The 54,661-nt window shown below is 67.2% G+C and carries 55 protein-coding genes and 3 tRNA genes (1 of these 58 cut by a window edge); 29 read left to right on the forward strand and 29 right to left on the reverse strand.

Translation table 11 applies throughout. From position 1 onward, the window contains the following. The 3 genes from BM060_RS12100 to BM060_RS12110 form a co-directional block, all read right to left on the reverse strand. Positions 1-386, reverse strand: a 386-nt coding sequence (locus BM060_RS12100; RefSeq protein ID WP_143096588.1) for an OprD family outer membrane porin, incomplete at its 3' end; no start/stop codon positions are given. Between the two features lie 248 nt (positions 387-634). Then, entirely contained in the window at positions 635-1,339 is a 705-nt protein-coding gene (locus BM060_RS12105; protein ID WP_074980369.1) for a 4'-phosphopantetheinyl transferase family protein, read from the reverse strand. A gap of 324 nt (positions 1,340-1,663) precedes the next feature. Beyond that, a complete protein-coding gene (locus tag BM060_RS12110; protein ID WP_074980370.1) occupies positions 1,664-2,458 on the reverse strand; it encodes a dienelactone hydrolase family protein in 795 nt (264 codons plus the stop codon). 159 nt (positions 2,459-2,617) lie between these two features. On the opposite strand from BM060_RS12110, the gene BM060_RS12115 reads away from it, so the two are divergent. The 5 genes from BM060_RS12115 to BM060_RS12135 all read left to right on the forward strand — a co-directional run bounded on the left by BM060_RS12115 (position 2,618) and on the right by BM060_RS12135 (position 7,557). Further along, a complete protein-coding gene (locus BM060_RS12115) occupies positions 2,618-3,289 on the forward strand; it encodes an alginate lyase (protein ID WP_074980371.1) in 672 nt (223 codons plus the stop codon). Between the two features lie 11 nt (positions 3,290-3,300). Continuing rightward, positions 3,301-4,500, forward strand: a complete 1,200-nt coding sequence (locus tag BM060_RS12120) for a lytic murein transglycosylase (RefSeq protein ID WP_116425991.1) — start codon at positions 3,301-3,303, stop codon at positions 4,498-4,500. Between the two features lie 382 nt (positions 4,501-4,882). Further along, a complete protein-coding gene (locus BM060_RS12125; RefSeq protein ID WP_074980373.1) occupies positions 4,883-5,488 on the forward strand; it encodes an outer membrane beta-barrel protein in 606 nt (201 codons plus the stop codon). Positions 5,489-5,539: 51 nt separating this feature from the next. Continuing rightward, complete coding sequence (locus tag BM060_RS12130; RefSeq protein ID WP_009621787.1) at positions 5,540-6,217, forward strand: response regulator; 678 nt, start codon at positions 5,540-5,542, stop codon at positions 6,215-6,217. Then, the gene (locus tag BM060_RS12135) at positions 6,214-7,557 is read left to right on the forward strand and encodes an ATP-binding protein (RefSeq protein ID WP_074980473.1); all 1,344 of its coding nucleotides are present in this window, start codon (positions 6,214-6,216) and stop codon (positions 7,555-7,557) included. The genes BM060_RS12130 and BM060_RS12135 overlap by 4 nt, the downstream gene beginning before the upstream one ends. Before the next feature lie 344 nt (positions 7,558-7,901). Here BM060_RS12135 and BM060_RS12140 read toward each other — a convergent pair whose 3' ends face one another. Further along, positions 7,902-8,903, reverse strand: coding sequence for an AraC family transcriptional regulator (locus tag BM060_RS12140; protein WP_074980374.1), 1,002 nt, complete (start codon positions 8,901-8,903; stop codon positions 7,902-7,904). Between the two features lie 352 nt (positions 8,904-9,255). Here BM060_RS12140 and BM060_RS12145 point away from each other — a divergent pair, with 352 nt between their 5' ends. Next, positions 9,256-10,548, forward strand: coding sequence for a dicarboxylate/amino acid:cation symporter (locus BM060_RS12145; RefSeq protein ID WP_009616960.1), 1,293 nt, complete (start codon positions 9,256-9,258; stop codon positions 10,546-10,548). 418 nt (positions 10,549-10,966) lie between these two features. Here BM060_RS12145 and BM060_RS12150 read toward each other — a convergent pair whose 3' ends face one another. The 3 genes from BM060_RS12150 to BM060_RS12160 all read right to left on the reverse strand — a co-directional run bounded on the left by BM060_RS12150 (position 10,967) and on the right by BM060_RS12160 (position 14,031). Next, positions 10,967-12,355, reverse strand: coding sequence for an adenylate/guanylate cyclase domain-containing protein (locus BM060_RS12150; RefSeq protein WP_074980375.1), 1,389 nt, complete (start codon positions 12,353-12,355; stop codon positions 10,967-10,969). A 130-nt stretch (positions 12,356-12,485) separates the two neighbouring features. Continuing rightward, positions 12,486-13,064, reverse strand: coding sequence for an HD domain-containing protein (locus tag BM060_RS12155; protein WP_074980376.1), 579 nt, complete (start codon positions 13,062-13,064; stop codon positions 12,486-12,488). Between the two features lie 163 nt (positions 13,065-13,227). Beyond that, entirely contained in the window at positions 13,228-14,031 is an 804-nt protein-coding gene (locus BM060_RS12160; protein WP_043317234.1) for a LuxR family transcriptional regulator, read from the reverse strand. A gap of 196 nt (positions 14,032-14,227) precedes the next feature. Between BM060_RS12160 and BM060_RS12165 the strand changes: the two genes are divergently transcribed. Together BM060_RS12165 and BM060_RS12170 are read left to right on the forward strand one after the other, a co-directional pair. Beyond that, a complete protein-coding gene (locus BM060_RS12165; protein WP_043270678.1) occupies positions 14,228-15,592 on the forward strand; it encodes an APC family permease in 1,365 nt (454 codons plus the stop codon). A 17-nt stretch (positions 15,593-15,609) separates the two neighbouring features. Next, positions 15,610-16,710: a DmpA family aminopeptidase gene (locus BM060_RS12170; RefSeq protein WP_074980377.1), complete on the forward strand. Its 1,101-nt coding sequence runs from the start codon at positions 15,610-15,612 to the stop codon at positions 16,708-16,710. A gap of 514 nt (positions 16,711-17,224) precedes the next feature. On the opposite strand, the gene BM060_RS12175 is transcribed toward BM060_RS12170, so the two are convergent. The 9 genes from BM060_RS12175 to gcl form a co-directional block, all read right to left on the reverse strand. Next, entirely contained in the window at positions 17,225-18,223 is a 999-nt protein-coding gene (locus tag BM060_RS12175) for a sulfate ABC transporter substrate-binding protein (protein WP_074980378.1), read from the reverse strand. Between the two features lie 119 nt (positions 18,224-18,342). Beyond that, complete coding sequence (sstT, locus tag BM060_RS12180) at positions 18,343-19,590, reverse strand: serine/threonine transporter SstT (protein ID WP_074980379.1); 1,248 nt, start codon at positions 19,588-19,590, stop codon at positions 18,343-18,345. A gap of 204 nt (positions 19,591-19,794) precedes the next feature. Continuing rightward, entirely contained in the window at positions 19,795-20,625 is an 831-nt protein-coding gene (dapF, locus tag BM060_RS12185) for a diaminopimelate epimerase (protein WP_074980380.1), read from the reverse strand. Between the two features lie 70 nt (positions 20,626-20,695). Continuing rightward, positions 20,696-21,586 carry an urea transporter gene (locus BM060_RS12190; protein ID WP_074980381.1) on the reverse strand — a complete coding sequence of 297 codons (891 nt, stop codon included), beginning with the start codon at positions 21,584-21,586 and terminating at the stop codon, positions 20,696-20,698. Between the two features lie 655 nt (positions 21,587-22,241). Then, the gene (gene pyk, locus BM060_RS12195) at positions 22,242-23,672 is read right to left on the reverse strand and encodes a pyruvate kinase (protein WP_074980382.1); all 1,431 of its coding nucleotides are present in this window, start codon (positions 23,670-23,672) and stop codon (positions 22,242-22,244) included. Further along, positions 23,669-24,946 carry a glycerate kinase type-2 family protein gene (locus BM060_RS12200; protein ID WP_058490353.1) on the reverse strand — a complete coding sequence of 426 codons (1,278 nt, stop codon included), beginning with the start codon at positions 24,944-24,946 and terminating at the stop codon, positions 23,669-23,671. The genes pyk and BM060_RS12200 overlap by 4 nt, the downstream gene beginning before the upstream one ends. Before the next feature lie 342 nt (positions 24,947-25,288). Then, a complete protein-coding gene (locus BM060_RS12205) occupies positions 25,289-26,344 on the reverse strand; it encodes a 2-hydroxy-3-oxopropionate reductase (RefSeq protein ID WP_342590298.1) in 1,056 nt (351 codons plus the stop codon). Then, positions 26,331-27,113, reverse strand: coding sequence for a hydroxypyruvate isomerase (hyi, locus tag BM060_RS12210; protein WP_074980384.1), 783 nt, complete (start codon positions 27,111-27,113; stop codon positions 26,331-26,333). The genes BM060_RS12205 and hyi overlap by 14 nt, the downstream gene beginning before the upstream one ends. Positions 27,114-27,225: 112 nt before the next feature. Then, positions 27,226-29,001, reverse strand: a complete 1,776-nt coding sequence (gene gcl / locus BM060_RS12215; RefSeq protein WP_074980385.1) for a glyoxylate carboligase — start codon at positions 28,999-29,001, stop codon at positions 27,226-27,228. A 109-nt stretch (positions 29,002-29,110) separates the two neighbouring features. Here gcl and BM060_RS12220 point away from each other — a divergent pair, with 109 nt between their 5' ends. Continuing rightward, positions 29,111-30,025 carry a LysR family transcriptional regulator gene (locus BM060_RS12220; RefSeq protein WP_074980386.1) on the forward strand — a complete coding sequence of 305 codons (915 nt, stop codon included), beginning with the start codon at positions 29,111-29,113 and terminating at the stop codon, positions 30,023-30,025. A 185-nt stretch (positions 30,026-30,210) separates the two neighbouring features. Next, complete coding sequence (locus BM060_RS12225) at positions 30,211-30,642, forward strand: GlcG/HbpS family heme-binding protein (RefSeq protein ID WP_074980387.1); 432 nt, start codon at positions 30,211-30,213, stop codon at positions 30,640-30,642. Positions 30,643-30,926: 284 nt separating this feature from the next. On the opposite strand, the gene BM060_RS12230 is transcribed toward BM060_RS12225, so the two are convergent. Beyond that, entirely contained in the window at positions 30,927-31,580 is a 654-nt protein-coding gene (locus BM060_RS12230; RefSeq protein WP_074980388.1) for a TetR/AcrR family transcriptional regulator, read from the reverse strand. A 181-nt stretch (positions 31,581-31,761) separates the two neighbouring features. Here BM060_RS12230 and moaA point away from each other — a divergent pair, with 181 nt between their 5' ends. The 6 genes from moaA (at position 31,762) to BM060_RS12260 (ending at position 36,645) form a co-directional block, all read left to right on the forward strand. Beyond that, positions 31,762-32,757 (forward strand): GTP 3',8-cyclase MoaA, encoded by a 996-nt coding sequence (gene moaA, locus BM060_RS12235; RefSeq protein ID WP_074980389.1) that lies wholly within the window; start codon positions 31,762-31,764, stop codon positions 32,755-32,757. A 38-nt stretch (positions 32,758-32,795) separates the two neighbouring features. Continuing rightward, positions 32,796-33,620 carry a substrate-binding periplasmic protein gene (locus BM060_RS12240; RefSeq protein WP_074980390.1) on the forward strand — a complete coding sequence of 275 codons (825 nt, stop codon included), beginning with the start codon at positions 32,796-32,798 and terminating at the stop codon, positions 33,618-33,620. 64 nt (positions 33,621-33,684) lie between these two features. Then, entirely contained in the window at positions 33,685-34,203 is a 519-nt protein-coding gene (locus BM060_RS12245) for a hypothetical protein (RefSeq protein WP_135499823.1), read from the forward strand. A gap of 134 nt (positions 34,204-34,337) precedes the next feature. After that, complete coding sequence (locus tag BM060_RS12250) at positions 34,338-34,733, forward strand: PA2779 family protein (RefSeq protein ID WP_074980392.1); 396 nt, start codon at positions 34,338-34,340, stop codon at positions 34,731-34,733. Continuing rightward, entirely contained in the window at positions 34,730-35,686 is a 957-nt protein-coding gene (locus BM060_RS12255) for a PA2778 family cysteine peptidase (protein WP_083426765.1), read from the forward strand. Before BM060_RS12250 ends, BM060_RS12255 begins: the two co-directional genes overlap by 4 nt. 77 nt (positions 35,687-35,763) lie before the next feature. Continuing rightward, entirely contained in the window at positions 35,764-36,645 is an 882-nt protein-coding gene (locus BM060_RS12260; protein WP_135499824.1) for a formate/nitrite transporter family protein, read from the forward strand. 29 nt (positions 36,646-36,674) lie between these two features. Here the strand turns inward: BM060_RS12260 and BM060_RS12265 are convergent, their stop codons facing one another. After that, positions 36,675-37,958, reverse strand: a complete 1,284-nt coding sequence (locus tag BM060_RS12265) for an NAD(P)/FAD-dependent oxidoreductase (RefSeq protein ID WP_074980394.1) — start codon at positions 37,956-37,958, stop codon at positions 36,675-36,677. Between the two features lie 184 nt (positions 37,959-38,142). On the opposite strand from BM060_RS12265, the gene BM060_RS12270 reads away from it, so the two are divergent. Then, positions 38,143-38,219 (forward strand) — tRNA-Val (locus BM060_RS12270). Between the two features lie 55 nt (positions 38,220-38,274). Beyond that, positions 38,275-38,351 (forward strand) — tRNA-Val (locus BM060_RS12275). A gap of 309 nt (positions 38,352-38,660) precedes the next feature. On the opposite strand, the gene BM060_RS32935 is transcribed toward BM060_RS12275, so the two are convergent. Both BM060_RS32935 and BM060_RS12280 read right to left on the reverse strand, forming a co-directional pair. Then, positions 38,661-38,810, reverse strand: a complete 150-nt coding sequence (locus BM060_RS32935) for a hypothetical protein (protein ID WP_162839902.1) — start codon at positions 38,808-38,810, stop codon at positions 38,661-38,663. Positions 38,811-38,930: 120 nt separating this feature from the next. Continuing rightward, entirely contained in the window at positions 38,931-40,799 is a 1,869-nt protein-coding gene (locus BM060_RS12280; RefSeq protein ID WP_074980395.1) for a putative bifunctional diguanylate cyclase/phosphodiesterase, read from the reverse strand. 169 nt (positions 40,800-40,968) lie between these two features. Here BM060_RS12280 and BM060_RS12285 point away from each other — a divergent pair, with 169 nt between their 5' ends. Beyond that, entirely contained in the window at positions 40,969-41,496 is a 528-nt protein-coding gene (locus tag BM060_RS12285; RefSeq protein WP_074980396.1) for a DUF4946 domain-containing protein, read from the forward strand. Positions 41,497-41,549: 53 nt separating this feature from the next. On the opposite strand, the gene BM060_RS12290 is transcribed toward BM060_RS12285, so the two are convergent. Then, complete coding sequence (locus BM060_RS12290; RefSeq protein WP_074980397.1) at positions 41,550-41,774, reverse strand: hypothetical protein; 225 nt, start codon at positions 41,772-41,774, stop codon at positions 41,550-41,552. Between the two features lie 432 nt (positions 41,775-42,206). Continuing rightward, positions 42,207-42,575 (reverse strand): histone-like nucleoid-structuring protein, MvaT/MvaU family, encoded by a 369-nt coding sequence (locus BM060_RS12295; protein ID WP_074980398.1) that lies wholly within the window; start codon positions 42,573-42,575, stop codon positions 42,207-42,209. Between the two features lie 287 nt (positions 42,576-42,862). Here BM060_RS12295 and BM060_RS12300 point away from each other — a divergent pair, with 287 nt between their 5' ends. From BM060_RS12300 to BM060_RS12350, 10 genes are all read left to right on the forward strand, one after another. Then, positions 42,863-43,696, forward strand: coding sequence for an alpha/beta fold hydrolase (locus BM060_RS12300; protein WP_074980399.1), 834 nt, complete (start codon positions 42,863-42,865; stop codon positions 43,694-43,696). Positions 43,697-43,919: 223 nt separating this feature from the next. After that, positions 43,920-45,842 (forward strand): threonine--tRNA ligase, encoded by a 1,923-nt coding sequence (gene thrS, locus BM060_RS12310; RefSeq protein WP_074980400.1) that lies wholly within the window; start codon positions 43,920-43,922, stop codon positions 45,840-45,842. Then, a complete protein-coding gene (infC, locus tag BM060_RS12315; protein WP_174672460.1) occupies positions 45,842-46,393 on the forward strand; it encodes a translation initiation factor IF-3 in 552 nt (183 codons plus the stop codon). The genes thrS and infC overlap by 1 nt, the downstream gene beginning before the upstream one ends. A gap of 60 nt (positions 46,394-46,453) precedes the next feature. After that, the gene (gene rpmI, locus BM060_RS12320) at positions 46,454-46,648 is read left to right on the forward strand and encodes a 50S ribosomal protein L35 (protein ID WP_009617012.1); all 195 of its coding nucleotides are present in this window, start codon (positions 46,454-46,456) and stop codon (positions 46,646-46,648) included. Between the two features lie 21 nt (positions 46,649-46,669). Continuing rightward, the gene (gene rplT, locus BM060_RS12325; RefSeq protein ID WP_003099086.1) at positions 46,670-47,026 is read left to right on the forward strand and encodes a 50S ribosomal protein L20; all 357 of its coding nucleotides are present in this window, start codon (positions 46,670-46,672) and stop codon (positions 47,024-47,026) included. Between the two features lie 98 nt (positions 47,027-47,124). Next, on the forward strand, positions 47,125-48,141 hold the full coding sequence (gene pheS / locus BM060_RS12330; RefSeq protein ID WP_074980402.1) for a phenylalanine--tRNA ligase subunit alpha: 1,017 nt from the start codon (positions 47,125-47,127) through the stop codon (positions 48,139-48,141). A gap of 37 nt (positions 48,142-48,178) precedes the next feature. Beyond that, entirely contained in the window at positions 48,179-50,557 is a 2,379-nt protein-coding gene (gene pheT / locus BM060_RS12335) for a phenylalanine--tRNA ligase subunit beta (RefSeq protein ID WP_074980403.1), read from the forward strand. A gap of 3 nt (positions 50,558-50,560) precedes the next feature. Further along, positions 50,561-50,863, forward strand: coding sequence for an integration host factor subunit alpha (gene ihfA, locus BM060_RS12340; RefSeq protein WP_003090661.1), 303 nt, complete (start codon positions 50,561-50,563; stop codon positions 50,861-50,863). Next, the gene (locus BM060_RS12345) at positions 50,844-51,200 is read left to right on the forward strand and encodes a MerR family transcriptional regulator (protein ID WP_009617038.1); all 357 of its coding nucleotides are present in this window, start codon (positions 50,844-50,846) and stop codon (positions 51,198-51,200) included. Before ihfA ends, BM060_RS12345 begins: the two co-directional genes overlap by 20 nt. Positions 51,201-51,285: 85 nt before the next feature. Next, a tRNA-Pro gene (locus tag BM060_RS12350) sits at positions 51,286-51,362 on the forward strand. 87 nt (positions 51,363-51,449) lie between these two features. Here BM060_RS12350 and BM060_RS12355 read toward each other — a convergent pair. The 7 genes from BM060_RS12355 to BM060_RS33305 all read right to left on the reverse strand — a co-directional run. Further along, a complete protein-coding gene (locus BM060_RS12355; RefSeq protein ID WP_074980404.1) occupies positions 51,450-52,562 on the reverse strand; it encodes a tyrosine-type recombinase/integrase in 1,113 nt (370 codons plus the stop codon). Further along, a complete protein-coding gene (locus BM060_RS12360; RefSeq protein WP_043270643.1) occupies positions 52,562-52,774 on the reverse strand; it encodes a hypothetical protein in 213 nt (70 codons plus the stop codon). Before BM060_RS12360 ends, BM060_RS12355 begins: the two co-directional genes overlap by 1 nt. A 40-nt stretch (positions 52,775-52,814) precedes the next feature. After that, complete coding sequence (locus BM060_RS12365; RefSeq protein ID WP_074980405.1) at positions 52,815-53,330, reverse strand: hypothetical protein; 516 nt, start codon at positions 53,328-53,330, stop codon at positions 52,815-52,817. Then, positions 53,327-53,449: a hypothetical protein gene (locus BM060_RS33295; protein WP_255314697.1), complete on the reverse strand. Its 123-nt coding sequence runs from the start codon at positions 53,447-53,449 to the stop codon at positions 53,327-53,329. The genes BM060_RS12365 and BM060_RS33295 overlap by 4 nt, the downstream gene beginning before the upstream one ends. Then, positions 53,442-54,074, reverse strand: a complete 633-nt coding sequence (locus BM060_RS33300) for a hypothetical protein (protein ID WP_245322948.1) — start codon at positions 54,072-54,074, stop codon at positions 53,442-53,444. Before BM060_RS33300 ends, BM060_RS33295 begins: the two co-directional genes overlap by 8 nt. A 3-nt stretch (positions 54,075-54,077) precedes the next feature. After that, on the reverse strand, positions 54,078-54,275 hold the full coding sequence (locus BM060_RS32135; protein ID WP_058071211.1) for a hypothetical protein: 198 nt from the start codon (positions 54,273-54,275) through the stop codon (positions 54,078-54,080). Between the two features lie 88 nt (positions 54,276-54,363). Continuing rightward, a protein-coding gene (locus BM060_RS33305; protein WP_083426767.1) for an XF1762 family protein crosses the window boundary here: on the reverse strand, positions 54,364-54,661 show its 3' portion. The gene runs 146 nt beyond the window's last position; only the last 298 of its 444 coding nucleotides appear in the window; its start codon lies beyond the right edge, outside the window; the stop codon is at positions 54,364-54,366.

The raw sequence follows: 54,661 nt of genomic DNA on the forward strand, positions 1-54,661 counted from the left end.
ACTTTCGCCTTGGCGGTCAGGCCCAGGCTGCTGAACTCGTCCACCGCGCTGCCGTCGCTCTCCAGCGGGAAGATGGTGCCGGGCTGGCGGTCGATGCCGCTCTTGCCGGACTTGCCGCCGCCGTCCAGGCGCAGGCCGAGCAGGCCCAGGGCGTCGACGCCGAAGCCGACGGTGCCTTCGGTGAAGCCGGAGGCGTAGTTGAGCATGAAGCCCTGGCCCCATTCTTCCTGCTTGCTGGGCGAGGCGGGGCCGTTGCGGTTGTCGGTGTTGATGTAGAAGTTGCGCAGGCCGAGGCTGGCCTTGCTGTCTTCGATGAATCCGCCGGCGCTGGCCTGCTGGGCGAGGACGCCCGCGGCGATCGCCAGGGCGAGGGTGGATCGCTTCATTGTCATGCTCCTTGGTCCGTTCTTTTTCTATGTATGTGGCCGGGGTGGCGCCGTCCGCGCCGGCCAAGGTAGCCGCGGCTGATGTCCATCGCTATATGTTTTTGTATATAGCGATAGGCGCAAGACGCGATTGCCGTGACGATGACGCGGTCAGGCAAAGGCTAGGGTCGGTCGCTGGACGCGGTGCATGAGGCCAAATTCTGACTTTCCAGTCAATGGCCGCGATGCCGCACCTTGGCGGCGGAGCGCTAGGCGACCGCCACCAGGCTCAGCAGGCGTCCGTCGAACAGCGCGTACTGCGCCTCCAGCTCGCGGCCGTGGTGCCATTCCGCGGACAGGTCGCAGAGCAGGCGCAGGCGCGCGCGGCCTTCGGCGTCCCAGGCCAGCAGTTCGGCATCCTCGAAGTAGAAGCGCCGGCCCACCAGAGGGTAGAGGGCCTTGAACAGGCTTTCCTTGAGCGAGAAGGTCAGGGTCACGCCCAGGCCGACCTGCTCCGGCGCCAGGCGTTCGCGCTCGGCGGGGGTGAGGATTTCCTCCAGCAGGCGGCTGGCGCGGGCGTCGTCCAGCAGCGTCTCGACGTCCAGGCCGAGGCTGCGCCAGGCGTCGCGGCGGGCCACCACGGCGGCGGCCCAGTCGTCGCCATGGGTGATGGAGCCGACCAGCCCGCCCGGCCAGATCGGCGCGCGGTCCGGCGCCAGGCCCGGCGTCTGCGGCAGGCCGGTCAGGCGCTGGATGCCGGCGCGGGCGCACAGGCGCCCGGCGAGGAATTCGGCGCGGCGCTTGGCCACCGCGCGGCCGATGTTCGGCGGCAGGTCCACGCCGTGGCGGCCGAAGGCCTGGGCGTCGAGCTTCTGCGGCTGGAAGCGGCAGCTGTGGAGCAGGGCGCCGGGCAGCGCCTGGGGCAGCGGCCAGTGCGCCTGGGGCGGGGTGAGGAAGTCGTCGGTGTCGGGCATGGCGGGGATTCTGCCCGGCCGCCGGACGCGGTGCCAGTGGATTCGTGTGGCGAGTGACCGCCCAGTCGCGTCCGGGCGGTCACGCGGCGTTTACATTCGCTTGCAAAGGCTTACCGAAGCGCTACGGATCGGCGGCCGGGGAATTTGCCACACTGCGCCTCGCGTTCCTTTGCCGGAACGCAGGTGAGGTTGTTGTCGGAGCCGCGCGCTCCGGCCTTTTCACAGATCGTGGCGGGAGCCCCTTTTCGGGCTCCCGTTTTTTTTGCCCGGCCAAACGCCAACACCCCCGTAGGATGGGTTGAGCGAAGCGATACCCATCGCCCTTCAGTCGGCCTTCTGCTGGAAGATGTCCTTGAGGAAGGCCTGCAGGTCGGCCCAGGACTTCTGGTCGGCGGTCTTGTCGTAGCCCACGTCCAGGCCGTGGCCCTTGTGCTTGTCGGCGTCGGGGTTGGTGAAGCTGTGCTTGGCGTTGGGCTGGACGACGAACCTGTAGTCCACTTTGGCGGCGTCCATCTCCTGCTTGAAGGCGGCCACGCTGTCGGCCGGCACCAGGGTGTCGGCGCCGCCGTGCTCGACCAGCACCTTGGCGCTGACCGCGCCCGGCTGCGCCGGGGTGGCGGTGGCCAGCACCCCGTGGAAGCTGGCCACGCCCAGCAGCGGCAGGCCCTGGCGGGCCATGTCCAGCACCACCTTGCCGCCGAAGCAGTAGCCGATGGCGGCGATCTTCGCCGGGTCGGTCTGCGGCTGTTTCTTCAGCAGGTCCAGGCCGGCCTGGAAGCGCGCCTTGGCGGCGTCGGCATTCTTCAATGCTTCCTGCATGAAGGCCTGGGCCTGCTCGGGGTGCTCGGTGGCCTTGCCCTCGCCGTACATGTCGATGGACAGCGCCGCGTAGCCCAGCGCGGCGAGGTCGCGGGCGCGGCGCTTGGCGTAGTCGTTCAGGCCCCACCATTCGTGGACCACGATGATCCCCGGGCGGATGCCGGCCTGGGCGTCGTCGTAGGCGAAGTAGCCGACCAGCTTGGTGCCGTCGGTGGCCTGGTAGGGGATTTCCTGGGTCTTGACCTCCGCCTGGGCGGCGAAGCCCAGGCCGAGCAGCAGCAGGGTGGCGAGCAGGCGCATGGGCGTTTTCTCCAGAGGGTGGACTGAAAAAGATAGCCGGTTGTGCGGCGGCGGTCGGATTTCCCCCGCGCAACCGCTCAAGCCCGCGGCATGGCGTGAAAGCCGCGGCGCCATCGGCTACCCTTGCCGGGCCAGTCAGCCGTGCGGGACCCACAACGGATGTTCGACCTCAGTACCTGGAACCTCACCCTTCCCGAAGGCCGCCCGGCCAGGACCATTTCCACCCCGGCGCTGCAGCGCGACTACCAGAGCCCGTATTTCCACCGCAGCGCCGACGGCGTGGAGTTCTGGGTGCCGGTGAACGGCAGCCACACGCGCAACAGCGAGTTCCCGCGCACCGAACTGCGCGAGACGCGCAGCGACGGCTCGCCCTACACCTGGCGCTATCCCAACGTCGACAGCCTGCTGCGCGCCACCCTGCACGTGGACGCGGTGCCCTCCATGCGGCGCATGGTGATCGGCCAGATCCACAGCGATGGCGCCGGCAGCGGCGATGCCGCGCCGCTGCTGAAGCTGGTCTACCAGCTGCGCCTGGACCAGGGCCGGGTGCTGGCGCAGATCCGCGAGCGCCCGGGCGACGCCACCGCCATCACCTACACGGTGCTGGACGGCATCCCCCTGGGGCGCAGCTTCGACTACCGCATCGGCGTGTCGCGCTCGGGCGTGCTGAGCATCGAGGTCAACGACCAGCGCCTGGTCCGCCAACTCGACCCGCAGTGGGCGCGCCAGGGCCTGTACTTCAAGGCGGGGCTGTACCTGCAGGATAATCGCGGCCCCGCCAGCGAAGGCGGGCGGGCGACCTTCAGCGCCCTGTCGATCATGCACCGTTGAGGAACTGCCCCATGCTGCCTTCCCGAATCCTCCCGGCCCTGCTGCTCGCCGCCGGCCTGTCCCAGGCCCCGGGCGCCGTGGCCGACGAGTTCTCCGCCTGCCTCGCGCGCCTGCAGCCGCAGGCCGCCGCCAAGGGCGTGAGCGCCGCGGCCTACCAGCGCTACACCGGCGGCCTTGCGGCCGACCTCAGCGTGCTCGACCTGCTCAACGCCCAGCCGGAATTCGTCACCCCGCTGTGGGACTACCTGGCCGGGCTGGTGGACGAACAGCGCGTCGCCGACGGCAAGGCCATGCTGGCGCAGCATGCCGAGCTGTTCGAGCGCGTCGCCCGCCAGTACCGGGTGGACAAGTACACGGTGGCGGCAGTGTGGGGCGTGGAGAGCGACTTCGGCCGCATCACCGGCAAGCGCCCGCTGCTGGTCTCGCTGGGCACGCTGTCGTGCTACGGGCGGCGCCAGGCGTTCTTCCAGGGCGAGTTCTTCGCCACCCTCAAGCTGCTGCAGCAGGGCGACCTGCGCGATCCGGCCATCACCGGCTCCTGGGCCGGCGCCTTCGGCCAGACGCAGTTCATGCCCAGCACCTACGCGCGCATCGCCGAGGACTTCGACGGCGACGGCCACCGCGACCTGGTGGGCAGCGTGCCCGATGCCCTGGCCTCCACCGCCAACTACCTGCGCAAGGCCGGCTGGGTGCCGGGCGCGGCCTGGGGCTACGAGGTGAAGCTGCCGGCGAACTTCGCCGAGTCCCAGGCCGGGCGCACCAAGCGGCGCACGGTGGCAGACTGGCAGGCCCTGGGCGTGAAGCGCATCGACGGCGGGCCGCTGCCGGCCGGCGACGCCCGCGCCGCCATCCTGCTGCCCACCGGCAAGGCCGGCCCGGCCTTCCTGGTGCTGCGCAACTACGACGCGATCTATTCGTACAACGCGGCGGAAAGCTACGCGCTGGCCATCGCCCTGCTGTCCGACCGCCTGCGCGGCGAGCCGGGCCTGCGCACCCCCTGGCCGACCGACGACCCCGGCCTGAGCCGCGCCCAGCGCAAGGAGTTGCAGCGACTGCTGCTGGCCCGCGGCCACGCCATCGGCGAGCCGGACGGGCTGATCGGCGACAACACCCGCCGCGCCATCCAGGCCGAGCAGCAGCGCCTGGGCCTGCAGCCGGCCGATGGCCGCGCCGGGCAGAAGATCCTCAAGGCCCTGCAGGCCGCGCATTGAACCGTAGGGCGTATAACCGTTCGCGGTTATCCGCCGATACACCGAGGCCACAGCCAACGCCCAGGTCAACCCCGGAGCCGCCGGGCACCGAGGCCAAACGGCGGATAACGCCGAACGTTATCCGCCCTACGCCAGGCCCGACCTTGACGTAGGGCGTATAACCGTTCGCGGTTATACGCCGATACACCGAGGCCACAGCCAACGCCCAGGTCAACCCCGGAGCCGCCGGGAACCAAGGTCAAACGACGGATAACGCCATAGGCGTCATGCGTCCTACTTTCCGTTCAGGCCAGGTTCAGCGGCGCGTCAGGTAGCGTTCAGTGGCCGCCCCTTAACCTGCACTCCGTCAACCACTTACCCACATCCTTGACGGAGAAACACCATGAACCTGCTGCACAAGCTCACCCTCGCCACCGCCATCCTCGGCGCCTCCGCAGGCATCGCTCAGGCTTCGGAAAACTTCGCCGGCCTGACCTGGGGCGAAACCAGCAACAACATCCAGAAATCCCACGCGCTGAACCGCAACCTCAACGACCCGAAACTCGACAGCGTGATCAACAACAGCAGCACCTGGGGCGTGCGCGCCGGCCAGCAGAACGACACCGGCCGCTACTACGCCACCTACGAGAACACTTCCGACACCCACCGCGGCCTGAAGCTGCGCCAGCAGAACCTGCTCGGCAGCTACGACGCCTTCCTGCCGCTGAACGACCAGGGCACCAAGGTCTTCGGCGGCGGCACCCTCGGCCTGACCAAGCTGGAGCAGGACTCCCGCGGCTACAGCCGTGACAGCGACATCGGCTACGCCATCGGCGCCCAGGCCGGTATCCTCCAGGACATCGGCCGGAACGCCTCGCTGGAAGGCGGCTATCGTTACCTGCGTACCAATGCCAGCACGGAGATGAGCCCGCACGGCGGCGACAAGGTCGGCTCGCTGGACCTGCACAGCAGCGCGCAGCTCTACCTGGGCGCCAACTACCGGTTCTGACTGGCAGGGGGCCGGGCCCGCAGCCCGGCCTCCGCATAAGGAGGAAGTTCCATGAAACTACTGGTGGTGGAAGATGAGGCGCTGCTGCGCCATCACCTGTACACCCGCCTCGGCGAACAGGGCCACGTGGTCGACGCCGTGGGCAACGCCGAAGAGGCCCTGTACCGGGCCCACGAATACCATCACGACCTGGCGATCATCGACCTCGGCCTGCCGGGCATGAGCGGCCTGGACCTGATCCGCGAGTTCCGCAGCCAGGGCAAGGCCTTCCCGATCCTCATCCTCACCGCCCGCGGCAACTGGCAGGACAAGGTCGAAGGCCTGGCCGCCGGCGCCGACGACTACGTGGTCAAGCCGTTCCAGTTCGAGGAGCTGGAAGCGCGCCTGAACGCCCTGCTGCGCCGCTCCAGCGGCTTCGTCCAGGCCACCATCGAGGCCGGCCCGCTGCTGCTCGACCTGAACCGCAAGCAGGCCACGGTGGCCGGCGAGACCCTGGGCCTGACCGCCTTCGAGTACCGCATCCTCGAATACCTCATGCGCCACCACCAGCAGGTGGTGAGCAAGGAGCGGCTGATCGAGCAGCTCTACCCGGACGACGACGAGCGCGACCCCAACGTCATCGAGGTGCTGGTCGGCCGCCTGCGGCGCAAGCTGGAGAGCCACGAGGGCTTCCGCCCGATCGACACCGTGCGCGGCCAGGGCTACCTGTTCACCGAGCGTTGCCGCTGATGCGCTCGCTGCGCCTGCGCCTGATGCTGGGGGCTGCGGCCCTGGCGATCCTGTTCATGCTGGCCCTGCTGCCGGCGTTGCAGCGGGCGTTCAGCATCGCCCTGGTGAACGCCATCCAGCAGCGCCTGGCCTCGGACGTCGCCACCCTGGTGTCGTCCGCGCGCATCGACGGCGACCGCCTGAACATGCCCGAGCACCTGGCGGTGGAGGACTTCAACCTGCCGGAGTCCAAGCTGCTGGGCTACATCTACGACCGCGAGGGGCGGATGGTCTGGCGCTCCACCTCGACCCAGGACGAGAGCGTGCAGTACGTGCCGCTCTACGACGGCGAGCCCGACGTGTTCACCCGCGCTCGCGACGACCACGGCAACGAATTCTTCGTCTACGACGTGGAGATCGACCTGGTGGGCGGCAAGCAGGCCGCCTACAGCATCGTCACCATGCAGCCGGTGAGCGCCTTTCGCGAGCTGGTGCACGGCTTCCGCGAGCAGTTGTACATCTGGCTCGGCGGCGCGCTGCTGCTGTTGCTCGGGCTGCTCTGGCTCGGCCTGGGCTGGGGCTTCCGCTCCATGCGCGGAATACGCGAGGAGCTGGACCAGATCGAGGCTGGCGAGCGCGAACGCCTGAGCGACGAACACCCCAGCGAGATGCTGCGCCTGACCGACTCGCTGAACCGCCTGCTGGACGGCGAGCGCAGCCAGCGCGAGCGTTACCGCAACTCCCTGGCGGACCTCGCGCACAGCCTGAAGACGCCGCTGGCGGTGCTGCAGGGGGTGAGCGAAAACCTCGCCGACGAGCCGCGCAACCGCGAGCAGGTGCAGGTGCTGCAGAGCCAGATCGAGCGCATGAGCCAGCAGATCGGCTACCAGTTGCAGCGCGCCAGCCTGCGCAAGAGCGGCCTGGTGCGCCACCGCGTGCAGCTCGGCCCGCTGCTGGACACCCTGGCCGGCGCGCTGGACAAGGTCTACCGCGACAAGCGGGTGATCCTCGAACGCGACTTCCCCGAGCACCTGAGCCTGCCGCTGGAGCAGGGCGCGCTGCTGGAACTGCTCGGCAACCTGCTGGAGAATGCCTACCGCCTGTGCCTGGCCCGCGTGCGCATCAGCGCCCGCCAGCAGGACGGCGGCTACGAACTGCGGGTGGAAGACGACGGCCCGGGCATCCCCCCGGACCAGCGCCAGCGCATCCTCCAGCGCGGCGAACGGCTGGACACCCAGCACCCGGGGCAGGGCATAGGTACGGCGGTGGTGATGGACATCCTCGACAGCTACGGCGGCAGCCTGGCGCTGGATGACTCCGAGCTGGGCGGCGCCTGTTTCCGCATCCGTTTGCCGGGGTAGGTGCGTCGGAGCGCTCCTACGAGAAGCCGTGCCTGCCCGTACCGTAGGAGCGGATCTTATCCGCGAACCGCGCCTGGACCTCCGGCTATCGCGGACAAGGTCCGCTCCGGGGGAGGAATACCGTGTTTCCCGGCAACCTGTAGGAGCGGGCCCTGCCCGCGAAATCGCGCGCAGGGCGCGCTCCTACATGGGAATGGTGTGGGTGGGGCGGCGTAGGAGCGGATCTCATCCGCGAATCGCGCCTGGACCTCCGGCTATCGCGGACAAGGTCCGCTCCGGGGGCAGGAAAAACGCTGTCGTAGGATGGCGTTGAGCGCAGCGATACCCATCGCCCGCAAAGCCCGTCACTCCCCCTGCTGCGCCCGGTACGCCCCCGGCGTCAGCCCGGTCCACTTCTTGAACGCGCGGTGGAACGCCGAGGGCTCGGAGAAGCCGAGCTGGTCGGCGATGTCCTGGATCGACAATTCGTCGCGGCCCAGGTGGTAGATGGCCAGGTCGCGGCGCAGCTGGTCCTTGAGTTCCTGGAAGTTCGGGCCTTCCTCGCGCAGGTGGCGGCGCAGCGTCTGCGGGCTCATGTGCAGCTGCTGCGCCACGCTTTCCAGGTCCGGCCAGCGCCGGCAGTCGCGGCCGAGCAGGCGGCGGATCTGGCTGGTCAGGCTGTCGCCGCCGTCCGGGCGGGCCAGCAGGTCGGCCGGGGAGTCCTTGAGGAAGTGCTTGAGGCTGCGCTCGTCCTGCAGCAGCGGCATGTCCAGGTAGCGCGCGTGGAAGCTCAGCCCGGTGCTGTCGGCGGCGAAGCGCCGCGGGCAGGGGAACAGCAGGTCGTACTCGGCGGCGTGGGCTGGCTCGGGGTAGGCGAAGCGGGCTTCTTCCAGGCGGATGCGCTGGCCGATCAGCCAACTGCCCAGGCGGTGCCAGATCACCAGCAGGCTCTCGGTGAGGAAGTGTTCCGGGTCCTGCAGTGCGCTGTGGTCGATGACCAGTTCGGCGCGCTCGCCGTCGCGGCGCAGCTCGATGCGCGGCGCGGCGGGGAACAGGTCGTAGAAGAGCGCGCCGCGGCCCAGGGCCTTCTCCAGGGTGCGGCACTGGATGATGGCGTGGCACATCATGGCGAAGGTGCCGCGCTTGCTGCGCACCTCGCCGAAGCCCATGTACTCGTCGTCGAGGTCTTCCCAGACCAGTTGGATCAGCCGGCCGAACTGCTCGGGCGAGACCCGCGCCCGCGGCTCTTCGAGCAAGGCCGGCTGGATGCCGGCGGCGCGCAGCAGGGGCAGGGGGTCGTGGCCCTGCTGGCGGGCGCCGCGCAGGGCGGCGCGGACGAAATGGCTGGCGATGGTGCGTTCACGCATGGGTTTTCCTTGTTCTGCTGCGTGTGTGCCGGGCGCCGGTTCGCGGCGGCCGTGGGGCAAATCTAAGGCACCCGGGGCCCTGGCGGATACCCGCCAAGTGGCGGGAAACCCGCCGCGGGCTTGGCGGGTTTCCGCCATCGATCAGCCCGCATGTTGCTTTAGTGATTTATTAAGCTGTTGAAATTAAAGTGAAAATTAAAGGATGGCGATTTGGCACAGGGCTTGCCAATAGGGTTCAAGGCCTGCCGACGGGCAGGACGAAAACAAATTCTCCCACTGAAGGGAGATAACGCTTCGGGCAACGCGCCGCCGCCAGGAAGGCGGGCCGCCAGCTCAAGAGGACCCTGCCGCAATGACCAAGCAACCCTTCTACAAGAGCCTGTACGTGCAGGTGCTGATCGCCATCGCCATCGGCATCGCCCTGGGCCACTACTATCCGCAGACCGCGGTGCTGATGAAGCCCCTGGGCGACGGCTTCGTCAAACTGATCAAGATGGCCATCGCGCCGATCATCTTCTGCACCGTGGTCACCGGCATCGCCGGCATGCAGAGCATGAAGGCTGTAGGCAAGACCGGCGGCATGGCCCTGCTGTACTTCGAGATCGTCTCGACCATCGCGCTGATCATCGGCCTAGTGGTGGTCAACGTGGTCCAGCCCGGCGCCGGCATGCACGTCGACCCGGCCAGCCTGGACACCAGCAAGATCGCCGCCTACGCCGCCGCCGGCGCGAAGCAGAGCACCGTCGACTTCCTGATGAACATCATCCCCAACACCGTGGTCGGCGCCTTCGCCAACGGTGACATCCTGCAGGTGCTGTTCTTCTCCGTGCTGTTCGGCTACGCCCTGCACCGCCTGGGCAGCTACGGCCAGCCGATCTTCCAGTTCATCGAGCGCTTCACCCAGGTGATGTTCAACATCATCAACGTGATCATGAAGGTCGCTCCCATCGGTGCCTTCGGCGCCATGGCCTTCACCATCGGCGCCTACGGCGTGGGCTCGCTGGTGCAGCTGGGCCAGCTGATGGCCTGCTTCTACATCACCTGCCTGCTGTTCGTGCTCATCGTCCTGGGCGGCATCGCCCGCGCCCACGGCTTCAACATCCTGAAGTTCATCAAATACATCCGCGAGGAGCTGCTGATCGTCCTCGGCACCTCGTCCTCGGAATCGGCGCTGCCGCGCATGATCGCCAAGATGGAGAAGCTGGGCTGCGACAAGAGCGTGGTCGGCCTGGTGATCCCCACCGGCTACTCGTTCAACCTCGACGGCACCTCGATCTACCTGACCATGGCCGCGGTATTCATCGCCCAGGCCACCGACACCCCGATGGACATCACCCACCAGCTCACCCTGCTGCTGGTGCTGCTGATCGCCTCCAAGGGCGCGGCGGGCGTCACCGGTTCGGGCTTCATCGTCCTGGCCGCCACCCTGTCCGCCGTGGGCCACCTGCCGGTCGCCGGCCTGGCGCTGATCCTCGGCATCGACCGCTTCATGTCCGAGGCCCGCGCGCTGACCAACCTGGTAGGTAACGGCGTGGCTACCGTGGTGGTCGCCAAGTGGTGCAAGCAGCTGGACTCCGCGCAACTGGAGCGCGAACTGGCCGCCGGCCCGTCGGCGCTGGAAGCCAAGGAGGCCCAGGCCGCCTGATACCTCCCGGTTCTCCGGTTGGGCGTGGCGACGTGAAGCGCCGCGCCTCCTTCAAGCCCGCCCCCGCAGCGGGCTTTTTTATGGGCGGTCCGGCGCGAACGGCAAGCCCGATCGCGGACGGAGTCCGCTCCTACAGTTCCAGGAAGCACGGCTTTTCGTAGGATGGCGTTGAGCGAAGCGATACCCATCACCACGGCAGCATGGGTATCGCAAGCTCAACCCATCCTACGAAGAGCTCCTCGGCGCAAGACAGTTGCTCCTACGCCACCGGTACACAAGGCCCCGTAGGATGGCGTTGAGCGAAGCGATACCCATCACCATGGCCGATGGGTATCGCAGGCTCAACCCATCCTACGAAAAGCACCCCGGTGCGCTGGGCACGACCGCTGCTCCTACGAAGGCAGCCAGCGGCACAAGCTCAAAGAATGATCTTGTCCTTGAGCTTCTCCACCGCCTGCTGCAGCGCCTGGATCACCCGGTCCTTGTCGAAGTTCTGCACGTTGTTGGTGTCCAGGTACATGGAGAACCCCGGCAACTCGTGCTCGATGAAGCTGGGGTTGGCGCCCAGGTCGCGGCGGAAGTCCACCGCCTGGTAGATCTGCACCGGCTTGCTGAAGCCCTTGACGCTGATCTGGCCCTTGTCGCGGCACATGATCACGTCCTTCACCAGCGAGTAGCTCTCATGGCTGAGGAGGATCTCGCCGGCCTCGGCGGCGCTTTCCAGGCGGCTGGCGAGGTTCACCTCGCGGCCGATGATGGTGTAGTCCATGCGCGTGTCGGCGCCGAAGTTGCCCACCGTGCAGTAGCCGGTGTTGATGCCCATGCGCACCTCCAGCGGCTTGGTGATGCCCTGGGCGCGCCACTGCTGGCGCATCACTTTCATGTGCTTGCGCATGGCCACGGCCATGGACACCGCGGCCACGGCGTCCTTCTTCGCGCCCTGGGTGGCGGGGTCGCCGAAGAACACCATCACGCAGTCGCCGACGAACTTGTCGATGGTGCCGCCGTACTTGAGGGCGATCTTCGACATTTCGTTGAGGTAGTTGTTGAGCATGTCGGTCAGGGTTTCGGCCTCCAGCTCCTCGGACAGCTCGGTGAAGCCCTTGATGTCGGAGAAGAACACCGTGAGCTTCTTGCGCTGGGTCTCCAGGCGCACGCTGCGCCTGCCGCTGAAGATGGATTCCCAGACCTGCGGCGACAGGTACTTGGCCAGGTTGTGCGCCAGCCGCGCGGCCTTTTCCTGCTCGCGGGCGATCTCGCCGCGCACCTGGGCCAGGCGCAGGCCCTGCTGGTGGGTGAAGTAGGCAGTGACGCAGATGTAGAAGGCGCAGAACAGCACGCTGACCAGGTTCACCAGCAGCGGCGCGTTGCCCTTGAAGCCCGGGCCGGCCAGCGCGCCGGTGAGCACCGCGGCGCTCAGCGCCATCAGCAGGGCCAGGCCGAGGGTGCGCAGGCCGCCGACGACCAGCGAGGAGAAGGCCAGGATCAGCACCAGCATCAGCGCCGGCACCACCGAGAAGCCCAGCAGGGCGGCGCCGGCGCCGGTGTGCAGGGCGTCCAGGGCCTGCAGGACCAGGCGTGTCTGCTGCGGGTGGCTGTGCTTGTAGCGGCGGCTCAGGTTCTGCGCCAGGTGCGGGTAGAGCAGGGCGTAGGGGACCATCCAGAGCGCGTCGTAGCCGAAGTACTGGCTGAAGGTGCCGGCGCTGACGGTGGCGGCCACGGCGAGGTAGGCCAGGACGCGCGAATGGTACTCGCGCAGGGGGGCGGCGCCAGGTCGGGACGGCGTTTCGGAACGGTTGGGCTTCATGCGCTCGGATTATCCCTGATCGGTGATGGCGCATTCTGACGTGCGCCTTCCACAAGTACGACCTGGGGATCTTAACCAAGCGCCCATCCGCCGGCCAGTGACGATTCATCGCCCCGGCCGGCGGCCGGTTTCAGTCGGCGTCCCGCGCCATGTAGATGGACTGCCGCGGCTTGGCGAAGACGCGCCGCAGCATCGGCTCGAAGAACTCCAGCGGCAGCGTCTCGCCCTCGGGGTCGAAGGCCGCGGCGTCGTAGCGCGCGCAGAACTCGATGGTCTGCTCGAACTGCGGGTGGTCCTTGAACTGCTCGCGCAGGTGGCGGTCCAGGCCCAGGTGGTGGAAGAAGTAGTAGCCCTGGAAGATCGCGTGCTTCTCGATCATCCAGTGGTTCTCCGGGCTGACGAAGGGCTTGAGGATGGCCGCGGCGATGTCGGCGTGGTTGTAGGAACCGAGGGTGTCGCCGATGTCGTGGAGCAGGGCGCAGACCACGTATTCCTCGTCGCGGCCGTCGCGGTGGGCCAGGGTGGCGGTCTGCAGCGAGTGGCTCAGGCGGTCCACCGGGAAGCCGCCGAAGTCGCCGTCGAGCAGGCGCAGGTGGGTGAGGATGCGGTCGGGCAACTGGGTGGCGTAGGCGGCGAAGTCCTGGGCGATGATCGACCAGTCCTCGACGCTGCCGTCTTCCATGTGGGTGAACTTGGCGCGGGCATTCATCGGGCTGTCCTCTTGTGATTGTCGTTTGGACGGCCTTCAGTCTAGGGGCCCGGCCGTAGCCGGCCAGTGGCCGCGGCGGACAGGCTGCTGTCTCTCCGGACACGCCCATTCAGGCCGCGAAGCTCCCCGCGCGGGCGCATTCGCCGGGTCGATGGAGCCTGCCTCAGGGGTTCTCCGGGTCGTGTCCGAGGGACTGCAGGAACAGCGAGAACAGCTCCGGCTGCGAGGAGATGTCGAGCTTGGCGTAGAGGTGCCGGCGGTGGACCTTGATGGTCTCCGGAGAGATCGCCAGGCGCTCGGCCATGGCCTTGGAGGAGTAGCCGCGCAGGATCAGCCGGGCGATCTCCAGCTCGCGCTCGGAGAGCACCCCGGCGCCGAAGTGGCTGAGGGCGTCGCGCACCTGGGTGGCCACGCCCTCCGGGTTCGCCGGCAGCAGGCGCTGGCTGCGCTGCTGCCAGTGCTGCTGCATCAGCGCCAGCACCCAGGGGCAGAGCATCGCCAGCAGGCCGCACTGTGCGGCGTCGAACGGCTTGCGCATGCCCAGGGACAGCGACAGCGCGCCCTGGCCGGGCAACTGCAGGATGAACTGCACCTCGTCTTCCAGCACGTTGTCGTGGAAGTAGTTGAGGAAGTACTCGCTCTGGCGGAACTGGTCCGGGGCGACTTCCTCCAGGCGGTACAGGCCGCTGGGCAGGCCTTCGCGGCAGGCCTGGTAGAAGGGGTCGAGCTGGTACAGGCCGCTGAGGTAGGCGGGCATGGCCGCCGAGACGGCCTGTGGATCGGCGTCGTATTCCTCCAGCGCCACCGGGATGGCGTTGGCGGGGTAGAAGGCCGCCAGGGCGTTGTCGAACGGCAGCCACTGGTGCAGCAGCAGGATCAACTGCTTCCAGAAGCGCGGCTGGCCGATCTGCTCGATGGCGCGGCCGAGGTTGGCGTGCATGCCGACTTCGCGAAACAGGTTGTGCATCCCCGGGGCTCCGGCGCGAAAGGTCACCCGGTTTCCTCTTTTTCAGGCCCCGCCGTCAAGGGGCGTAACCCCAAATGGTGATTGGCCGCCAGGGCCCGGCCGCCCAGACTGCGGGCCATGCAGCGCCCCGCGCAGAGGGCGCCACAAGGGTTTTCGTTCCTGCCTCAACCGCCAATAACAATTCGAGGAAAACGACATGAGCTCTCCCGCAGCGCCGGACGGCGCGCTCAAGCCCAGCCTGGGCGTGTTCGACGTGGTCGCCATCACCGTCTCGGCGGTCACCCCCGCCAGCAGCGTATTCGTCATCGCTCCCTTCGCCATCCAGCAGGCCGGCAGCGGCGCCTTCCTGGCCTTCGTCATGGCCGCGGCGCTGGCGCTGATGTTCGCCTGGTGCTACGCCGAGCTGGGCCGCGCGCACAGCTCGGCCGGCGGCGAGTACGTCTACGCCAAGCGGGTGTTCGGCGGCATGGCCGGCTACGCCACCTTCCTCGCCGTGCTGGTCTCGCTGCTGTTCATCCCGCCGGTGCTGGCCACGGGCGCGGCCACCTACCTCAACGGCGCGCTGGGCACGCAGTTCGACACCCAGACCGTGGCCCTGGTCATAGTCGCCGCCAGCTACGTGCTGGGCATCCTCAACATCCGCGTCAACGCCTGGGTCACCGGGGTCTTCCTGCTCTGCGAAGTGGCCGCGCTGCTGGTGATAGTGGTGCTCGGCTTCGGCCACGCCAGCCAGCCGCTGAGCGTGCTGCTGCAGCCGCAGACGCTGAGCGGCGGCGTGCTGGCGGCGGCGCCCTGGGCGCTGGTGATAGGCGCGGTGGGCACAGCGGTGTTCTCCTACAACGGCTTCGGCGGCGCGGTGCTCCTGGCCGAGGACATGAAGGACGGCGGCCGCAGCGTGCACCGCGCGGTGCTCTGGTCGCTGGTGCTGGTGGTGGTGATCGAACTGGTGCCGCTGACCGCGCTGCTGATCGGCGCGCCCTCGCTCAAGGACATGCTCGCCAGCCCCGACCCCATCGGCTACCTGCTCACCGCCCACGGCAACGCCACGCTGTCGCGGCTGGTCAGCGCCGGCATCTTCCTCTCGGTGTTCAACGCCATAGTCGCGATCGTCATCCAGGTCGGCCGGGTGATCTTCAGCAGCGGCCGCGACGCCCTCTGGACGCCGACGCTGAACCGCGCCTTCACCCGCATCCACCCGCGCTGGGAGTCGCCCTGGCTGGCCACGCTGTTCCTCGGCGTGCCCTCGGCGGCGCTGAGCTTCAGCTCCAACCTGGAGGAACTGACCTCCTTCACCGTGCTGCTGCTGGTGCTGATCTACCTGGTGGTGGCCCTGTGCGCGCTGTTCAGCCGCGTGCTGCGTCGCGACCGCGAGCACCCCTACCGCATGCCGCTGTGGCCGCTGCCGGCGCTGCTGGCGGTGGTCGGCGCCGGCTACCTGCTGCTCAACCTGTTGCTGGAAGCCTCGGCGCGGGATGTGATGACCATTATCGGGATACTGGCCGTGTCGGTGATTCTCTACGGCACCTACGGCAAGTTGAGCCCGGCTTTCCAGAAACTCTGAAGACCACAGGAGTCCCCATGCGCGCTCGTCAACTCGGCATCACCCTGGGCCTGGGCACGCCCGGCGCATTCAATGCCATCACCGATGTCCCCGGCGTCCGCGTCGGCCACAGCACGCTGATCGCCGAGCGCGATGGCAAGCAGGTGTGCACCGGCGTCACCATTGTCCAGCCCCGCGCCGGCGAGGCCCGCCTGCAACCCTGCTTCGCCGGCGTCCATGTGCTCAACGGCAACGGCGATGCCACGGGCCTGGAGTGGATCCGCGAGGCCGGCCTGCTGACCACGCCGATCGCCATCACCAACACCCACAGCGTCGGCGTGGTGCGCGACGCCCTGGTGGCCGCCGAGCGCGACGCCCTGGGCGACCCGGCAGTGTACTGGTGCATGCCGGTGGTGATGGAGACCTACGACGGCCTGCTCAACGACATCTGGGGTCAGCACGTCGGCCCCGAGCAGGTGCGCCAGGCCCTGGCCGGCGCCGAGTCCGGGCCCGTGGCCGAAGGCCCGGTGGGCGGCGGCACCGGGATGATCTGCCACGAGTTCAAGGGCGGCATCGGCAGCGCCTCGCGCAAGCTGCCGGCGGAGCAGGGCGGCTGGACTGTCGGTGTGCTGGTCCAGGCCAACCACGGCCAGCGCCGCGAACTGCGCGTCGACGGCTACCCGGTGGGCCGGGTGCTGGGCGACATTCCCTCGCCCTTCGCGGAAAAGGGCGAGCCGGGCATGGGCTCGATCGTGGTCATCATCGCCACCGACGCGCCGCTGCTGCCGCACCAGTGCCAGCGCCTGGCGCAGCGCGCCTCCATCGGCATCGCCCGCACCGGCGGCGGCACCGAGGACAGCAGCGGCGACATCTTCCTGGCCTTCGCCACCGGCAACCGGGACCTGCCGCCGGCCGACTACGGTCGCAAGGGCCTGCCGCAGAGCACGCCGCTGCAGATGCTCAACAACGAGCACATCTCGCCGCTGTTCGCCGCGGCGGCGGAAGCGGTGGAGGAAGCCATCGTCAACGCCATCCTGGCCGGCCGCGAGATGAGCACGGCGGACGGCACGCTGGTGCCGGCATTGGGCGGGGAGCGCCTGCTGGAGGCGTTGCGCGAGGTGGGGTGGCGGCAGCGCTGAGGAGGCGGGGGTTCCGTCCGCGATTCATGCGCAGGTCGCGCTCCTACCTGGGAATGACATCGGCGCGCGGGTTTTCCCTCACCCCAGCCCTCTCTCGGAGGGAGAGGGGGCTGGTCCGTGCCGAGAGGCGGCCTGGTTTCAGCCGGCAATCCCTGTGCTGGCCGGCTAACGCCGAAATACCAACGCACTCCGAACGGTCCCCTCTCCCTCTGGGAGAGGGTTAGGGTGAGGGGGCCGCAGGCCTGCCCAGGCCATGAGGCACGGCATTTCCCCTGCCCGCGAATCGCGCGCAGGGCGCGCTCCTACAGGGGAATGGAGTGGTGGGGCCGCGTAGGAGCGGATCTCATCCGCGAATCGCGCCGGGACGTCCGGCCATCGCGGACAAGGTCCGCTCCTACGGTACGGGCAGGCCCGGCTTCTCGTAGGAGCGAGCTTGCTCGCGAACAAACGCTGTGCCATGCGGTTCGCGAGCAAGCTCGCTCCTACGAAGAGCGCCTCGGCGCAGCGGGCGCTATCAGTTACCGCTGTAGATCTGGTCGAACACCCCGCCATCGGCGAAGTGGGTCTTCTGCACCGTGCGCCAGTCGCCGAAGGTCTTCTCCACCGAGAAGAAGTCCACCTTCGGGAAGCGGTCCGAGTATTTCGCCAGGATCGCCGGGTTGCGCGGGCGCAGGTAGTTGTCGGCGGCGATGGTCTGGCCCTCGTCGGACCACAGGTACTTCAGGTAGGCCTCGGCCTGTTCGCGGGTGCCTTTCTTCTCGACCACCTTGTCGACCACCGCCACCGGCGGCTCGGCCTCGGCGGAAACGCTCGGGTAGACCACCTCGAAGCCGCCGCGGCCGAATTCGCGGGCGATCATCTCGGCCTCGTTCTCGAAGGTCACCAGCACGTCGCCGATCTGGTTCTGCATGAAGGTGGTGGTCGCCGCGCGGCCGCCGGTGTCCAGCACCGGCACGTGCTTGAACAACTGGCCGACGAATTCCTTGGCCTTGGCTTCATCGCCGCCGTGCTTGAGCGAGTAGCCCCAGGCGGAAAGGTAGGTGTAGCGGCCGTTGCCCGAGGTCTTCGGGTTGGGCACCACCACCTGCACGCCGTCCTTGAGCAGGTCCGGCCAGTCGTGCAGGCCCTTGGGGTTGCCCTTGCGCACGATGAACACGGTGGCCGAGGTGAAGGGCGCGCTGTTGTTCGGCAGGCGGGTGGCCCAGTCCTTCGGCACCAGGCCGCCGTTGTCGGCCAGGGCGTCGATGTCGGTGGCCTGGTTCATGGTGATGACGTCGGCCGGCAGGCCGTCGATCACCGAGCGCGCCTGCTTGCTGGAGCCGCCGTGGGACATCTGGATGGTGATCTTCTCGCCTTTCTCCGCTTCCCAGTGCTTCTGGAAGGCGGGGTTGTACTCCTTGTAGAAGTCGCGCATCACGTCGTAGGAGACGTTGAGCAGCGGCGGCGCGGCCTGGGCGGCGCCGGCCAGGGCCATTCCGGCGGCCAGCAGGGAGGCGGCGAAGAGTCGTTTCACGGGCGGTTCCTTCTCGGCAGTGTTGGATCGCCCGATTATGCCCATGGGTTATATGCCGCTTAAATACCCAAAGGCTATTTGCTTATGCAGGGACGCGCCCCGCGGGGCGCGTCCCTGGCTCAGCGCTTCTCGCCCAGGCCCGCCTCGCCGGCTGCCGGCTCCTCGGCCAGGCAGGCCGCGGCGGTGAAGATCACGTCGGTGGAGGAGTTCAGCGCGGTTTCCGCCGAGTCCTGCAGGATGCTGATGACGAAGCCCACCGCCACCACCTGCATGGCCACCTCGCCGGAGATGCCGAACAGCCCGCAGGCCAGCGGGATCATCAGCAACGAGCCGCCGGCCACGCCGGAGGCGCCGCAGGCGCACACCGCCGAGACCACGCACAGCAGCAGGGCGCTGGGCAGGTCGATGGCGATGCCCAGGGTATGGGCCGCGGCCAGGCTCAACACGCTGATGGTCACGGCGGCGCCGGCCATGTTGATGGTGGCGCCCAGCGGGATCGACACCGAGTAGGTGTCCTCGTGCAGGCCCAGGCGTTCGCACAGCTGCAGGTTGACCGGGATGTTGGCCGCCGAGCTGCGGGTGAAGAAGGCGGTCACGCCGCTCTCGCGCAGGCAGGTGAAGACCAGCGGGTAGGGGTTGCGGCGCAGCTTCCAGAACACGATCGCCGGGTTCACCACCAGCGCCACGAAGAGCATGCAGCCCAGCAGCACGGCGAGCAGCTGCAGGTAGCCGAGCAGGGCATCGAGGCCGGATTCGGCGAAGGTGCTGGCCACCAGGCCGAAGATGCCCAGCGGGGCGAAGGCGATCACCACGCGGACGATCAGCGTCACCCCGCCGGCCAGGTCGTCGAGCAGGTCGCGGGTGCTCTGCCGGGCATGGCGCAGGGCCAGGCCGAGGCCCACGGCCCAGGCCAGGATGCCGATGAAGTTGGCCTCCAGCAGCGCCTTCACCGGGTTGCTGGCGACGCTGAACAGCAGGCCATTGAGCACGTCGCCGATGCCGCCGGGCGGAGCGTTGCCGCTGGCCGGGGCGTCGAGCACCAGGGTGGAGGGGAAGGCGAAGCTGGCCGCCACCGCCACCACCGCGGCGGCGAAGGTGCCCAGCAGGTACAGCGCCAGGATCGGTCGGATGTGGGTGCGCTGCCCGGCCTTGTGGTTGGCGATGGAGGCGCACACCAGGACCAGGACCAGCACCGGCGCCACGGCCTTGAGCGCCGCGATAAACAGTTTGCCGAGCAGGCCGACGGCCAGGGCGGCGTCGGGGGCGACCAGCGCCAGGGCGATGCCGGCCAGCATGCCGACGAAGATGCGCATCACCAGGCTGCTGCGCTGGATGCGTTGGAACAGGGTGGGGGAGGGAAGCGTCATGACCTTACCGCTGCTTGCAAATGGAAACGCGAACCCGGCGGGCCGCGGAAGGGCGCGGATTATGCCGTCACGGGCGGGAAAATGCGCGGCGGTCGTCGGAAACCAGGCCCACGCCTCGCCAGCATGGCGGCGTGGAGCCGGGCCGGCCTTGACCTGTGCCGGCCTGGATGGGATTGCCATGTGACATGGCGTCACGGTTGGCGGTCAGCGCAGGCATTCCGCGTGCAGGCGCATCTCGCCGATGCGTTGCACGGCGCCGCGCATGTGCACGCGGAAGTCGTCCTCGACACGGATGCGCAGCTGGCCGCCGGCCAGGTGCACGCGAACCTCGCCGTCGCAGTAGCCCTTGCGCCGTGCCATGGCGGCGGCCGCGCAGCTGCTGGTGCCCGAGGCTAGGGTGTAGCCGGCGCCGCGCTCCCAGATTTCCACGCGCAGGTCGTTGCGCCCGAGCACCTCGACGAATTGCACGTTGCTACGGTTGGGGAACAGGGGGTGGCGTTCCAGCAACGGGCCGAAGGTCTTCGCCAGTTCCGCCGAGGTGCGTTCGACGAACACCACGCAGTGCGGATTACCCATGGAGACCGCGTTGAGCCGGAAGGCCTGGCCTTCCAGCTCGACGGGCAGGTCCAGGGCCTCTGGCGTGGCGACCTGCACGGGAATGCGGGCGCTGGCGAACTCGGCGTGCCCCATGTCCACTTCGACTTCGCGGCCCTGGTCGAATACCTGGCTGACTACTGGCCCTGCGACTGTGACGATGCGGAAGGGGGCATCGCCCACCAGGGCCTGGTCCCACAGGTAGCGCGAGAAGATGCGCAGGCCGTTGCCGCTGCGTTCGGCCAGGGAGCCGTCGGGGTTGAGGATGCGCAGGCCGAAGCCATCGTCGCCGTGCCCGTCGGGCACCAGGATGCCATCGGAGCCGAGGCCACGATGGCGGTCGCAGATGCGCACCACGGCCGCGTCGTCGAAGGGGAAGGGCGTGGTGTCGGCGTAGACCAGGTAGTCGTTGCCCAGGGCGTGGTACTTGTGGAAGCGCATCGCGGGTCGGGTTCCAGACGGCGGGGGCCTTGCACTATAGCCAGCCCCGCGCGCGCCTGGCCAATCCGCCTCAGCTACCGGCCAGCGGTGCGCGGCGCGAGGCCGGGCGCAGCAGGCGTTCGCCCAGCAGCACTAGCAGGCAGGCGAAGATGAAGGGCGCGGTCATGAAGGGGATGCCCAGGGCGACCATGGCCTGTCGCAGGATGAGCGCCAGCACGGCGCCGGCCAGCGGGGCGAAGGGGCCGGGGCCGCGCAGGGCCAGGGCGAGGGCGGCGAGGGCGCTGTTCATGCCGAGCAGGCCGCTGTGTACGTCGCCCAGGGGAATGCCGGCGAACACCGCCACCGGCAGCACCATCACTGCGCCGAACAGCGCCCAGGTGGCGGCGCGCGGCGCGCCCAGCAGCAGGCCGAGGAAGATCAGCGCGCCGGCCAGCGGGGCATCGAGGAAGATCACCTGGCCGAAGGCGCGGGACGTGGCTTCGAGCAGCGTCGGCAGCGGCAGCTCGACCAGCCCGGCCAGGGGCGCGGCAGTTGGCAGCGACAGCAGCGTGCCCAGCGCCGGCAGCGTCCAGCCGAGCAGGACGAAGGCCAGGGTGTAGGGCGGCAGGCCGTGGCGCTGGCGCGAGGCGCGCAGCAGCAGGCGCTGCAGCAGCACGCTGGCGAGGCTGGCGAACAGCGCGAGCGCCACCAGCATGGGCGACCAGGCGAACTTCAGCGGCAGCAGCAGGCCGATCAGCACAGCGTTGTAGCCGTACAGGCCGGCGTCTATGTCGCCCTGGCGGCAGCGCAGCAGGTGGGCGAAGGCCGGGCCGGCAGCGGCGCCGATCACGGCGCCGGGGAGCAGGCCGGGGGCGCAGGCGCCGATCAGGGCCAGGCAGAGCAGGCCGAACAGCGGCGAGGGTTGCAGGAACACCTGGCTGAAGCCGCGCAGCCAGAGGGTCAGTATCGGTAGTGGGCGCATCGAGGGTCTGGGCAGTTGAAGGGGATGTCCGGGGCGTCTCCGGTTCCGCATCGGCGGCCGTGCCCTCCATCGGGGGAGGGCATCGCGGGAAGCTCCGTGGGCTTTGTCAGCGGGCGCATTCTGCCATGGCACTATTTTGGGGCGTGAATAAAAAAGAGGCCGGTCTCCGGGATCGCCGGAGGGTGGCCTCGAATGTCCATAGCCTGCGTGGGAGGGTGCGAGGGTGGCTATGGCCGACAGAACTGCTGGCCGTTCAAGGCCAATCCCGGACGGACGGGGTCGCGGCCCCGTTTTCCCGGCCCCGTCCGTCCGGGAGTGACGCGGTGTGGAACCCGGCTTTGGCAGGGTTCCGGAACTCTGTTTTTTCTCTCTCCAGGCTTTTTCCTGAAGAGGGGGGAGGGGGCCAGGCCTGGCTCCGGTGTTGGCGGTGGGCCTGGTTCCCTTACCCTAGCCCTCTCCCGGAGGGAGAGGGGACTCGTGTGGCAGAAGGTGGGGCGCCGGAGTTACCGGTGGCGCCTGGTTCCCTCACCCCAGCCCTCTCCCGGAGGGAGAGGGGGCAGTCCGGCGTGGCCGGTGACTCCGGCGTTACGCCTTCTGCCGTTCAGCTCCCTCTCCCGCTTGCGGGAGAGGGTTGGGGAGAGGGGCTCTTTGCTCTTCAGGCCGACAACGCCGGCGCCACCGTCTCGATCCTCAACATATTGGTACTCCCCGGCTGCCCGAACGGCAGTCCCGCCGTCACCACCACGGTATCGCCACGCTGGGCCATGCGCTGGGCCAGGGCGATTTCCAGGGCGGTGGCGCAGATCTCGTCGACGTGGGCCAGTTGCTCGTTGACCACCGAATACACGCCCCAGGCCACGCTCAGCCGCCGTGCCGCCTTGAGGTTGGGCGTCAGGCTGAGGATCGGCGCCTTCGGCCGTTCCCGCGAGGCGCGCAGGGTGGAGCTGCCGGACTCGGTGTAGTTGACCAGCACCGCCACCGGCAGGATGCGGCTGATGCGGCGGATGGCGCAGCTGATGGCGTCGGACACGGTGGCGTCCGGCTCCGGGCGGTTCAGTTCCAGCTGGCCCTGGTAGTCCGGCTCGGCTTCCACCTGGCGGATGATCTTGGCCATCATTTCCACCGCTTCCACCGGGTACTGGCCGGAGGCGGTCTCGGCGCTGAGCATCACGCAGTCGGCGCCCTCGCTGACCGCGGTGGCCACGTCGGTGACCTCGGCGCGCGTCGGCGCCGGGGAGAAGCGCATGGATTCGAGCATCTGCGTGGCCACCACCACCGGCCGGCCGAGCTGGCGGCAGACCTGGATGATGCGCTTCTGGATGCCTGGCACGTTCTGCGCCGGCACTTCCACGCCGAGGTCGCCGCGGGCGACCATGATGGCGTCGGCCAGGCGGGCGATCTCTTCGATGCTCTGCACCGCCGAGGGCTTCTCGATCTTGGCCATGATGAAGGCCTTGTCGCCGATCAGCGCGCGGGCTTCCTCTATATCTTCCGGGCGCTGCACGAAGGACAGCGCCACCCAGTCCACGCCCAGCTCCAGGCCGAATTCCAGGTCGCGGCGGTCCTTGGCGGTCAGCGGGCTGAGCTTGAGCACCGCCTCGGGCACGTTGACGCCCTTGCGGTCGGACAGCTCGCCGCTGTTGAGCACGCGGGTCTCGATGGCGTCGCCGTGGTTGTTCAGCACCTGCAGGCGGATGCGCCCGTCGTCCAGCAGCAGGCTCATGCCCGGCTCCAGGGCCTGGATGATCTCCGGGTGCGGCAGGGTCACGCGGCGCTCGTCGCCGGGGGCGTCCATCAGGTCGAGGGTGAAGCTCTGGCCTTTCTGCAGCATCACCGCGCCGTTCTCGAAACGCCCGACACGCAGCTTCGGCCCTTGCAGGTCCATGAGGATGCCGATGGGCGTGCCCAGCTCGGCCTCCACCTCGCGCACCCACTGGTAGCGCTGGGAGTGGTCGGCGTATTCGCCGTGGCTGAAGTTCAGGCGGAACAGGTTGGCGCCGGCGTCCACCAGGGCGCGGATGTCCTCGCGGCCCTTGATGGCCGGGCCGAGGGTGGCGAGGATCTTGACCTTCTTGTCGCTGTTCATTGCTCGTCACTCTCGAGGATCAGGATGGCGCGGAAGTCGTTGACGTTGGTGCGGGTCGGCCCGGTGACCACCAGGTCGTCCAGTTCGGCGAAGAAGCCGTAGCCGTTGTTGTCGTCCAGCTCGTGCAGCGGGTTCAGCCCGGCGGCCAGGGCACGCTGGTAGCTGCACGGGCTCATCAGTGCGCCGGCGTTGTTCTCCATGCCGTCGATGCCGTCGGTGTCGCCGGCCAGCGCCCAGATGCCCGGCTCGCCCTTGAGCGCGGCGGTGAGGCTGAGCAGGAACTCGGCGTTGCGCCCGCCGCGGCCCTTGCCGCGTACGGTGACGGTGGTCTCGCCGCCGGAGAGCAGCAGGCAGGGCGCAGCCAGCGGCTGGCCGTGCTTGCGCACCTGGCGGGCGATGCCGGCGTGGACCTTGGCCACGTCGCGGGATTCGCCTTCCAGGTCGCCGAGGATCAGCACCTCCAGGCCGGCGGCGCGGGCCTTGGCGGCGGCCGCGTCGAGGGCCTGCTGCGGCGTGGCGATGAGGGTGAAGTAGCTGCGCGAAAGGCAGTCGGCGCCGGGCTTGACGGTCTCCGAGCGTGGGTCTTCCAGCCAGGCGCGGATGTGCGCCGGGGTGTCGATGCCATAGCGCTTGAGAATGGCCAGGGCGTCGGCGGAAGTGGTCGGGTCGCCCACGGTGGGGCCGGAGGCGATCACCGTGGCCTCGTCGCCGGGCACGTCGGAAATCGCGTAGGTGTACACGCTGGCCGGCCAGCAGGCGCGGGCCAGGCGACCGCCCTTGATGGCCGAGAGGTGCTTGCGCACGCAGTTCATTTCGTCGATGGCGGCGCCGGACTTGAGCAGCGCCTTGTTCAGCGCGCGCTTGTCATCCAGGGAGATGCCTTCGGCGGGCAGGGCGAGCAGGGCCGAGCCGCCGCCGGAGAGCAGGAAGATCACCCGGTCGTCTTCGCTCAGGTCGCTGACCAGCTCCAGCACGCGGCGGGCCACGCGCTCGCCGGCGTCGTCCGGCACCGGGTGCGCGGCTTCCACCACTTCGATGCGCTGGCAGTTGGCGCCGTAGCCGTAGGGGGCGACCACCAGGCCGTCCACCTGCTCGTCCTTCCAGTGCGCCTCGACCACTTCGGCCATGGCCCCGGCGGCCTTGCCGGCGCCGATGACGATGGTGCGCCCGCCATGCACCCGCGGCAGGTGGCGGGCCAGCGTCTGCGCCGGGTGGGCGGCGGCGATGGCGGTGTCGAACAGCTCGCGCAGCAGGGCGCGTGGGTCGAGGCTCATCTGGGGCTCCTCAGGTTCTTGTCGTTGTTCTTTTATTGCGGCATTGCGCAGGCGCCTGGGGGCAAGCGCCTGGGCAATGCCTTCGAAACGCCCGGCCGGCGAGGCCGTGTTCACGCCGGCCGGGGTTCGAAAGCGAGTCGCTGGGCCCCCGCGTTCGCGGGGGTGACGTTCATGCTTCAACTCTGCTTCATCACTCCCATAACGAAGCCGAGTGTGTTCCCGTCATTCCCGCGAACGCGGGAAACCAGTGACTGGCCCGTAGGATGGGTTGAGCTTGCGAAACCCATGCTGCATGAATCGATGGGTATCGCTGCGCTCAACGCCATCCTACGGTCCGCTTTCTCAGTCCTTGCGGATCGAGAAGTTGGCCATGTGCTCCAGGCCCTTGATCAGCCCGGAGTGGTCCCAGTTGCTGCCGCCCAGCGCCGCGCAGGTGCTGAACACCTGTTGGGCGTTGGCGGTGTTGGGCAGGTTCAGGCCCAGTTCGCGGGCACCGGCCAGGGCCAGGTTGAGGTCCTTCTGGTGCAGGCTGATGCGGAAGCCCGGGTCGAAGGTGCCCTTGACCATGCGCTCGCCGTGCACCTCGAGGATGCGCGAGGAGGCGAAGCCGCCCATCAGCGCCTCGCGCACCTTGGCCGGGTCGGCGCCGTTGCGCGCGGCGAACAGCAGGGCCTCGGCCACCGCCTGGATGTTCAGCGCGACGATGATCTGGTTGGCCACCTTGGCGGTCTGGCCGTCGCCGTTGCCGCCGACGCGGGTGATGTTCTTGCCCATGGCCTGGAACAGCGGCAGGGCGCGTTCGAAGGTGTTCGGGCAGCCGCCGACCATGATGCTCAGGCTGCCGGCCTTGGCGCCGACCTCGCCGCCGGAGACCGGGGCGTCCAGGTACTGCGCGCCGGTGGCCTTGATCTTCTCGGCGAAGGCCTTGGTGGCGGTGGGCGAGATGGAGCTCATGTCGATCACCACCTTGTTCGGGCCGACGCCCTCGGCGATGCCGTCCTGGCGGAACAGCACGTCCTCGACCTGCGGGGTGTCCGGGACCATGACGATGATGAACTCGGCTTCCTGGGCCACTTCCTTGGGGTTGGCCAGGGCCACGGCGCCGGCTTCGACCAGCGCGGCCGGGGCCTTGTCGTGGTGGGCGGAGAGGAACAGCTGGTGGCCGGCTTTCTGCAGGTTCTGCGCCATGGGCAGGCCCATGATGCCGGTGCCGATGAATCCGATCTTGGCCATGAGGGTGTCTCCTGGTTCTGTTTGTCTGTTGGCTGCCCGGTGAGACCGGGCAGCGGAGTTCTTTCGTAGGATGGGTTGAGCGAAGCGATACCCATCGATGCCGGTGGTGATGGGTATCGCAAGCTCAACCCATCCTACGGAGCTGTTTCGTTCACACTGCGTTATGGCTCTTCAGCCAGCCCAGCCCCGCCTCGGTGGTGGTGGCCGGCTTGTATTCGCAGCCGATCCAGCCCTGGTAGCCGATGCGGTCCAGGTGACCGAACAGGAAGCGGTAGTTGATTTCGCCGGTGCCCGGTTCGTGGCGGCCGGGGTTGTCGGCCAGCTGGATGTGGTTGATGGTCGGCAGGTTCTTTTCCATGGTCCGGGCCAGGTCACCTTCCATGATCTGCATGTGGTAGATGTCGTACTGCAGGAACAGGTTGGGGCTGCCGACCTTCTCGCGCACGTCCAGCGCCTGCTGGGTGGTCTGCAGGTAGAAGCCGGGGATGTCGATCGTGTTGATCATCTCCATGACCAGCTTGATGCCCGCGGCCTCGAGCTTCTCGGCGGCGTACTCCAGGTTGTTCAGGAAGGTGTTCTCGATGGTGGCGCAGTCGTAGCCCTGCGGGCGGATGCCGGCCAGGCAGTTGACCTGCTTGTTGCCCAGCACCTTGGCGTAGGCGATGGCCTTGTCGACGCCGGCGCGGAATTCCTCGACGCGGTCGGGGTGGCAGGCGATGCCGCGTTCGCCCTTGCCCCAGTCGCCGGCGGGCAGGTTGAACAGCACCTGCTCCAGGCCATTGGCGTCGAGCTTGGCCTTGATGGCCTCGGCCTCGAAGTCATAGGGGAAGAGGTATTCGACGCCGCTGAAACCGGCCTTGGCGGCGGCTTCGAAGCGGTCGAGGAAGTCCACCTCGGTGAAGAGCATGGACAGGTTGGCGCAGAAACGGGGCATGTCGGGGCCTCCTGGTGATGAAACACGTATTTCCGTAAGGGGTGGGCCCCGCCGTGCGCAGGCTGTGGTTTTCCCTGCCACGGCTCCCGTGCACGCGGGGCCCGGTACTTCGTCAGTCCAGTAGCGAGATGGCGGTAGGCGCGTCGTCGCGGCTCTGGGCCAGCTCCTCGAACTCGTTGATGGCGTTGATCTCGGTGCCCATGGCGATGTTGGTCACACGCTCCAGGATCACTTCCACCACCACCGGCACGCGGTGCTGCTGCATCAGTTCGCGGGCCTGGGCGAAGGCGGCGCCGATCTGGTTCGGGTCGAACACGCGGATCGCCTTGCAGCCGAGGCCTTCCACCACGGCGACGTGGTCCACGCCGTAGCCATTGAGTTCCGGCGCGTTGACGTTGTCGAACGCCAGCTGCACGCAGTAGTCGATCTCGAAGCCGCGCTGGGCCTGGCGGATCAGCCCCAGGTAGGAGTTGTTCACCAGCACGTGGATGTACGGCAGGTTGAACTGCGCGCCGGCGGCCAGCTCCTCGATCATGAACTGGAAGTCGTAGTCGCCGGACAGCGCCACCACCTGGCGGCTCGGGTCGGCCTTGACCACGCCCAGGGCGGCGGGGATGGTCCAGCCCAGCGGGCCGGCCTGGCCGCAGTTGATCCAGTGGCGCGGCTTGTAGACGTGGAGGAACTGCGCGCCGGCGATCTGCGACAGGCCGATGGTGCTGACGTAGCAGGTGTCCTTGCCGAAGAACTCGTTCATCTCCTCGTACACGCGCTGCGGCTTGACCGGCACGTTGTCGAAGTGGGTCTTGCGTTGCAGGGTGCGCTTGCGCTCGCGGCAGGCTTCGACCCAGGCGCTGCGGTCCTTGAGCTTGCCGGCGGCTTTCCACTCGTGGGCCACTTCGAGGAAGGCGTCCAGCGCGGCGCCGGCATCGGAGACGATGCCCAGGTCCGGGGTGAACACGCGGCCGATCTGGGTGGGTTCGATGTCCACGTGGATGAACTTGCGGCCGGCGGTGTAGACGTCGACCGAACCGGTGTGGCGGTTGGCCCAGCGGTTGCCGATGCCGAACACCAGATCGGACTCCAGCAGGGTGGCGTTGCCATAGCGGTGCGAGGTCTGCAGGCCGCACATGCCGGCCATCAGCGGGTGGTCGTCGGGGATAGTGCCCCAGCCCATCAGGGTCGGGATCACCGGCACGCCGAGCAGTTCGGCGAATTCCACCAGCCTGGTCGAGGCGTCGGCGTTGATGATGCCGCCGCCGGCGACCAGCAGCGGGCGCTCGGCGTCGTTGAGCAGGGCCAGGGCCTTCTCGGCCTGGGCGCGGGTGGCGCTCGGGCGGTGCACCGGCAGCGGCTCGTAGGCGTCGATGTCGAACTCGATCTCGGCCATCTGCACGTCGAACGGCAGGTCGATCAGCACCGGGCCGGGGCGGCCGCTGCGCATCTCGAAGAAGGCCTTCTGGAAGGCGTAGGGCACCTGGCCCGGCTCCAGCACGGTGGTGGCCCACTTGGTCACCGGCTTGACGATGCTGGTGATGTCCACGGCCTGGAAGTCTTCCTTGTGCAGGCGGGCACGCGGCGCCTGGCCGGTGATGCAGAGGATCGGGATGGAGTCGGCGGAGGCCGAGTACAGGCCGGTGACCATGTCGGTGCCGGCCGGGCCGGAGGTGCCGATGCACACGCCGATGTTGCCGGCGTTGGTGCGGGTGTAGCCTTCGGCCATGTGCGAGGCGCCTTCGACGTGGCGGGCCAGCACGTGGTCGATGCCGCCGAGCTTCTTCATCGCCGCGTACATGGGGTTGATGGCGGCGCCCGGTACGCCGAAGGCGGTGTCCACGCCTTCGCGGCGCATGACCAGGACGGCCGCCTCGATCGCTCTCATTTTGGCCATGACCTTTCCTCTTGAGTCGGTGGTTTTCTTGTTGGGGGCAAGGATGCCGGCTGTGCCAAAGCGACGGAATTGATGGATACTTCAGTTCTGTCGATATCTGGAGTATCGAATGGACCGCTATACCCTCATCCGCAGTTTCGTCCTGGTAGCGGACAACGGCAGCTTCGCCTCGGCGGCGCTGAGTGAAGGCGTGACCCCGGTGGTCATGGGCCGGCGCCTCGATGCGCTGGAGCAGCACCTGGGCGTGAAGCTGATGCACCGCTCGACCCGCGGCCTGCAGCTGACCGACCTCGGCGAGCAGTACCTGGAGCGCGCGCGCAGCCTGCTCAAGGACTTCGACGAGGCCGACGCCAGCGTCGCCCGCGGCGGCAACTCGGTGCGCGGGCACCTGGTGGTGTCGGCCCCGGCGGCCTTCGGCCGGCGCCACATCGCGCCCCACGCGCCGGCCTTCCTGGAGCGCTTCCCGGACCTGAAGCTGTCGTTCAACTTCACCGACAGCCTGGTGGACCTGGTGCGCCAGGGCTACGACATGGGCATCCGCATCGGCGAGGTCACCGACCCCAACTACGTGGCGGTGAAGCTGTTCCCCAACCGCCGGGTGGTCTGCGGCGCGCCCTCGTACTTCGAGCTGCACGGCGTGCCGCGGGTGCTGGAAGACCTGACGCGGCACAACTGCCTGGCCTTCAACCTGCAGGGCGGCCAGCAGCGCGGCTGGACCTTCCTGCGCGACGGCCGGCAGGTGGCGGTGCGGGTGTCCGGCAACCTCGACTGCAACGACGGCGAGCTGCTCTACGACTGGGTCAAGCAGGGCCTGGGCATCGGCTGGCGCTCCACCTGGGAAATCCAGGCCGAGCTCAAGGCCGGCGAGCTGGTGACGGTGCTCGACGAGTACGAGATTCCCGCCTACGACATCCAGGCGGTGTACCCGCAGCAGCGCTACCTGCCGGCCAAGGTGCGCTTCTTCATCGACTACCTGAAGGCCATCTACAACACCCCGGGGTACTGGGAAACCCGGCATCCTTGAGCGGTTGATTCGATACTGGTGTTGTATTTTTCTGGTTTTAGTGTTGTGTACAAAATGTCTAATGATTGTATTTAGTCGTTGCGTCCGGGGTTGCCTTCGGCTATTCCATCAAGGGCTTTGCAACGCCGCGCCGTCTTTCGAAAAAGGCGCGGGCGCACGTCTCATCCCTTTGCGAGGAACCCCTCATGAGCGAAATCAACCTGGACACCGCCCTGGCCATCACCCGCAGCGCCCTGGCCGCCGGTCGCGAACTTTCCACCGCGCCGCTGACCGTGGCGGTGCTCGACGCCGGCGGCCACCTGGTGGCCCTGCAGCGCGAGGACGGCGCCAGCCTGCTGCGCCCGCAGGTGGCCATCGGCAAGGCCTGGGGCGCGGTGGCCCTGGGCAAGTCCTCGCGCGCGCTGGCCGCCGACGCCCAGCAGCGCCCGTCGTTCATTGCCGCGGTGAACACCCTGGCCCAGGGCAACGTGGTGCCGGCGCCGGGCGGCGTGCTGATCCGCGACAAGAGCAACCGGGTAATCGGCGCCATCGGCATCAGCGGCGACGCCTCGGACATCGACGAGCAATGCGCCATCCGCGGCATCCAGGCCGCCGGCCTGGTGGCCGACGCGGGGTAATTACCTGTAGGAGCAGGGCGGAGAAGTGCTCTTGTAGGAGCGAGCTTGCTCGCGAACGGCTCCGCTGCGGGGTTGGTTCGCGAGCAAGCTCGCTCCTACGAAAAGCAGCCGGGTAGGGCGTATAACCGTTCTCGGTTATACGCCGCTACGCCGATGCCATCGCAAATGCCATGGCCAACCTTGGCGAACATTTCTCACGCCCAGGTCGACCCCGAGCGGGCAGGTAGCCAAGGTCAAGCGGCGTATAACGCGGAGCGTTATACGCCCTACGCAGCAGAGATGATTTAGAGCGGCAACGGCCGCATGCGGCCGCTGGTCTTGGCCGGCTCGCCGGCGTCCGGCGCGGTGCCGCGCAGCACCAGGCGGGTGATGGTCTCGGCGGCGGCCTCGAAGTCGGCGTCGCTGAGGCTGTCCTTGCCGGTGACCATGGAGATCTGCCAGTCGAAGTCGGCGTAGGTCTGGGTCGCCGCCCAGATGGTGAACAGCAGGTGGTGCGGGTCCACCGGGGCCAGCAGGCCGCGGTCGATCCAGCTCTGCAGGCAGGCGATGTTGCGCTGGGCCTGGGCGTTCAGCTCGTCCAGGTATTCCCTGGGCAGGTGCGGCGCGCCGTGCATCAGCTCGCTGGCGAACACCTTGGAGGCGTGCGGCAGCTCCTGGGAGATGCGCACCTTGGAGCGGATGTAGGCCTTGAGCGCCTCGGCCGGCTCGTCGTCCTCGCGGAACGGCGCGGAAGCCTGCAGCAGCGGCTCCACCACGCTTTCCAGCACGCTGCGGTAGAGGTTTTCCTTGGACTGGAAGTAGTAGTAGACGTTGGGCTTGGGCAGTCCGGCGCGCGCCGCTATGTCGCTGGTCTTGGTGGCGGCGAAGCCCTTTTCGGCGAACTCTTCGCTGGCGGCGCGGAGGATCAGGCGTCGGTTGCGTTCGCGAATGCTGGTCATGGTCTGCTGGGTCTTCTTGTGCGCGGGTAGCCCATGGCTGGGCCGGCGATGGTAGCACCGGCTCCGCGGGCCCCTCAAGCAAGGGCCCGGCGGCTGAAGTTGACCCGCGGTTCAGGTTTTCTGTAGAGTCTGCCGGACCCCGGCGCCGCCACGGCGCCCGGCCTTCCAAGAGCTCGCCGCCATGTCCGACAGCCAACTGGTCGACCCCTTCGGCCGCCGCATCACCTACCTGCGCCTGTCGGTGACCGACCGTTGCGACTTCCGCTGCACCTACTGCATGAGCGAAGACATGCAGTTCCTGCCGCGCGACCAGGTGCTGAGCCTGGAAGAACTCTACGCGGTGGCCGACGTCTTCATCGCCCTGGGCGTACGGCGTATCCGCATCACCGGCGGCGAGCCGCTGGTGCGCAAGGGCCTGACCTCGCTGCTGGCGCGGCTCGGCGCGCGCGCCGAACTGGAAGACCTGGCGATCACCAGCAACGGCTCGCAACTGGCCGGCCGCGCGGCCGAGCTGCGCGCCGCCGGCGTGCGCCGGTTGAACATCAGCCTGGATTCGCTGCGCCGCGAACGCTTCGCCGCCTTCACCCGCAGCGACCGCCTGCCCCAGGTGCTGGCGGGGATAGAGGCTGCGCGGGCGGCGGGTTTCGAACGCATCAAGCTCAACTGCGTGGTGCAGAAGGGGCGCAACGACGACGAAGTCTGCGAACTGGTGGAGTACGCGCTGGCCCGCGGGCTGGACATCAGCTTCATCGAGGAGATGCCGCTGGGCAGCATCAGCAGCCACGACCGCGCGCAGACCCTGTGCAGCAGCGACGAGGTGCGCGCCCGCCTGGCCGAACACTGGCAACTGACGCCCAGCCTGGAGCGCAGCGGCGGCCCCTCACGCTACTACCGCGTCGACGGGCTGCCCAGCCGCATCGGCTTCATCTCGCCGCACAGCCACAACTTCTGCGGCGACTGCAACCGCGTGCGCGTCACCGCCGAGGGCAAGCTGGTGCTTTGCCTCGGCCACGAAGGCGTGCTGGACCTGCGCCAACTGCTGCGCAGCCACCCCGGCGACGGTGCCCGGCTGCGCGCGGCGCTGGTCGAGGCGCTGCAGCTCAAGCCGCAGCGCCACCACTTCGACGCCGCCGAGCAGGTCCAGGTGCTGCGCTTCATGAGCATGACCGGCGGCTGAGCCGCACCCGGAAACAACAAAACCAACAAGGAGAGCCCATGAAGCTCGCGGTCCTCGGCTGGGCGCTCGGCGCCGCCGTTTCCTCCCAGGCCATGGCGCAGACCTACGTGGTCGGCGTCGAAGACCTGCAATTCCTGCCGCACTACAGCACCGACGCCCAGGGGCGCTACCAGGGTTTCGCCCGCGAACTGCTCGACCGCTTCGCCAGCAGTTGCGGCGTGCAGCTGGAGTACCGTCCGCTGCCGGTGGAGCGCCTGCTGCCGGCCCTGCTGGAGGGGCGCGTCGACCTCAAGTACCCGGACAACCCGGCCTGGGCCGAGACGCAGAAGGCCGGGCACGCCCTGGTCTACAGCCAGCCGGTGGTGCAATACGTCGACGGCGTGCTGGTCGCTCCCGAACGCGTCGGCCAGGGCCTGCCGGCGCTCAAGCGCCTGGCCGTGGTGGACGGCTGGACGCCGCGCGGCTACCAGCAGGCCATCGAACAGGGGCAACTGGCGCGGCTGCCCAGCGCCGACCTGCGGCAGATGATCCACCAGGCCCTGAAGAAGGAGGCCGACGGCGCCTACTTCAACGTGGTGGTCGCCACCTATTACCTGGACAACCTCCGCGCCCGGCCCGGCGCCCTGGTCTTCGACCCGGGCCTGCCGCACACCCGCAGCGACTTCCGGCTGTCCAGCGAGCGGCATCCCGAGCTGGTCCGCTGCTTCGATCGCTTCCTCGTCGAACAGGCGGCGCAAGTGGCCGCGTTGAAAGCCCGCCATGGCGTGGAGGCCAGCCTCGATCCGGCGCACCTGGGCGTCGAGCAGTGGAAGCTGGACTACCTGGAGCGGCAGAAAGCCCGGCAGCAGGGCGGAACGCCCTGACGGGGCTTTCCGTAGGCCACGGGCTTTCCCTAGAATCACGCGGCCGATGTGCTGCGAGGCTGATGTGAGCGAGAGTCAACTGCGAATTCCACTGGGCGATTGCTGCCTGGTTTGCGAGGGTTTCCGCCAGCGGGTGGCGGGGCGGCCGTCGCTGGAAGTCGATGGCGACCTGCTCTGGGCGCTGGAGCACAGCAGTTGGCAGCCACTGGCAGTGACGCTGGAGCTGCTGGCCGACGGGGCCCGGGTCTGCCCGCTGCCGCTGGAACGCCAGGCCGCTTTCGATGCGCCGCGGGCGCTGGACTGGCGTGACGACGAGGTGCGGATCGCCTGCCTGCCCGCCGTGCGCGATGCCCGGGCGCTGCTCGACTGGTGCCGGGCGCGTTGGCCGGGGGCGACCTTCGGCGCGCAGGCGATCGATGCCCAGTCCTATGCCTGGGGCCGCCTGCTGCGCCTGGACTGCCGGCGCGCCGGGCTGGCCGTGGCCGGCCACGAGCATTTCCTGCTGCCCCATGCCTACCCTTGCGTGTACCTCGGCCACCTGGCCGTGGACTGGCGACGCTTGCGCTTCGAACCAAACGCCTGACGCCGTGATCTGAACAGAAGGTGCCGCGTTCGGCGACGGCGCCCGGGCTTTGCTTGTGCAACCGTGCTTGGCGGCGCGGAACCTCCGGCTTTACCCGGCGGTCTGCTAGCGCGTCAAAGTGGAGGAGACCCAGAATGACAATCACAAAACGGGTGAAGCGCCTGGCGGCCGTGCTGGTGCTGGCGCAGTTGGGCGTGGTGGCCGAGGTGCCTTTGGCGCAGGCGGCGATGGTGGGCACTGGCGAGGTGCTGCAGGCGCAACAGCAGCACGTCGACCGCGAGCAGCTGCTGCGCATGCTCGATGACCAGGGCGTGCAGAAGAAGCTGCAATCCATGGGCGTGGAGCGCAGCCAGGTCGAGCAGCGCATCAAGAGCCTGTCCAACGAGGAACTGGCGCAGTTCAACCAGCAGCTGGACCAGGCGCCGGCCGGTGGCATCATCGGCATCATCATCCTGTTCCTGCTGATCTTCATCATCACCGACATGCTCTGCATCACGCATATCTTCACCTTCGTGCGGTGCCAGCGTTGAGGCACGCCGCCGCTGCCGTGGCCCTGGCCGCGCTGCTGCTCGGCGGCTGCGCCACGGCGCCGCGGCTGCCGGCGGAGGTCGACGCGCTGCCACGGCGCGTCGAGCTTTCCGCGGTGCAGTTCTTCCCGCAGCAGCAATACCAGTGCGGTCCGGCGGCGCTTGCCACCGTGCTCAACCAGCGCGGCGTGCGGGTGACGCCGAACCAGTTGAAGGAGCGGGTGTTCCTGCCGCAGCGCCAGGGCAGCCTGCAGGTCGAGCTGGTGGCCGCGGCGCGTGAGAGGGGCCTGCTGGTCTACCCGCTGCGCCCGCGCCTGGAGGACGTGCTCAAGGAAGTGGCCGCCGGCAACCCGGTGCTGGTGCTGCAGAACAACGGCCTGGACTGGTTGCCGATGTGGCATTACGCCGTGGTGGTCGGCTATGACCGCGACCGCCACGAACTGGTGCTGCGCTCCGGCATCACCCAGCGCCTGGTGATCGACTTCACCGCGTTCGACGTCACCTGGCGGCGCAGCGGGCGCTGGGCGGTGCTGACGCTGCCGGCCGACCGGCTGCCGGCCAGCGTCGAACCGACACGCTGGCTGCGCGCGGCCCACGACCTGGAGGAAACCGGGCAACAGGCCCTGGCCGGCCAGGCCTACCGCACCGCCACCCGGGCCTGGCCGCAGGAGCCGCTGGGCTGGTTCGCCCTGGCCAACGCCCGCTACGCCGCCGGCGACCTGGGCGAGGCCGAAACGGCGCTGCGCCACAGCGTGGCCGCCCGGCCGGACTTCGCCGCCGCCTGGTACAACCTGGCCAACGTCATGGCCGAGCGCGGCTGCGCCGAGCAGGCCCGCGCCCCGGCGAGTTGCGCGCACCAGCTGGCGCCGACGGATGCGCGTTTCCTCCAGGCGCCCCAGGCGGCACCGGTGGCTGCCGGGCAATGCAGCGCCGCGCCGGCCTGCCCCGTGCGCTGAGGCGCAGCGGGGCATTTTCTTTGAACCGCTGCGCTTGATCGCCGGCCTAAGTTGCATCCCTTGATGAGGTGCAACCCATGGCCAGCGACAAGCAGCAGCCGGCACGCGATGTCGCCGGCAAGGGCGATACCGCGGACGATCTTTCCGCCGAGGAGCGCCGCAAGGTCGAGAAGGCCCAGCCACCCCGGGCGCTGGTGCTGCATGAGGTGATCCGCCTGCAGGGCAACCACGAGCTGGAGCGCACCCTGGCGGCGCTCTGGTGGTCGGCCCTGGCCGCCGGGCTGACCATCGGCCTGTCGCTGATGGCCATGGGGCTGTTCCGCGCCAGGCTGCCGGAGCACGACAGCGCGGCCATCGTCACCAGCCTGGGCTACCCGGTGGGCTTCCTCGCCATCATCCTCGCCCGCCAGCAGCTGTTCACCGAGAACACCCTCACCGCGGTGCTGCCGCTGATGAGCGAGCCGACCCTGCACAAGGCCGGGCAACTGCTGCGCCTGTGGGGCGTGGTGCTGCTGGGCAACGTCGCCGGCGCGTTGCTGTTCGCCTACGCCATGCTGCACCTGCCGATCTTCGATGCGAAGACCGACCAGGCCTTCCTCGAGATCGGCCGCGAAGTCATGGAGAACGACGGCCGGCAGATGTTCTCCCGCGGCATCGTCTCCGGCTGGATGATCGCCACCATGGTCTGGCTGGTGCCGGCGGCGGAGAGCGCCAAGGTGTGGATCATCATCCTGGTCACCTACCTGATGTCGCTGGGCAGCTTCAGCCACATCGTGGTCGGCACCTGCGAGGTCGGCTACCTGATGTGGGCCGGCGAGCTGGGCTGGAAGGCCTTCCTGCTGGACTTCGCGCTGCCGACGCTGGCCGGCAACATCGTCGGCGGTAGCCTGATCTTCGCCCTGATCAGCCACGCGCAGATCCGCAGCGACAGCGGCGCGCCAACGAAAACGGCGCCCTAGGGCGCCGTCGTCGTCGTTCGCAGGGCGGGTTACACGCCCAGCTTGTCGCGCAGGTTGTAGTACCAGGCGCCGATCGCGGAGAACGGCACCTGGAACATGCGCCCGCCCGGGAAGGGGTAGTGCGGCAGGTCGGCGAAGGCGTCGAAACGCTCGGCCTGGCCGCGCAGGGCCTCGGCCAGCACCTTGCCGGCCAGGTGCGTGTAGGTGACGCCGTGGCCGCTGCAACCCTGGGAGTAGTAGATGTTGTCGCCGATCCGGCCGACCTGCGGCAGGCGCGAGAGGGTCAGCAGGAAGTTGCCGGTCCAGGCGAAGTCGATCTTCACGTCCTTCAGCTGCGGGAAGACCTTGAGCATCTTCGGACGGATGATCGCCTCGATGTTCGACGGATCGCGGGCACCGTAGACCACGCCGCCGCCGAAGATCAGGCGCTTGTCGCTGGTCAGGCGGTAGTAGTCGAGCAGGTAGTTGCAGTCCTCGACGCAGTAGTCCTGGGGCAGCAGGGTCTTGGCCAGCTCGTCGCCCAGCGGCTCGGTGGTGATCACCTGGGTGCCGCAGGGCATGGACTTGGAGGCCAGCTCCGGGACCAGGCCGCCGAGGTAGGCGTTGCCGGCGACTACCACGAACTTGGCCTTCACCCGGCCTTGCGGGGTGTGCACCACCGGGTTGGCGCCACGCTCGATCTTCACCGCCGGGGATTGCTCGTGGATCACGCCGCCAAGGGATTCCACCGCCGCTGCTTCGCCCAGGGCGAGGTTCAGCGGGTGGATGTGGCCGCCGCTCATGTCGAGCATGCCGCCGACGTAGCTGTCGGTGTTCACCACTTCGCGGATGCGCTTGGCGTCCATCAGCTCCAGCTGGGTGTGGCCGAAGCGCTCCCAGAGCTTCTTCTGCGACTCCAGGTGGCCCATCTGCTTGGCGCTGAGGGCGGCGAATACGCCACCGTCCTTCAGGTCGCACTGGATGTCGTACTTGGCGATGCGCTCGCGAATGATGCGGCCGCCCTCGAAGGCCATCTGGCCGAGCAGTTGCGCCTGCTTCGGGCCGACGGTGCGTTCGATGACGTCGATGTCGCGGCTGTAGCTGTTGACGATCTGGCCACCGTTGCGGCCGGACGCGCCGAAGCCGACCTTGGCGGCCTCCAGCACGGTCACCTTGAAGCCGTTCTCCAGCAGGAAGAGGGCGGTGGACAGGCCGGTGTAGCCCGCGCCGATGATGCACACGTCGGTTTCGGTCTCGCCCTTGAGTTCGGGGCGCGCAGGGACCGGATTGGCCGAGGCTGCATAGTAGGAAGTGGGATAAGAAGTGTGCGGCATATTGCACCTGTGTTTGTTATTTTTTACGAGATGGGCTGATGCTACCCGAGTCGAAATCACTCGGCTAGTGGCCGTGCAAAATTTTTTACGCAAGGACGAACATAAAAAAATTCCCTTTTTCAGGGGGTTAGCGAAAAAATGCTTGACGGTTCAACGCCTTCGCGTAGAATGCGCCCCCATCGCTAGGCACATAGCTCAGTTGGTTAGAGCACCACCTTGACATGGTGGGGGTCGTTGGTTCGAGTCCAATTGTGCCTACCAAATTCCCGCTTCGGCGGTAGCGAGAGGGCGACCTTAAGCGGGCGCCCTTATCGTTAGGCACATAGCTCAGCTGGTTAGAGCACCACCTTGACATGGTGGGGGTCGTTGGTTCGAGTCCAATTGTGCCTACCAATTCACCGCTTCGGCGGTAGCAGAAAGGGCGATCCGAGAGGATCGCCCTTTTTGTTTGCGCGCGATTTGGGGTGATCGCGGACGGAGTCCGCTCCTACGCTTCCAGGGACACATGGCTTTTCGTAGGAGCGAGCTTGCTCGCGAATGGGTCCTGCAGCGGAGCTTGTTCGCGAGCAAGCTCGCTCCTACCAAGGGCGCCTCGGCGCAGCCGGAAAGACGGTTGCTCCTACGATTCCGGGAAAGCGCGGGCGTAGGAGCGGACTCCGTCCGCGATTGGATTCACCGGTCGCGCCGGGTGCCCCTGCGTGCTTAACGGCGCTCGAAGCCGGGCCCGCCGCCATGGCCGCCACCGCCGTGTCCGCCACCTCCCGGCCCACCGAAGGGCGGGAAGAACGGCCAGCAGCCGGAGAGCGAGACGAGGGCGAGCAGCAGGGCGACTTTGGTCAATCTGGAAAGCATGGCGACACCAGGGTTGGAAAAATGGGCGCAAAGTAGACACGCCCGCGGCGCGGGTGTCCCGAGAAACTTGGTATCGGCAGGGTAAGGTTTGTATCGGCGCCGATGCGTTCGTCCGGCGGCTCAGGCGGCGCTGGCGCTGTGCCTGAGGCCGGGGATCAGGGCGCGCAGTGCATGGCAGGGCAGCGGGCGGCCGGTGAAGTAGCCCTGCACCAGGCGGCAGCCGTTGTCGTGCAGCCAGGCGAGCTGGCCGGCGGTTTCCACGCCTTCGGCGACTATGGGGATGCCCAGGGAGTCGCCGATGCCGATGATGGCGCGGACGATGGTCTGGCAATCATGGCGCTCGAGCACGCCGCTGACGAAGGAGCGGTCGACCTTCATCTTGTCGAAGGGGAAGCGCAGCAGGTAGTTGAGCGAGGCGAAGCCGGTGCCGAAGTCGTCGAGCACTATCTGCACGCCCAGGCTGCGCAGTTCCTCGAGTATCGCCACGTTCTCCGGCGAGGCTTCCAGGACGGTGCTTTCGGTCACTTCCAGCATCAGCCGGCCGGCGGGCAGGCGGAATTCGGCCAGGGTCTGCGCCACCAGGGGCGGCAGCGCCCGGTTGATCTGCGCCGGCGAGACGTTCACCGAGATGCTGATGTTGCCGGGCCAGGACGCTGCCTCCCGGCAGGCCTCGCGCAGCACCCAGGTGCCGATGGGGATGATCATGCCGTTCTTCTCCGCCAGCGGAATGAACTCCGAGGGCGGCACCTGGCCCAGTTGCGGGTGGTTCCAGCGCAGCAGCGTCTCGGCGGCGACCAGGCGCCGCTCCGGGGTGGCGACGATCGGCTGGTAGGCCAGGGTCAGTTCGCCGAATTGCAGCGCGCGGCGCAGGTTCAGCTGAGGCGCCGGGTTCAGCGGCGGCAGGTTGGACTCCAGTTCCGGGGTGTATTGCCGCCACTTGTCCAGCGGCTGCGCGTGGGCGTCGCGCTTGGCCAGGATGGCGTTGCGCAGCAGGCGGTCGGCGCTGAGCTGTTCGTCGGAGGTGGAGGCGAGGCCGGCGGTGACGGTCAGCGAGAGGCTGCGTTCATCGAGGATGAAGGGCTCGCCCAGTTGCTCGATGGCGTTGCCCAGCAGTTGCGTCAGCGCTTGTTCGTCCAGGCGCTTCGGAAGCAGGGCGGCGAATTCGTCGGCGCCGAGGTGGGCGAGCAGTTCGGCCTGCGGGAAGCAGTCTTCCAGCCGCCCGGCGAAGGCTCGCAGCAGGGCGTCGGTCTCGCGTGGGTCGAGGCCGTTGCGCAGCTGTTCGAAATCCTCGATGTCGAGGGTGATCAGCGTGGGGAAGTCGTCGTCGAGGTGGTAGTGGCCCAGCTTGTCGGCGAGCGCCCGCAGCAATGCCTGGCGGTTGGGCAGGCCGCTGACCGGGTCGCGATCGGTTTCCTGGGAGATTTTCTGGTCGCGCTGGATCAGGGCGGAAATGCAGTCGGCCAGGTCGCGCAGGTGGCCGAGTTCCTCCTCGCTGGCGCTGCGCGGCTGGGTGTCCACCACGCAGAGCACGCCCAGGGCGCGGCCGCTGGCGTCCTTGACGGCCACTCCGGCATAGAAGCGAAAGCCGAGCGGGCCGGTGACCAGGGGGTTGTCGGCGAATTCGGGGTGGAGCGAGGCGTCCTCGACGATCATCACGCCGCCGGGCTTGAGGCTGCAGCGCGCGCAGAAGGAGTCTTCGCGCGGCGTGTTCAGGCCGTGGGGCAGGCCGTGTGCGGAGAGCAGCCAGGCGCGCTTGGCGGCGATCAGCGAGATGGCCGAGATGGGGGCCCCGTAGAGATGTGCGGCCAGGCGGGTGAAGGAGTCGAACTGCGGGTTGGCCGGCGCGTCGAGATAACCGGTGGCGTAGAGTGAGCGCAACCGTTCCTGCTCGTCGCTGGCGACCGGGAACAGCGGGGGCGCTTCCGGCGTCTCGTCGGGTGTCGGGGTGGCGAAGGGTTGCCTGGCGTCCTTGGATTTTTCGCTGCGCATCACGTATTCCCTCGTGGGCGTTGCCGGTCCCTGGCGTGGCGGGTGCATCGAGCGACGAATTGCCGGCCGGGGCTCAACAGCCAATCGACGGCAATCAGTGTAGTTTGTCTGGCAAAAGTGCAGTGGCGTTTCGCGACTACTGCTGGTCGGGAAGTGTGGGAGGCGTGGCATGAGTGGTGGGTGGGGCCGAGGGCTCGGGGTGTTTCTGCTGTGCGCGGCGAGTGGGTTGGCAACGGCCGCCGGGCTGGCGGAATGGCCGGAGGGCTGGCAGGTGACGCGTTCGCCCGAGGCGCCGGACGACGATGCGGCGCTGCGTCGCGAGCGCGGTGTCAGGCTGGCGGCGGATGGCTCCCAGGCGCTGGTGGTGGAAATCACCCGCAGCCGCCTGGCCGAGGTGAAGGGTGTGGACCTGCAGCGGGTGATCCTGCAGATGCGCAAGTCGCTGCAGGTCGATTTCCTGCGCCAGGGCTTCCAGGCGGCCTGCAGCAAGCCGCGGCAGGCATCCCTTGGGGGATTGGACGGCCTGGAGCTGGTCTGCTCGATCAGCCAGAACGGCAGCGAGGCCATGAAGCAGGGTGTGCAGGTCGCGCTGGGCAAGGAGGCGGCCTATTCGCTGACCTATGCCGCGCCGGCGGCTGATTACCCGCAGCGACTTGCCGAGGTGGCGGCGCTCAAGGCTGGTCTGCGCCTGGAGTGAGCGGGCCGAAAATGAAAAGCCCCGCATTCGCGGGGCTTTTCGTCGGGTGCCGATCAGGCGGCCAGGGTGCTCTGCACGCGGGCGATGACGGCCTGCAGCGGCTCTGCGGCCTGGTATTGCTGCGGATAGAGTCGCTCGCTATGGCAGGCGATGCCGTGTTCGTCCACCAGGGCGAAGCTGAAGCTGTCTTTGCGCGGTGCCAGGATGATGCAGTTGAGCGGGGCGAAAGCTGCCTTGAGGGTGCGGATCGCCTCCTGGATCTGAGTGCTTTTTTTCATATTGTCTTTCTTCCAAATAGTCACGGTCCTATGACCGCGTGAAACGTAAAAAACTCCGGTCGAACGCAGAATGCGTGATATCCATGACCGGAATGTGGCAGCGAATGAAAACTCGAAGAGGTCTTTCGAGGGCGCCATGGCGGGAGAATACGCCAGCCCCCGAAGTTCGGGCTTGCCAAATATGTAAGGACGATTTACTGCACCTCAAGGGGTGCTCTGGATACGCCTGCCAGTGACTGGCTGCTGGCCGTGGCCCTGTGTATCCCGGCTGCGGCGCCCTGGTTGGGGTGGGCGGCGTCGGGAGGGGCGACCTGAAGTTCATGACTCGCGGGCGGCATTATCCGGATGCCGGGCGGGTCTTTCAAGTGCGGGTCGTCAGCGGATGTTTCCGCGAAGGTTCCCGCGGCGGCATCGGCCGCCGCGGGACGGGCATCACTTCTGCAGCCAGGACTCCACGGTCTCGGCGCCGTACTGCTGTTTCCAGGCCTTCAGCGTCTTGTGGTTGCCACCCTTGGTTTCCACCACTTCGCCGTTGTTCGGGTTCTTGTACACCTTCAGTTGGCGGCTGCGGCGCGGGGCGCTGGCAGCCGGCGCGGCGGCGGTGTTGTTGGCGGTGCCCTGCGGGTCGAGGATGTCGATGACGTTGCGCAGGTTCATGCCGTATTCATCCATCAGCGCCTGCAGCTGATCCTTGAATTCCAGTTCCTTCTTCAGGGAGCTGTCGTTCTTCAGTTTTTCCAGCAGGGCCAGTTGTTCTTTGAGCAGGCGTTCGGCTTCACGGAATTCCGCGAGTTTGGACATGTTTGCACTCCAGGGCAGGTCATTCCGAAACGGATATCGGTGCGCAGCTATTCGGCGACCATTGTGTTCGGAAAGTTATGTGGGCGGCGAATTATTAATTTAAATAAGCGGGCGATGCAATAATTAATCTTCGACCAGGTATTTTTCGCGGCATTGCAAAGGTCCTTCCGAATGTATGGCTTTATCGCCATGGCGCGAATCACGGATAATCGCCCTCCATCAAACTAGATGGCGGTTCGCCATGGGAGCCGCCGATAACTTGCGTGCGCCATGGGGTGGGGATGTAGATGCTTTCGAATATCCAGTCGTATTCGCTCAATGGGCATGAACTGGCGTACCTGGAGCAAGGGGAGGGCGTGCCGCTGGTTCTGGTGCACGGCTCGCTCTGCGATTACCGCTACTGGCAATGGCAGTTGCGCGGGCTGGGCGAACGCTATCGTCTGCTGGCGCCCAGTCTTCGACATTATTATCCGGAGCGTTGGAATGGCGCGGGCGGGGACTTCACTACCGCCCAGCATGTCGAGGACCTGCTCGCGCTGATCGAAAGGCTGGACGAGCCGGTGCACCTGCTCGGGCATTCGCGCGGCGGCAATATCTGCCTGCGCCTGGCGCTGGCGGCGCCCGGGCGCCTGCGTTCGCTGGTGCTTTGCGACCCGGGCGGGGATTTCGCCGCCGACCTGTTCCAGGCCGCCGGCGTGACGATGCCGGCGCCGCCGGCCGAGCGCAACCGTTTCCGCGAGCAGGCGCTGCAGCTGATCCGCCAGGGCGAGGTCGAGGCGGGCCTGGAGCTGTTTGTCGACACCGTCAGCGGGTCAGGGATCTGGCGGCGTTCCTCGCGGCACTTCCGTGACATGGCCACCGATAACGCCATGACGCTGATCGGCCAGGTCGCCGATCGGCCGGAGCCGCTCGGGCGCGCGCGCCTGGCCACGCTGGCGGTGCCGGCCCTGCTGCTGCGCGGCGAACTCAGCCCCGAGCCCTTCCCGCAGGTGGTCCAGGCTCTGGCGCAGGCGCTGCCGGACGTGCGCAGCAGCGTCATCGCCGGCGCTTCCCACGGCATGAACGCCACGCGCCCGGCCGCTTTCAATCGCGCCGTGCTGGAGTTCATCGACGCGCACTGATGCCGCTCGTCAGTTGCCTCGACATGCAGTACCATGGCGACCTGCCCCGCTCGCCGGGGCTTCGTTCGTTTTTCTTCCAGTGATCTCCGTCCGCGCGCGCAAGCGCAGGGTGCCGAAAAGGCGCCTGCCACTGTGAGGCAGGCCTGCCCGGCGGGCGACGCTTACTGGCACATCCCAACCCATGTGGCCTTTCGTAGGGGTCACCACTAGGAGAGGAGGCGCCATGCCCATCATTACTCTTCCCGACGGTAGTCAGCGGTCCTTCGATCACCCGGTCAGCGTGGCCGAGGTGGCGCAATCCATTGGCGCGGGCCTGGCCAAGGCCACCGTGGCCGGCAAGGTCAACGGCAAGCTGGTCGATGCTTGCGATCCGATCGAGCACGACGCGACCCTGCAGATCATCACCCCGAAGGACGAGGAAGGGCTGGAAATCATCCGCCACTCCTGCGCGCACCTGGTCGGCCATGCGGTCAAGCAGCTGTACCCGAGCGCGAAGATGGTCATCGGCCCGGTGATCGACGAAGGCTTCTATTACGACATCTCCTTCGAGCGCCCCTTCACTCCCGAGGACATGGCGGCGATCGAGAAGCGCATGGCCGAGCTGATCGACAAGGACTACGACGTCATCAAGAAGATGACCCCGCGTGCCGAAGTCATCGAGGTGTTCAAGTCCCGCGGCGAGGACTACAAGCTGCGCCTGGTCGAGGACATGCCCGACGAGAAGGCGATGGGCCTGTACTACCACGAAGAGTACGTGGACATGTGCCGCGGCCCGCACGTGCCCAACACCCGCTTCCTCAAGGCCTTCAAGCTGACCAAGATTTCCGGCGCCTACTGGCGCGGCGACTCGAAGAACGAGCAGCTGCAGCGCATCTACGGCACCGCCTGGGCCGACAAGAAGCAGCTGGCCGCCTACGTCCAGCGCATCGAAGAGGCCGAGAAGCGCGACCACCGCCGCATCGGCAAGCAGTTGGACCTGTTCCACCTGCAGGAAGAAGCGCCGGGCATGGTGTTCTGGCACCCCAACGGCTGGACCGTCTATCAGGTGCTCGAGCAATACATGCGCAAGGTGCAGCGCGACCACGGCTACGTCGAGGTGCGTACCCCGCAGGTCGTCGACCGCATCCTCTGGGAGCGTTCGGGCCACTGGTCGAACTACGCCGAGAACATGTTCACCACTTCGTCGGAAAGTCGCGACTTCGCGGTCAAGCCGATGAACTGCCCGTGCCACGTGCAGATCTTCAACCAGGGCCTGAAGTCCTACCGCGACCTGCCGCTGCGCCTGGCCGAGTTCGGCGCCTGCCACCGCAACGAGCCGTCGGGCGCGCTGCACGGCATCATGCGCGTGCGCGGCTTCACCCAGGACGACGCGCACATCTTCTGCACCGAGGACCAGGTGAAGAAGGAAGCGGCCGACTTCATCAAGCTGACCCTGCAGGTCTACGCCGACTTCGGCTTCTCCGACATCTCCATGAAGCTGTCCACCCGTCCGGCCAAGCGCGTGGGCTCCGAAGAACTGTGGGATCGTGCCGAAGGCGCGCTGGCGGACGCTCTGAACGAATCCGGCCTGGAATGGGAATACCAGCCGGGCGAGGGCGCCTTCTACGGCCCGAAGATCGAGTTCACCCTGAAGGACTGCCTGGGCCGTAACTGGCAGTGCGGCACCCTGCAGTACGACCCGAACCTGCCGGAGCGCCTGGACGCCAGCTACATCGCCGAAGACAACAACCGCAAGCGCCCGGTCATGCTGCACCGCGCCATCCTCGGCTCCTTCGAACGCTTCATCGGCATGCTGATCGAGCACTATGCCGGCCTGTTCCCGGCCTGGCTGGCGCCGACCCAGGCGGTGGTGATGAACATCACCGACAAGCAGGCCGATTTCGCCGAGGAAGTGGTCCGAGCGCTCGAGGAAAGCGGATTCCGTGCCAAGTCCGACTTGAGAAACGAGAAAATCGGCTTTAAAATCCGCGAGCATACTTTGCTCAAGGTTCCCTATCTCCTGGTTATTGGAGACAGGGAGGTTGAATCGAAGGCCGTCGCAGTACGCACGCGCGAAGGGGAAGACCTCGGCTCGATGCCGCTTTCCCAGTTCGTCGAGCTGTTGACTCGGGCGGTTTCCCGGCGTGGTCGCCAAGACTCGGAGTAATCATTATTAAGCGTGAAATGAGGCAGGATAAGCGGGCTCTCCCGAAACCACCGATCAACGAGAACATCACCGCACGCGAAGTGCGTCTGATCGGTGCCGACGGTCAGCAGATCGGCGTAGTGACCCTTGATGAGGCGCTGCGCCACGCCGACGAGGCCAAGCTGGACCTGGTTGAAATCTCTGCCGATGCGGTGCCTCCTGTCTGCCGCATCATGGATTACGGCAAGCACCTGTTCGAGAAGAAGAAGCAGGCGGCTGCGGCTAAGAAAAACCAGCACCAGCAACAGATCAAAGAAATCAAGTTTCGTCCAGGGACGGAAGAAGGGGATTACCAGGTAAAACTACGCAACCTGGTACGTTTCCTTAGTGAAGGGGACAAGGCCAAGGTATCCCTGCGATTCCGTGGTCGTGAGATGGCCCACCAGGAGCTGGGCATGGAGCTGTTGAAGCGGGTCGAGACCGACCTCGCCGAATACGGCACCGTGGAACAGCATCCTAAGCTGGAAGGACGCCAGCTGATGATGGTCATCGCTCCCAAGAAGCGTAAATAACCTCCCGGGCACTGGCAGGCCTGATGGTTATCAGTTGTTAACGAATGCGGAGTACCAAACATGCCAAAGATGAAAACCAAGAGTGGCGCCAAGAAGCGCTTCAAAGTGACTGCTGGTGGCATCAAGCACAAGCACGCTTTCAAGAGCCACATCCTGACCAAAATGACCACCAAGCGTAAGCGTCAGCTGCGCGGCACCTCGATGCTCGCTGCTTCCGACGTTCGCCGTGTAGAACGCTCCCTGCGTCTGCGTTGATTTCTGGTAGAGGATAGATAAATGGCTCGTGTTAAGCGTGGCGTGATCGCCCGTCGTCGTCACAAGAAGATTCTGAAACTCGCCAAAGGCTACTACGGCGCGCGTTCCCGCGTGTTCCGCGTTGCCAAGCAGGCGGTGATCAAGGCTGGCCAATACGCCTACCGTGACCGTCGTCAGCGTAAGCGTCAGTTCCGCGCTCTGTGGATCGCCCGTATCAACGCTGGTGCTCGTCAGAACGGTCTGTCCTACAGCCGTCTGATCGCCGGCCTGAAAAAGGCGGCCATCGAGATCGACCGTAAGGTCCTGGCCGATCTGGCTGTGAACGAAAAAGCGGCGTTTACCGCGATTGTCGAAAAAGCGAAGGCGAGCTTGGCTTAAGCCCTAAGACAATCACCGGATTCTTATCCGGGACGTAACGTCACCGATAGGGGAAGAGCCTAACCGCTCTTCCCCTATTTCGTATCTGGAGTTGGTACATGGAAAACCTGGACGCGCTGGTCTCCCAAGCCCTGGAGGCTGTGCGACATACCGAAGACGTCAATGCCCTGGAACAGATCCGGGTCCACTATCTTGGCAAGAAAGGCGAGCTGACCCAGGTGATGAAGACCTTGGGCGACCTGCCGGCCGAGGAGCGCCCCAAGGTGGGTGCGCTGATCAACGTTGCCAAGGAAAAGGTCCAGGAGGCGCTCAACGTCCGCAAGACCGACCTGGAAGGCGCCGCGCTGGCGGCGAAGCTTGCGGCCGAGCGCGTCGATGTGACCCTGCCGGGCCGCGGCCAGACCTCCGGCGGCCTGCACCCGGTGACCCGTACCAAGGAACGCATCGAGCAATGCTTCACCCGCATCGGCTATGAAGTGGCCGAGGGCCCGGAAGTCGAAGACGACTACCACAACTTCGAAGCGCTCAACATCCCCGGCCACCACCCGGCGCGGGCGATGCACGACACCTTCTACTTCAACGCGAACATGCTGCTGCGTACCCACACCTCTCCGGTACAGGTGCGCACCATGGAGAGCCAGCGCCCGCCGATCCGCATCGTCTGCCCCGGCCGCGTGTACCGCTGCGACTCCGACCTGACCCACTCGCCGATGTTCCACCAGGTCGAAGGCCTGCTGATCGACGAAGACGTCAGCTTCGCCGACCTCAAGGGCACCATCGAGGAGTTCCTGCGCGCCTTCTTCGAGAAGGAGTTCTCGGTGCGCTTCCGTCCGTCGTTCTTCCCCTTCACTGAGCCTTCGGCGGAAGTCGACATCCAGTGCGTGCTGTGCAGCGGCAAGGGCTGCCGCGTGTGCAAGCAGACCGGCTGGCTGGAGGTCATGGGCTGCGGCATGGTGCACCCCAACGTGCTGCGCATGTCCGGCATCGACCCGGAGAAATACCAGGGCTTCGCCTTCGGCATGGGCATCGAACGCTTGGCCATGCTGCGCTACGGCGTCAACGACTTGCGCCTGTTCTTCGACAACGACCTGCGCTTCCTCGGGCAATTCCGCTAGGCCGCGTACGACGTCAACGAATTCTTAGGAGAACAGGATGAAATTCAGTGAACAATGGCTGCGGAGCTGGGTGAATCCGCAGGTTTCCCGCGACGAGCTGGTGGCTCGTCTGTCCATGGCCGGCCTCGAGGTCGACGCCGTGATCCCCGTCGCCGGCGCCTTCAGCGGCGTGGTGGTGGGCGAGGTGCTGAGCACCGAACAACACCCGGACGCCGACAAGCTGCGCGTCTGCCAGGTCAGCAACGGCAGCGAGACCTTCCAGGTCGTCTGCGGCGCGCCCAACGTGCGCCCGGGCCTGAAGATCCCCTTCGCCATGATCGGCGCCGAACTGCCGGGCGACTTCAAGATCAAGAAGGCCAAGCTGCGCGGCGTCGAGTCCAACGGCATGCTGTGCTCGGCCAAAGAGCTGGAAATCAGCGACGACAACGCCGGCCTGATGGAACTGGCTGCCGACGCCCCGGTGGGCGCGAGCATCCGCGACTACCTGGGGCTGGACGACGCCTCCATCGAAATCGGCCTGACCCCCAATCGTGGCGATTGCCTGTCCCTGACCGGCCTGGCCCGCGAAGTGGGCGCGCTGTACTCGGCGCCGGTCACTTTCGTCGATGTGCAGCCGGTTGCTCCCAGCATCGATGAAGTCCGCTCCATCGAACTGCTGGCGCCGAACGCCTGCCCGCGCTACCTGGGCCGCGTCATCCGCAACGTCGACCTGAACAAGCCGACGCCGCTGTGGATGGTCGAGCGCCTGCGCCGCTCCGACATCCGCAGCATCGACGCCGCAGTGGACATCACCAACTACGTGATGCTGGAGCTGGGCCAGCCGATGCATGCCTTCGACCTCGACGAGATCAAGGGCGGCATCCGCGTGCGCATGGCCGAAGAGGGCGAGAAGCTGGTGCTGCTGGACGGCCAGGAAGTCGCCCTGCGTACCGACACCCTGGTCATCGCCGACCACGAACGCGCCCTGGCCATGGCCGGCGTGATGGGGGGCGAGCACAGCGGCGTCAGCGCCAAGACCCGCGACCTGTTCCTGGAAAGTGCCTTCTTCGACAACATCGCCGTCGCCGGCAAGGCCCGTTCCTATGGCCTGCACACCGATGCCTCGCACCGCTACGAGCGTGGCGTGGACTTCCAGCTGGCCCGCCGCGCCATGGAGCGCGCCACCGAGCTGCTGCTGCAGATCGTCGGCGGCGAAGCCGGTCCGGTGGTCGAGCAGGTCAGCCAGGCCCACCTGCCCAAGGTCGAGCCGGTGGTGCTGCGCATCGAGCGCGTCACCCAGATGCTCGGCATGGAAATGGATGCTTCGGAAATCGAGCGTCTGCTCACCGCGCTGGAGTTCCAGGTGCAAGCCGATGGGGAAGGGCGCTGGAAGGTCGGCGTGCCCAGCCACCGCTTCGACGTTTCCCTGGAAGTCGACCTGATCGAGGAACTGGGCCGCCTGTACGGCTACAACCGCCTGCCGGTGCGCTACCCGCAGGCGCGCCTGGCACCCAACACCAAGTCGGAAACCCAGGCCGAGCTGCCGGCGCTGCGCCGCCTGCTGGTCGCCCGCGACTACCAGGAAGCCATCACCTACAGCTTCATCGATCCCAAGCTGTTCGAACTGTTCAGCCCGGGCGTGCAGCCGCTGATGTTGGCCAACCCGATCTCCGCCGACATGGCCGCCATGCGCGCCTCGTTGTGGCCGGGCCTGGTCAAGGCGCTGCAGCACAACCTGAACCGCCAGCAGACCCGCGTGCGCCTGTTCGAGAGCGGCCTGCGCTTCGTCGGCCAGCTCGAGGGCCTGCAGCAGGAAAACATGCTGGCCGGCGTCATCTGCGGTAGCCGCGAGCCGGAAGGCTGGAGCAACGTGCGCGAAGGCGTCGACTTCTTCGACATCAAGGCCGACGTCGAAGCCCTGCTGGCTAGTGCCAGCGCCGCCGATGCCTTCGCCTTCGTCCCCGGCGAACACCCGGCGCTGCACCCGGGCCAGACCGCCCGCGTCGAGCGCGATGGCGAACTGGTCGGCTACGTCGGCGCCCTGCACCCTGAACTGGCCAAGGCTCTGGACCTGGATCGCCCGGTCTACCTGTTCGAGCTGGTGCTGGGCGAACTGGTCCGCGGCCGCCTGCCGAAGTTCAGCGAACTGTCGCGTTTCCCCGAGGTGCGCCGCGACCTGGCGCTGGTGGTCAACCGCGATATTCCAGCCGAATCCGTCCTGTCGACCATCCGCGAAGAGGCCGGCGAATTCCTGACCGACCTCAGGCTGTTTGATGTCTATCAGGGTAAAGGTATTGATCCGCTTGGAAAAAGCTTGGCCGTCGGCTTGACCTGGCAGCATCCATCACGCACTCTTAACGATGACGAGGTGAACGCGACTACGCAGAAAATCGTCGCCTCGCTGGAGCAAAGGTTCAACGCCACGTTAAGGAAGTAGCGTATGGGGGCTCTGACGAAAGCTGAGATTGCCGAACGTCTGTATGAAGAGCTGGGCCTGAACAAACGGGAAGCCAAGGAACTGGTGGAACTCTTCTTCGAAGAGATCCGCCAGGCGCTGGAGCACAACGAACAGGTGAAACTGTCCGGTTTCGGCAATTTCGACCTGCGCGACAAACGCCAGCGCCCGGGTCGCAACCCGAAGACGGGAGAGGAAATCCCGATCACGGCCCGCCGCGTCGTCACCTTTCGTCCAGGCCAGAAACTGAAAGCCAGGGTTGAGGCTTATGCTGGAACCAAGTCATAACGACGAACTGCCCCCCATTCCGGGCAAGCGCTACTTCACCATCGGTGAAGTGAGTGACTTGTGCGCAGTGAAACCGCACGTGCTGCGGTATTGGGAACAGGAGTTCCCGCAGCTCAACCCGGTCAAGCGCCGCGGCAACCGCCGGTACTATCAGCGCCAGGACGTGCTGATGATCCGCCAGATCCGCGCGCTCCTGTACGACCAGGGCTTCACCATCGGCGGGGCGCGCCAGCGCCTCTCCGGCGACGAAGCCCGCGAAGATATCACCCAGTACAAGCAACTCATCCGCCAGATGATCGCGGAACTGGAAGACGTTCTTCACGTGCTGCGCAAGTAGCTGAAAAAAATGAAAAAAGTGCTTTGCCGAAAGAAAACCTTACGGTATAGTGCGATCCGCCAACCGGGCAACCGGAAGGCAACGTCGGGGCGTAGCGCAGCCTGGTAGCGCACTTGCATGGGGTGCAAGGGGTCGAGTGTTCGAATCACTCCGTCCCGACCAAATTTCCGAGACGGCTCAAGCACTTACGGCGCTTGAGCCGTTTTCGTTTCTGGCCCCGCGCAAAACTGGCGCAAAATGCGCGCAAAACTATCGGGCGAAATCGCTGATATCCAGGTCCGGAATTGCGTCCGCCCAGACCACCTCCTCGTGGTCGCGCTGATAGTTTTTCGTCATATCCTCGCTGGCATGGCCGGCGATCTTCTGCCCGTCCTTTCCGGCTTTCTTGTACAGGTGCAGCGACAGCGCCCTGACTTCATGGAAGCCCGGCATCTCCTCCTCACTCCACCCCGCATAACAGCCTGCCGCATCCCTGGCCTCCTTGAAGGCCCTGGTTAGGTAGCGCTCCTCGATCTTCGTCCAGTGCTCCTTCTGCTCCGCCTGCTTTTGCTTTTTCCGTTCCGGCCGGCGGTGAATCAGGAAGGGGGACGGGATGTTGTCCCGGCACCTGCTGAGCACGGCCTGTAGCTCAGGCGTCACCCGGAAGCGAATCCAGGCCGCGTCGCTGGCCTTGGCGGTCTTCTGTTGGACAACGTACAGAAACCCGTCGCGAACGTCGTCGAATCGCATGGCCAGTATGTCGGTCCGGCGCTGGGCGGTGATCAGCGCCAGGTCAATCGCATTCTGCAGCCAGGCCGGCGCCTTCTCGCGAATGGCCCTCAGCCCCTCTACGGTATGTCGCCGCCGCTGCTTCTTCTCGATCTTCGGAATGGTGCAGATGGCCGGGTTGTCCGGGCAAAGGCCTTTCGCCACTGCGTGGTTGAAGATGTCGATCAGAAGCGCCCGGGCCTGGTTCGCCGCCCGGGGCGTCAGGCTGTCGAGCAGGTCCGCGATCATGCGGATGGTGATCTCGTTGACCGCCTGGGTGGGCCAGGCCTTCCGGAATTGCCGGAGCCGCACTTCGTACAGATCGAGCGTACCTTTCGCCAGTTCGCGCGGCGGGAGGATCTTCTCCTTGTAGTGGTCGAGGAAGTCGACGAACAGATCGGTGGATCCGCCTTTCACCTTGGATACCAGGTCGGCGCCGCCAATGAACTCCATGTTCAGCTGCTTGGCCGCGTTGATCGCCTTGGCCCGGTCGGCACCAAAGGGGAACCACTTTCCATCCGTCGGCCTTCTGTAGCGGTAGGTTCCGCGCCTGGAGTCCAAGTAGAGGTTCTCGGGGAGCCCCTTGTTGGCCTTGTTCCGTGGTCGAGGTGACATCACGCGGCTCCTCGTAGAACCATGGCGACCAGGTCGTTGCTGGTCGATTTGCTGAACGCCGTCCAGTCGACGAACCAGAGTTTGCCGATCCGCTCGCCCGGGAGGATGCCGTCCCTGAGCTGGTTGCGGATCGCCTGGCCGGACAATGGCGTTCCGTTGGTGCCCCAGCGGCGCCGCTGGAACTCGCTGATCTTGATGAGTTCTTTTCGCATAGCAATGCCTCAATGCGCCGGCGTACCGGCGCCGCATGAATTAGGTGTTGGGTTCGGCGAGGCTCTTCAGCAGCGTCTGGAGCTGGCGCACCTTCTCCAAATTGGCGGCGTTCGCCTCCAGCTCCTGCTCGATCGTCAGCGCAGCCTCCTCGACTCGCGCCGCCAGGGCCTGGACCTTCGCCGAGAACTCCTCGCCCAGCGTCTTCAACTGGCTGGCCAGGTCGCCGAGAAGTTCGATGGGGCTGGCGCTGCTGGCCTTCGCGGCCGGCTTGATGCTGGTGACGACCTGGGGCATGGATTGGTCCTTCTGGAGTGGGATTCTGACTTCGGTTCGCAGGTACATCTGGCGGTCGGCCTCGCGGATCAGCCCGGCCTCCTTCAGGTCGTTCAGGCACGCGCGGATCACCGACAGCTCCGCGCTGCTGTGGCCGCCGGCCGCCAGGGCGCCCTTGATCTGCAGGGGCGTCCATGGCGACTGGATCGGGACCACGTCGTAGACCTTCCGGGCCAGGGCGGTCTGGGCCCTGAGGAGGGACTGCTGCCTGGTCGGCGTCATAGGCTGCACCCCCACTGCATGGCGGCGAATGCCGGGACGAGCGGGATGGCGATGACCGCGCCGGCGACCGCCAGGCCGAGCAGCGCGCCGCCGGCGGCGAGGATCAGGGCTCTACGCATCGCTCCCTCCTGCCGTCGGCGCGGCAGCACGGTCCAGGCGCTCGATCTCGGCCAGCGCCAGGGCGCAGGAGCGGACGAGATTGCTGCGCGCGTCCTTAGGCTTCCACCAGCGGGCATCCCACGGCCAGGCCAGCGACACCAGCAGAGCTGTGGTTTTATCATCCGCCGCGCTGGAGCCGGCCAGGGCGTAGCAGGCGGCGGCGCGGGCCATCTGGCCGTGGTCGTGCTCGTCGTCATGCTCCGGCGTCCAGCCCTCGGCCGCCACCTGGCGGCGCCGCTCGGCCTGCACGTCGAGCCAGGCCTGGGCGGCGCCGGCCTTGTCTGCTCGCACGTACTCGATGCCATCGTCGATATCGTTCTCGCACCAACTGACCTCGGTCAGTTCGCTGAAGTCGACGTCGCGCGGACATTCGGCGCCCACGATGAGGTAGATGCGTTCCGGTGCGGTCTGGATGATCCGCTCCCCCTGCGCGCCCTCTGCCTGCCCGGTGTGCTGCGAGGCGAGGATCTGCTGCGCCATCCAGATTTCGTTCCCGGTGATGTAGACCTGGGTGAAGTCACCTTTGATGGCCTTGCCGCTGTAGAGGCCGGCGATGTGGCGGATCAGGTCCATTGTCATGGTCATGGCTTAGTCCTCGGCGGGGTACTGGCGATGGCCGCGCTCGCCCTGGCGGGCGTCGATGGCGGCCTGGATCAGTTGGCGGCCCAGCTGCTGCATCTGGTCGGGGTAGAGCAGGGCGCCCAGGCGGGGCAGGCCGCTGACTTCGGCGATGGGGTTGCCCTGCTGGTCGAGGCGGTGCTCGACGGTCAACTGGATGGGTTGCATTGTGCGGGCTCCTTGGCCGGCGGCGTGCAGCGCAGGCAGTCGCATTCGTTGGTGGGGCGGCCGGTGCCGCGGCAGTATTCAGGGCGGTTCATTGGATCTCCCAGAGCAGTTTCTGCCCCTGGTTCGGCGTCTCGACGCGCGGGCGGCTGGGGCAGTTCCAACTGCCGCCGCCGCGGATGCCGACCAGGTGCCAGCCGCTGGCGCGCAGGCTGGCGCCGGCCTCGCTGGCGAGGATGTAGGTGATGAGGCGGCGGTAGCCCAGGGCGCGGGTGGCGCGCCAGGCTGCGCCGTAGAGCTTCGAGCAGCCATTGCGGGTGCCGTCGGTGCAGCAGCGGGTTACCTCGAGCGTCAGGCCGTCGTCGAGGTGGCGCGCGACGGGGCGGCCG

The organism is Pseudomonas citronellolis, assembly GCF_900112375.1.
Taxonomy (GTDB): domain Bacteria; phylum Pseudomonadota; class Gammaproteobacteria; order Pseudomonadales; family Pseudomonadaceae; genus Pseudomonas; species Pseudomonas citronellolis.

Bases quoted from the DNA above. Each gene is read 5' to 3' on its own strand.
- hyi (WP_074980384.1), bottom strand. From the start codon at position 27,113: ATGCCCCGTTTCTGCGCCAACCTGTCCATGCTCTTCACCGAGGTGGAC.
- pheT (WP_074980403.1), top strand. From the start codon at position 48,179: ATGAAATTCAGTGAACAATGGCTGCGGAGCTGGGTGAATCCGCAGGTT.
- BM060_RS12155 (WP_074980376.1), bottom strand. From the start codon at position 13,064: ATGAATGCCCGCGCCAAGTTCACCCACATGGAAGACGGCAGCGTCGAG.
- pyk (WP_074980382.1), bottom strand. From the start codon at position 23,672: ATGAACAGCGACAAGAAGGTCAAGATCCTCGCCACCCTCGGCCCGGCC.
- sstT (WP_074980379.1), bottom strand. From the start codon at position 19,590: ATGACGCTTCCCTCCCCCACCCTGTTCCAACGCATCCAGCGCAGCAGC.
- BM060_RS12295 (WP_074980398.1), bottom strand. From the start codon at position 42,575: ATGTCCAAACTCGCGGAATTCCGTGAAGCCGAACGCCTGCTCAAAGAA.
- BM060_RS32935 (WP_162839902.1), bottom strand. From the start codon at position 38,810: ATGCTTTCCAGATTGACCAAAGTCGCCCTGCTGCTCGCCCTCGTCTCG.
- pheS (WP_074980402.1), top strand. From the start codon at position 47,125: ATGGAAAACCTGGACGCGCTGGTCTCCCAAGCCCTGGAGGCTGTGCGA.
- rpmI (WP_009617012.1), top strand. From the start codon at position 46,454: ATGCCAAAGATGAAAACCAAGAGTGGCGCCAAGAAGCGCTTCAAAGTG.
- BM060_RS12170 (WP_074980377.1), top strand. From the start codon at position 15,610: ATGCGCGCTCGTCAACTCGGCATCACCCTGGGCCTGGGCACGCCCGGC.
- BM060_RS12300 (WP_074980399.1), top strand. From the start codon at position 42,863: ATGCTTTCGAATATCCAGTCGTATTCGCTCAATGGGCATGAACTGGCG.
- BM060_RS12165 (WP_043270678.1), top strand. From the start codon at position 14,228: ATGAGCTCTCCCGCAGCGCCGGACGGCGCGCTCAAGCCCAGCCTGGGC.
- BM060_RS33300 (WP_245322948.1), bottom strand. From the start codon at position 54,074: ATGACCATGACAATGGACCTGATCCGCCACATCGCCGGCCTCTACAGC.
- BM060_RS12240 (WP_074980390.1), top strand. From the start codon at position 32,796: ATGAAGCTCGCGGTCCTCGGCTGGGCGCTCGGCGCCGCCGTTTCCTCC.
- rplT (WP_003099086.1), top strand. From the start codon at position 46,670: ATGGCTCGTGTTAAGCGTGGCGTGATCGCCCGTCGTCGTCACAAGAAG.
- BM060_RS12345 (WP_009617038.1), top strand. From the start codon at position 50,844: ATGCTGGAACCAAGTCATAACGACGAACTGCCCCCCATTCCGGGCAAG.
- BM060_RS12150 (WP_074980375.1), bottom strand. From the start codon at position 12,355: ATGAAGCCCAACCGTTCCGAAACGCCGTCCCGACCTGGCGCCGCCCCC.
- BM060_RS12265 (WP_074980394.1), bottom strand. From the start codon at position 37,958: ATGCCGCACACTTCTTATCCCACTTCCTACTATGCAGCCTCGGCCAAT.
- BM060_RS12110 (WP_074980370.1), bottom strand. From the start codon at position 2,458: ATGCGCCTGCTCGCCACCCTGCTGCTGCTCGGCCTGGGCTTCGCCGCC.
- BM060_RS12225 (WP_074980387.1), top strand. From the start codon at position 30,211: ATGAGCGAAATCAACCTGGACACCGCCCTGGCCATCACCCGCAGCGCC.
- BM060_RS12365 (WP_074980405.1), bottom strand. From the start codon at position 53,330: ATGACGCCGACCAGGCAGCAGTCCCTCCTCAGGGCCCAGACCGCCCTG.
- BM060_RS12105 (WP_074980369.1), bottom strand. From the start codon at position 1,339: ATGCCCGACACCGACGACTTCCTCACCCCGCCCCAGGCGCACTGGCCG.
- BM060_RS12290 (WP_074980397.1), bottom strand. From the start codon at position 41,774: ATGAAAAAAAGCACTCAGATCCAGGAGGCGATCCGCACCCTCAAGGCA.
- BM060_RS12250 (WP_074980392.1), top strand. From the start codon at position 34,338: ATGACAATCACAAAACGGGTGAAGCGCCTGGCGGCCGTGCTGGTGCTG.
- BM060_RS12160 (WP_043317234.1), bottom strand. From the start codon at position 14,031: ATGCACAACCTGTTTCGCGAAGTCGGCATGCACGCCAACCTCGGCCGC.
- BM060_RS12220 (WP_074980386.1), top strand. From the start codon at position 29,111: ATGGACCGCTATACCCTCATCCGCAGTTTCGTCCTGGTAGCGGACAAC.
- BM060_RS12230 (WP_074980388.1), bottom strand. From the start codon at position 31,580: ATGACCAGCATTCGCGAACGCAACCGACGCCTGATCCTCCGCGCCGCC.
- BM060_RS12120 (WP_116425991.1), top strand. From the start codon at position 3,301: ATGCTGCCTTCCCGAATCCTCCCGGCCCTGCTGCTCGCCGCCGGCCTG.
- BM060_RS12130 (WP_009621787.1), top strand. From the start codon at position 5,540: ATGAAACTACTGGTGGTGGAAGATGAGGCGCTGCTGCGCCATCACCTG.
- BM060_RS12285 (WP_074980396.1), top strand. From the start codon at position 40,969: ATGAGTGGTGGGTGGGGCCGAGGGCTCGGGGTGTTTCTGCTGTGCGCG.
- ihfA (WP_003090661.1), top strand. From the start codon at position 50,561: ATGGGGGCTCTGACGAAAGCTGAGATTGCCGAACGTCTGTATGAAGAG.
- BM060_RS12145 (WP_009616960.1), top strand. From the start codon at position 9,256: ATGACCAAGCAACCCTTCTACAAGAGCCTGTACGTGCAGGTGCTGATC.
- moaA (WP_074980389.1), top strand. From the start codon at position 31,762: ATGTCCGACAGCCAACTGGTCGACCCCTTCGGCCGCCGCATCACCTAC.
- BM060_RS33295 (WP_255314697.1), bottom strand. From the start codon at position 53,449: ATGCGTAGAGCCCTGATCCTCGCCGCCGGCGGCGCGCTGCTCGGCCTG.
- BM060_RS12190 (WP_074980381.1), bottom strand. From the start codon at position 21,586: ATGCGCCCACTACCGATACTGACCCTCTGGCTGCGCGGCTTCAGCCAG.
- BM060_RS32135 (WP_058071211.1), bottom strand. From the start codon at position 54,275: ATGCAACCCATCCAGTTGACCGTCGAGCACCGCCTCGACCAGCAGGGC.
- thrS (WP_074980400.1), top strand. From the start codon at position 43,920: ATGCCCATCATTACTCTTCCCGACGGTAGTCAGCGGTCCTTCGATCAC.
- BM060_RS12360 (WP_043270643.1), bottom strand. From the start codon at position 52,774: ATGCGAAAAGAACTCATCAAGATCAGCGAGTTCCAGCGGCGCCGCTGG.
- BM060_RS12280 (WP_074980395.1), bottom strand. From the start codon at position 40,799: ATGCGCAGCGAAAAATCCAAGGACGCCAGGCAACCCTTCGCCACCCCG.
- gcl (WP_074980385.1), bottom strand. From the start codon at position 29,001: ATGGCCAAAATGAGAGCGATCGAGGCGGCCGTCCTGGTCATGCGCCGC.
- BM060_RS12200 (WP_058490353.1), bottom strand. From the start codon at position 24,946: ATGAGCCTCGACCCACGCGCCCTGCTGCGCGAGCTGTTCGACACCGCC.
- dapF (WP_074980380.1), bottom strand. From the start codon at position 20,625: ATGCGCTTCCACAAGTACCACGCCCTGGGCAACGACTACCTGGTCTAC.
- BM060_RS12115 (WP_074980371.1), top strand. From the start codon at position 2,618: ATGTTCGACCTCAGTACCTGGAACCTCACCCTTCCCGAAGGCCGCCCG.
- BM060_RS12355 (WP_074980404.1), bottom strand. From the start codon at position 52,562: ATGTCACCTCGACCACGGAACAAGGCCAACAAGGGGCTCCCCGAGAAC.
- BM060_RS12140 (WP_074980374.1), bottom strand. From the start codon at position 8,903: ATGCGTGAACGCACCATCGCCAGCCATTTCGTCCGCGCCGCCCTGCGC.
- BM060_RS12260 (WP_135499824.1), top strand. From the start codon at position 35,764: ATGGCCAGCGACAAGCAGCAGCCGGCACGCGATGTCGCCGGCAAGGGC.
- BM060_RS12125 (WP_074980373.1), top strand. From the start codon at position 4,883: ATGAACCTGCTGCACAAGCTCACCCTCGCCACCGCCATCCTCGGCGCC.